This window comes from Flavonifractor sp. AGMB03687 (assembly GCF_017811815.1).
Classification (GTDB): Bacteria; Bacillota; Clostridia; order Oscillospirales; family Oscillospiraceae; genus Flavonifractor.
In genome coordinates this window covers 1-57671 of the sequence record NZ_JADKZI010000006.1, presented here as the reverse complement: position 1 = coordinate 57671, position 57671 = coordinate 1, and the positions used below count along the sequence as shown (strand labels likewise).

At 45.1% G+C, this 57671-nt stretch carries 60 protein-coding genes and 1 riboswitch (1 of these 61 running past the window's edge); of the genes, 33 read left to right on the top strand and 27 right to left on the bottom strand.

All coding sequences use genetic code 11. The annotated features are described in order from the left end of the window. The 6 genes from J9789_RS12600 to J9789_RS12575 all read right to left on the bottom strand — a co-directional run. Positions 1-1310, bottom strand: partial view of an oleate hydratase gene (locus J9789_RS12600; RefSeq protein WP_209345937.1) — the 5' portion only. It extends 466 nt beyond the left edge of the window; the window shows 1310 of its 1776 coding nt (coding positions 1-1310); it begins with the start codon at positions 1308-1310; its stop codon lies beyond the left edge, outside the window. Positions 1311-1453: 143 nt separating this feature from the next. Further along, positions 1454-2026 carry a TetR/AcrR family transcriptional regulator gene (locus J9789_RS12595; RefSeq protein WP_209345935.1) on the bottom strand — a complete coding sequence of 191 codons (573 nt, stop codon included), beginning with the start codon at positions 2024-2026 and terminating at the stop codon, positions 1454-1456. Beyond that, a complete protein-coding gene (locus J9789_RS12590) occupies positions 2019-3551 on the bottom strand; it encodes an HAD-IC family P-type ATPase (protein WP_209345933.1) in 1533 nt (510 codons plus the stop codon). The genes J9789_RS12595 and J9789_RS12590 overlap by 8 nt, the downstream gene beginning before the upstream one ends. Position 3552: 1 nt before the next feature. After that, the gene (locus J9789_RS12585; protein ID WP_209345931.1) at positions 3553-4155 is read right to left on the bottom strand and encodes a DUF308 domain-containing protein; all 603 of its coding nucleotides are present in this window, start codon (positions 4153-4155) and stop codon (positions 3553-3555) included. Between the two features lie 25 nt (positions 4156-4180). Next, positions 4181-4774, bottom strand: a complete 594-nt coding sequence (locus J9789_RS12580; RefSeq protein ID WP_209345929.1) for a hypothetical protein — start codon at positions 4772-4774, stop codon at positions 4181-4183. Continuing rightward, positions 4771-5805 (bottom strand): lysylphosphatidylglycerol synthase domain-containing protein, encoded by a 1035-nt coding sequence (locus tag J9789_RS12575; protein ID WP_209345927.1) that lies wholly within the window; start codon positions 5803-5805, stop codon positions 4771-4773. The genes J9789_RS12580 and J9789_RS12575 overlap by 4 nt, the downstream gene beginning before the upstream one ends. A 248-nt stretch (positions 5806-6053) precedes the next feature. Between J9789_RS12575 and J9789_RS12570 the strand changes: the two genes are divergently transcribed. Together J9789_RS12570 and J9789_RS12565 are read left to right on the top strand one after the other, a co-directional pair. After that, entirely contained in the window at positions 6054-6629 is a 576-nt protein-coding gene (locus J9789_RS12570) for a DUF308 domain-containing protein (RefSeq protein WP_087389052.1), read from the top strand. A 37-nt stretch (positions 6630-6666) separates the two neighbouring features. Next, positions 6667-8067 (top strand): radical SAM protein, encoded by a 1401-nt coding sequence (locus tag J9789_RS12565; RefSeq protein ID WP_209345925.1) that lies wholly within the window; start codon positions 6667-6669, stop codon positions 8065-8067. Between the two features lie 58 nt (positions 8068-8125). Here J9789_RS12565 and J9789_RS12560 read toward each other — a convergent pair whose 3' ends face one another. Continuing rightward, positions 8126-8680, bottom strand: coding sequence for a TetR/AcrR family transcriptional regulator (locus J9789_RS12560; protein ID WP_209345923.1), 555 nt, complete (start codon positions 8678-8680; stop codon positions 8126-8128). Positions 8681-8848: 168 nt separating this feature from the next. Between J9789_RS12560 and J9789_RS12555 the strand changes: the two genes are divergently transcribed. The 8 genes from J9789_RS12555 to glgB all read left to right on the top strand — a co-directional run bounded on the left by J9789_RS12555 (position 8849) and on the right by glgB (position 17568). Beyond that, complete coding sequence (locus J9789_RS12555) at positions 8849-9733, top strand: hypothetical protein (protein ID WP_209345921.1); 885 nt, start codon at positions 8849-8851, stop codon at positions 9731-9733. After that, entirely contained in the window at positions 9730-10587 is an 858-nt protein-coding gene (locus J9789_RS12550; RefSeq protein ID WP_209345920.1) for a DegV family protein, read from the top strand. Before J9789_RS12555 ends, J9789_RS12550 begins: the two co-directional genes overlap by 4 nt. Positions 10588-10637: 50 nt before the next feature. Next, positions 10638-11522, top strand: a complete 885-nt coding sequence (locus J9789_RS12545) for a DegV family protein (protein ID WP_209345918.1) — start codon at positions 10638-10640, stop codon at positions 11520-11522. A 57-nt stretch (positions 11523-11579) separates the two neighbouring features. Continuing rightward, positions 11580-12767, top strand: a complete 1188-nt coding sequence (locus tag J9789_RS12540) for a mechanosensitive ion channel (RefSeq protein WP_087389047.1) — start codon at positions 11580-11582, stop codon at positions 12765-12767. A gap of 32 nt (positions 12768-12799) precedes the next feature. Beyond that, positions 12800-13981 (top strand): methionine adenosyltransferase, encoded by a 1182-nt coding sequence (gene metK / locus J9789_RS12535; RefSeq protein ID WP_209345916.1) that lies wholly within the window; start codon positions 12800-12802, stop codon positions 13979-13981. Positions 13982-14044: 63 nt separating this feature from the next. Beyond that, positions 14045-14863, top strand: coding sequence for a phosphatidate cytidylyltransferase (locus tag J9789_RS12530; protein ID WP_209345914.1), 819 nt, complete (start codon positions 14045-14047; stop codon positions 14861-14863). 20 nt (positions 14864-14883) lie between these two features. After that, positions 14884-15732, top strand: a complete 849-nt coding sequence (locus J9789_RS12525) for a patatin family protein (protein WP_209345912.1) — start codon at positions 14884-14886, stop codon at positions 15730-15732. 42 nt (positions 15733-15774) lie between these two features. Continuing rightward, entirely contained in the window at positions 15775-17568 is a 1794-nt protein-coding gene (gene glgB, locus J9789_RS12520; protein ID WP_209345910.1) for a 1,4-alpha-glucan branching protein GlgB, read from the top strand. A 160-nt stretch (positions 17569-17728) separates the two neighbouring features. Here the strand turns inward: glgB and J9789_RS12515 are convergent, their stop codons facing one another. After that, on the bottom strand, positions 17729-18271 hold the full coding sequence (locus J9789_RS12515) for an SLOG family protein (protein ID WP_087389036.1): 543 nt from the start codon (positions 18269-18271) through the stop codon (positions 17729-17731). Positions 18272-18398: 127 nt separating this feature from the next. On the opposite strand from J9789_RS12515, the gene J9789_RS12510 reads away from it, so the two are divergent. Continuing rightward, positions 18399-19196: a GTP pyrophosphokinase family protein gene (locus J9789_RS12510; RefSeq protein ID WP_209345908.1), complete on the top strand. Its 798-nt coding sequence runs from the start codon at positions 18399-18401 to the stop codon at positions 19194-19196. Between the two features lie 262 nt (positions 19197-19458). Beyond that, positions 19459-19791, top strand: a complete 333-nt coding sequence (locus J9789_RS12505) for a helix-turn-helix transcriptional regulator (RefSeq protein WP_209345906.1) — start codon at positions 19459-19461, stop codon at positions 19789-19791. A gap of 29 nt (positions 19792-19820) precedes the next feature. Here J9789_RS12505 and J9789_RS12500 read toward each other — a convergent pair whose 3' ends face one another. Together J9789_RS12500 and J9789_RS12495 are read right to left on the bottom strand one after the other, a co-directional pair. Beyond that, positions 19821-20204, bottom strand: coding sequence for a hypothetical protein (locus tag J9789_RS12500; RefSeq protein WP_209345904.1), 384 nt, complete (start codon positions 20202-20204; stop codon positions 19821-19823). A 5-nt stretch (positions 20205-20209) separates the two neighbouring features. Continuing rightward, complete coding sequence (locus tag J9789_RS12495; RefSeq protein ID WP_209345902.1) at positions 20210-20872, bottom strand: ParM/StbA family protein; 663 nt, start codon at positions 20870-20872, stop codon at positions 20210-20212. A gap of 142 nt (positions 20873-21014) precedes the next feature. On the opposite strand from J9789_RS12495, the gene J9789_RS12490 reads away from it, so the two are divergent. The 4 genes from J9789_RS12490 (at position 21015) to J9789_RS12475 (ending at position 23181) form a co-directional block, all read left to right on the top strand. Next, positions 21015-21377, top strand: a complete 363-nt coding sequence (locus J9789_RS12490) for a hypothetical protein (RefSeq protein WP_209345900.1) — start codon at positions 21015-21017, stop codon at positions 21375-21377. Continuing rightward, on the top strand, positions 21323-21577 hold the full coding sequence (locus tag J9789_RS12485) for a DUF3847 domain-containing protein (RefSeq protein ID WP_209346127.1): 255 nt from the start codon (positions 21323-21325) through the stop codon (positions 21575-21577). The genes J9789_RS12490 and J9789_RS12485 overlap by 55 nt, the downstream gene beginning before the upstream one ends. A gap of 298 nt (positions 21578-21875) precedes the next feature. After that, entirely contained in the window at positions 21876-22703 is an 828-nt protein-coding gene (locus tag J9789_RS12480) for a 4Fe-4S binding protein (protein WP_348633692.1), read from the top strand. A gap of 247 nt (positions 22704-22950) precedes the next feature. Further along, on the top strand, positions 22951-23181 hold the full coding sequence (locus tag J9789_RS12475; protein WP_348633686.1) for a hypothetical protein: 231 nt from the start codon (positions 22951-22953) through the stop codon (positions 23179-23181). 620 nt (positions 23182-23801) lie between these two features. On the opposite strand, the gene J9789_RS12470 is transcribed toward J9789_RS12475, so the two are convergent. The 11 genes from J9789_RS12470 to J9789_RS12420 all read right to left on the bottom strand — a co-directional run bounded on the left by J9789_RS12470 (position 23802) and on the right by J9789_RS12420 (position 32808). After that, positions 23802-24107, bottom strand: coding sequence for a hypothetical protein (locus J9789_RS12470; RefSeq protein ID WP_171332334.1), 306 nt, complete (start codon positions 24105-24107; stop codon positions 23802-23804). 84 nt (positions 24108-24191) lie between these two features. Beyond that, positions 24192-25565: a tyrosine-type recombinase/integrase gene (locus J9789_RS12465; RefSeq protein WP_171332335.1), complete on the bottom strand. Its 1374-nt coding sequence runs from the start codon at positions 25563-25565 to the stop codon at positions 24192-24194. 4 nt (positions 25566-25569) lie between these two features. After that, positions 25570-26196, bottom strand: a complete 627-nt coding sequence (locus J9789_RS12460) for a helix-turn-helix domain-containing protein (protein ID WP_171332336.1) — start codon at positions 26194-26196, stop codon at positions 25570-25572. A gap of 118 nt (positions 26197-26314) precedes the next feature. Next, on the bottom strand, positions 26315-26551 hold the full coding sequence (locus J9789_RS12455; protein WP_171332337.1) for a helix-turn-helix domain-containing protein: 237 nt from the start codon (positions 26549-26551) through the stop codon (positions 26315-26317). Between the two features lie 6 nt (positions 26552-26557). Then, positions 26558-26974 (bottom strand): type II toxin-antitoxin system PemK/MazF family toxin, encoded by a 417-nt coding sequence (locus tag J9789_RS12450; protein ID WP_171332338.1) that lies wholly within the window; start codon positions 26972-26974, stop codon positions 26558-26560. 531 nt (positions 26975-27505) lie between these two features. Beyond that, entirely contained in the window at positions 27506-27793 is a 288-nt protein-coding gene (locus J9789_RS12445) for a helix-turn-helix transcriptional regulator (protein ID WP_171332339.1), read from the bottom strand. Between the two features lie 306 nt (positions 27794-28099). Continuing rightward, positions 28100-29509 carry a BTAD domain-containing putative transcriptional regulator gene (locus J9789_RS12440; protein WP_209345897.1) on the bottom strand — a complete coding sequence of 470 codons (1410 nt, stop codon included), beginning with the start codon at positions 29507-29509 and terminating at the stop codon, positions 28100-28102. Between the two features lie 74 nt (positions 29510-29583). Continuing rightward, positions 29584-29659: riboswitch (cyclic di-GMP riboswitch) on the bottom strand. A 7-nt stretch (positions 29660-29666) separates the two neighbouring features. Continuing rightward, positions 29667-30026: a helix-turn-helix transcriptional regulator gene (locus J9789_RS12435; RefSeq protein WP_209345894.1), complete on the bottom strand. Its 360-nt coding sequence runs from the start codon at positions 30024-30026 to the stop codon at positions 29667-29669. Positions 30027-30229: 203 nt separating this feature from the next. Next, positions 30230-31111 (bottom strand): HAMP domain-containing sensor histidine kinase, encoded by an 882-nt coding sequence (locus J9789_RS12430; RefSeq protein WP_209345892.1) that lies wholly within the window; start codon positions 31109-31111, stop codon positions 30230-30232. 10 nt (positions 31112-31121) lie between these two features. Continuing rightward, entirely contained in the window at positions 31122-31964 is an 843-nt protein-coding gene (locus tag J9789_RS12425) for an ABC transporter permease subunit (protein ID WP_171332344.1), read from the bottom strand. 10 nt (positions 31965-31974) lie between these two features. Continuing rightward, entirely contained in the window at positions 31975-32808 is an 834-nt protein-coding gene (locus tag J9789_RS12420) for an ABC transporter permease subunit (protein ID WP_171332345.1), read from the bottom strand. Between the two features lie 1221 nt (positions 32809-34029). On the opposite strand from J9789_RS12420, the gene J9789_RS12415 reads away from it, so the two are divergent. The 5 genes from J9789_RS12415 to J9789_RS12395 all read left to right on the top strand — a co-directional run bounded on the left by J9789_RS12415 (position 34030) and on the right by J9789_RS12395 (position 38871). After that, positions 34030-35250, top strand: coding sequence for an MFS transporter (locus tag J9789_RS12415; protein ID WP_002584949.1), 1221 nt, complete (start codon positions 34030-34032; stop codon positions 35248-35250). Between the two features lie 42 nt (positions 35251-35292). Beyond that, the gene (gene rlmN / locus J9789_RS12410; RefSeq protein WP_209345890.1) at positions 35293-36408 is read left to right on the top strand and encodes a 23S rRNA (adenine(2503)-C(2))-methyltransferase RlmN; all 1116 of its coding nucleotides are present in this window, start codon (positions 35293-35295) and stop codon (positions 36406-36408) included. Between the two features lie 226 nt (positions 36409-36634). After that, positions 36635-37465: a methyltransferase domain-containing protein gene (locus tag J9789_RS12405; RefSeq protein WP_083655179.1), complete on the top strand. Its 831-nt coding sequence runs from the start codon at positions 36635-36637 to the stop codon at positions 37463-37465. A 129-nt stretch (positions 37466-37594) separates the two neighbouring features. Next, on the top strand, positions 37595-38494 hold the full coding sequence (locus J9789_RS12400; protein WP_209345888.1) for a hypothetical protein: 900 nt from the start codon (positions 37595-37597) through the stop codon (positions 38492-38494). Further along, positions 38494-38871 carry a hypothetical protein gene (locus tag J9789_RS12395; RefSeq protein ID WP_209345886.1) on the top strand — a complete coding sequence of 126 codons (378 nt, stop codon included), beginning with the start codon at positions 38494-38496 and terminating at the stop codon, positions 38869-38871. Before J9789_RS12400 ends, J9789_RS12395 begins: the two co-directional genes overlap by 1 nt. 342 nt (positions 38872-39213) lie before the next feature. Here J9789_RS12395 and J9789_RS12390 read toward each other — a convergent pair whose 3' ends face one another. From J9789_RS12390 to J9789_RS12380, 3 genes are all read right to left on the bottom strand, one after another. Next, a complete protein-coding gene (locus J9789_RS12390; protein WP_171332420.1) occupies positions 39214-39558 on the bottom strand; it encodes a hypothetical protein in 345 nt (114 codons plus the stop codon). Positions 39559-39617: 59 nt separating this feature from the next. Then, positions 39618-40730, bottom strand: a complete 1113-nt coding sequence (locus J9789_RS12385) for a hypothetical protein (protein ID WP_171332421.1) — start codon at positions 40728-40730, stop codon at positions 39618-39620. A gap of 378 nt (positions 40731-41108) precedes the next feature. After that, the gene (locus J9789_RS12380) at positions 41109-41435 is read right to left on the bottom strand and encodes a helix-turn-helix transcriptional regulator (RefSeq protein ID WP_118752289.1); all 327 of its coding nucleotides are present in this window, start codon (positions 41433-41435) and stop codon (positions 41109-41111) included. A gap of 164 nt (positions 41436-41599) precedes the next feature. Between J9789_RS12380 and J9789_RS12375 the strand changes: the two genes are divergently transcribed. From J9789_RS12375 to J9789_RS12320, 12 genes are all read left to right on the top strand, one after another. Then, complete coding sequence (locus tag J9789_RS12375; RefSeq protein WP_209345885.1) at positions 41600-42073, top strand: hypothetical protein; 474 nt, start codon at positions 41600-41602, stop codon at positions 42071-42073. Between the two features lie 31 nt (positions 42074-42104). Beyond that, positions 42105-42620 carry a hypothetical protein gene (locus J9789_RS12370; protein WP_209345883.1) on the top strand — a complete coding sequence of 172 codons (516 nt, stop codon included), beginning with the start codon at positions 42105-42107 and terminating at the stop codon, positions 42618-42620. A 195-nt stretch (positions 42621-42815) separates the two neighbouring features. Then, positions 42816-43052: a helix-turn-helix transcriptional regulator gene (locus tag J9789_RS12365; protein ID WP_209345881.1), complete on the top strand. Its 237-nt coding sequence runs from the start codon at positions 42816-42818 to the stop codon at positions 43050-43052. Positions 43053-43151: 99 nt separating this feature from the next. Beyond that, complete coding sequence (locus tag J9789_RS12360) at positions 43152-44120, top strand: WYL domain-containing transcriptional regulator (RefSeq protein ID WP_209345879.1); 969 nt, start codon at positions 43152-43154, stop codon at positions 44118-44120. Positions 44121-44145: 25 nt separating this feature from the next. Beyond that, complete coding sequence (locus J9789_RS12355) at positions 44146-45063, top strand: hypothetical protein (RefSeq protein ID WP_209345877.1); 918 nt, start codon at positions 44146-44148, stop codon at positions 45061-45063. A 13-nt stretch (positions 45064-45076) separates the two neighbouring features. Beyond that, on the top strand, positions 45077-45538 hold the full coding sequence (locus J9789_RS12350; RefSeq protein WP_209345875.1) for a hypothetical protein: 462 nt from the start codon (positions 45077-45079) through the stop codon (positions 45536-45538). A 33-nt stretch (positions 45539-45571) separates the two neighbouring features. Then, positions 45572-46921 carry a dynamin family protein gene (locus J9789_RS17130; RefSeq protein ID WP_209345873.1) on the top strand — a complete coding sequence of 450 codons (1350 nt, stop codon included), beginning with the start codon at positions 45572-45574 and terminating at the stop codon, positions 46919-46921. Continuing rightward, complete coding sequence (locus tag J9789_RS12340; RefSeq protein WP_209345871.1) at positions 46902-49445, top strand: dynamin family protein; 2544 nt, start codon at positions 46902-46904, stop codon at positions 49443-49445. The genes J9789_RS17130 and J9789_RS12340 overlap by 20 nt, the downstream gene beginning before the upstream one ends. Before the next feature lie 16 nt (positions 49446-49461). Then, entirely contained in the window at positions 49462-50130 is a 669-nt protein-coding gene (locus tag J9789_RS12335; RefSeq protein WP_209345869.1) for a hypothetical protein, read from the top strand. A gap of 487 nt (positions 50131-50617) precedes the next feature. Then, entirely contained in the window at positions 50618-54046 is a 3429-nt protein-coding gene (locus J9789_RS17125; protein ID WP_245185267.1) for a DUF87 domain-containing protein, read from the top strand. Next, on the top strand, positions 54043-54981 hold the full coding sequence (locus tag J9789_RS12325) for a DNA/RNA non-specific endonuclease (protein WP_209345867.1): 939 nt from the start codon (positions 54043-54045) through the stop codon (positions 54979-54981). The genes J9789_RS17125 and J9789_RS12325 overlap by 4 nt, the downstream gene beginning before the upstream one ends. 11 nt (positions 54982-54992) lie before the next feature. Beyond that, positions 54993-55274 carry a hypothetical protein gene (locus J9789_RS12320; RefSeq protein WP_209345865.1) on the top strand — a complete coding sequence of 94 codons (282 nt, stop codon included), beginning with the start codon at positions 54993-54995 and terminating at the stop codon, positions 55272-55274. Between the two features lie 53 nt (positions 55275-55327). On the opposite strand, the gene J9789_RS12315 is transcribed toward J9789_RS12320, so the two are convergent. From J9789_RS12315 to J9789_RS12305, 3 genes are read right to left on the bottom strand one after another with little or no spacing between them, the layout of a single operon-like run. Next, the gene (locus J9789_RS12315; protein ID WP_209345863.1) at positions 55328-56728 is read right to left on the bottom strand and encodes a relaxase/mobilization nuclease domain-containing protein; all 1401 of its coding nucleotides are present in this window, start codon (positions 56726-56728) and stop codon (positions 55328-55330) included. A 54-nt stretch (positions 56729-56782) separates the two neighbouring features. Continuing rightward, complete coding sequence (locus tag J9789_RS12310; RefSeq protein ID WP_209345861.1) at positions 56783-57049, bottom strand: hypothetical protein; 267 nt, start codon at positions 57047-57049, stop codon at positions 56783-56785. A gap of 14 nt (positions 57050-57063) precedes the next feature. Continuing rightward, positions 57064-57348, bottom strand: a complete 285-nt coding sequence (locus tag J9789_RS12305) for a hypothetical protein (RefSeq protein ID WP_209345859.1) — start codon at positions 57346-57348, stop codon at positions 57064-57066. Positions 57349-57671 lie beyond the last annotated feature (323 nt).

Below are 57671 nucleotides of genomic sequence, written 5' to 3'. Positions count from 1 at the left end.
CAGATCTCCTTGCCGGTGCAGTCCTTCATAGGCTTCTTCACAAAGTCGCCCTCCGCGTTGGGGAACAGACCGTAGAGCCACACCAGGCACTGATCCTTGGGCTGGGAGTGGAACTGGGGCTGGCGGTTGATAGTCCAGCTCAAAAGCCACCCAGAGTCCTGAGCTGTTACAATGCCGCCGGTGACCACATTGCCGGACAGGGGATCCCGCTTGCAGATATTTTTGATGTAGGGCAGAATCTTCTCGTCCAGAGTGTTGACGGTCACGCCCATCCACTTGCACTCCTCGGGGTCGCCACAGAACTTGTCGGGATGGCCGAAGGAGGGATCCTGGGCTGCGATCTTCCGCCACAGGTCGAAGGAGCCGCCGGGCTGGGGGGCAGGAATGTACTCGCAGGGCTTATCCTGACCGCCGATGGTGGAATTCTCCACGTTGCTGCCGTTGGTGATAAAGAGGTAATCATCCTCGGTCAGATCCAGGAATTCCTGATTACCGTCATGGAGCAGCTCCACCCGCTTGGCCACCTTCCGTCCGTCCCGAATATCGAAGCGCACATCCATCACCTGGGTGTTGAAGTGGAACTGGGCGCCGTGGTCCTCCAGGTATTTCACCATGGGCAGGATCATGGACTCATACTGGTTGTACTTGGTGAAACGGAGGGCCCGCAGGTCGGGGAGCCCGTCGATATGGTGGATGAAGCGCTGCATGTAGAGCTTCATCTCCAGGGCGCTGTTGCAGTTGTAGAAGGCAAACATGGTGCGCCAGTAGGTCCAGAAGTTGGAGTTGAACACCTCGTCATCAAAGATGTCGGTGATCCGTTTGTCCTCCAGCTCCTCATTGGGGGTAAAGAACAGCCGCATCAGTTCCATGGCCCCCTTGTCAGAGATGCCAAACTTCCCGTCCGTGTGGGCGTCCTGGCCCCGGTTCTCGGTGACCCGGCACAGGGAGTAGTTGGGATCCTTTTTGTTCAGCCAGTAATACTCGTCCAGAACGCTGACCCCCTCGGTCTCAATGGAGGGGATAGAGCGGAACAGATCCCACATGACCTCGAAGTGGTTGTCCATCTCCCGGCCACCCCGCATGACATAGCCGATCTCGGGGTACTTCCACCCATCACAGGCACCGCCGGCCACCGGGTCACGGTCAAAGAAGTGGATGTTCTTGCCGGGCATCTGGGCGTCCCGCACCAGGAAGCAGCCGGCGGACAGGGCCGCCAGGCCGGTGCCGATGAAGTAGGCCGACTTGTGATCCACACCCTCCGGCTTCAGGGGACGGGCAAAAGCTTCATAGTTACCGCTGGAATAATACATAAATTATACCTCCTATTATTGTTTTAGGGCCTCTTGACATAACCAATGGTAACGCAGTTTTATCCCCCGCTCAATCAGCAACCTGAACGCTTTGATAAAAAATCCGTCATAAGAGGAAAAATGTCTGTTTTTTTATCAAAAGGTCATGGGTGATGGTTTTTATCTGTCCGCACCTGCTCCAAAGCGTTGGTGATACTGCCGTGGATCACAGTAGAAAACCGGGCCACAAGCTCTTTGGGGTCACTTTTCATGTCGTTCCGGATCCAATCCAGCATCAAACCTACAAAGGCGTACTTCCAGACGTGAGCAATGAATTCTTTATCATCCTGCCGCACCGCCATAACCGCCGATTTTTCTTCCACTACGCCGATGACCAGATCATATGTGACCTTGTATAGATAGTTCTCTACCTGCTCCCGGCTCACCGAGTGATACACATTCATAATAAAGGGCTTGTTCTCTGCCACCGCCTGGAAAATCTGGTAAAACCCTTCCTGCCAGGTCTCATAGGTCTTTTTTCCGTTCAATGCCCGTCTGGCATCCTCCTCACAGGACCATTCCACCAAATCATAGATATCCTTGAAGTGATAGTAAAAGGTCATGCGGTTGACCTCACAGTCTTCGGTAATGTCGCTGATGGTGATTTTATTCAATGGCTTTTGGAGCAACAATCGTTTCAGTGATTCCTCCATTGCCTGTTTAGTCGTTTTATGCATGAGGATTCTCCTTCCTATCGCTCCCATTGATTACTCGCTTTCCACCCGGCATGCAGGACTCCAACCATAAAAAAGCCCGTTGTAAAGTGTGGTCAATGGGAAAGGACAGCAATAGCAGTGCGGACAATATAAGGGCGCAACCATAGTTCAGAGGGACAATGTGGAACCACTCCGGGATAAGGAAGACCGCCGCTAAAAACAGCGCTCCCATGGCGCCGAACAGGATCCCATGCCAGGCGGTCATGGGCTTACAGACCCGAAACAGCATGAGGTAGGCCGCAATCGCATAGAGGAAAAAGGCCACCGTGGAAGCGAGTTCGGTGGGGATTTGGAACGCATCGGCAAAGAGCAGGGACCACTCCACCAGGATCACCGAGGTGAGGGCGGCGGGCAGGGCGCGAAAGAGGACGTTGCGCAGGAATTTACCGTGAACCAGATCCGTGTTGGGCTCCAGCGCCAGGAAGAACGAGGGGATCCCGATCATCATCACAGAGGCCAAAGAGATCTGTGCCGGTTTCAGTGGATATAGCGGGATGATTTTTCTTACTTCCATCTGAGGCTGCGTAATGGTACCGGTTTTGTCTACGCATATCACATCCACCCGCGCCAAGGTTTCAATACACTTCATGTCATGGACCAGAGTGTTCTGTTTGGCAAGACGGATGGTACTGGCCATGAGGGCCACGCTGGTGAGCAGATACAGCCCTTCCGGGATCATGCCGATAATGGCGGCGGCAGTATTTTCCACGCTGACCCGCTCGGTGAGGCCAATTACATGATACTGGTTCCAAAACATCATAGCGGCAAAAGGAATAATGATGACTCCGATGATCTGTATAAGACAGGTGAGAGAGCGCATCATTCCCGGCTGCTGCCTTTTTTTAATCTGCTTGGCCCCTACAGAGAGTTGAGCTGCAAAGGAGTCATCTCCCACCTTGTCCAGCCGAACATAGGCTTTCCCTGACACAACAAAGCTACCTGATAAAAGGGTATCTCCGACCGCTTTCTTGATCTCATCCGCTTCGCCAGTGACCAGCGACTCATTGACCGTAAGTTCTCCATCGCAGACCACGCAGTCGGCACAGACCTGATTGCCCGCTGTCAAAAGTACAATGTCGTCCAACACCAGTTCCTCGCTTGGAAGCCGGATTTCCTTTCCGTCTCGAATGACAATACTCTCCGGGGCTGCTACCAGTTGGAGCTTGTCCAATACTCGTTTGGCTTTCAGTTCCTGCACAATGCCTACAATCGTGTTGGCAAATACGACGCCAAGGAAAGTCAGATTGTTGTATGAACCCTCATAGACCAAGACCCCTGCCAGAAGAAAGAAAATAAGGTTAAAGTAAGTAAACAGATTGGAGCAAACGATTTGCCCAGCGGTTTTGGATGCTTTATCGCTGGTTACATTGATAAGTCCAGCTTCGGTATTCCCCTGAACCTGCCGTGAGGTGAGGCCATGCTCCACGGAAGGATTATAACGGGCAATATTGGGGTATGGGATGTTAATCGGGTTCTTTTTCCTCATGTTACTCCACGCGTCTCCATTCTACGTCAATTACTTCAGACTGGCTCTCAGCCTTTGGTCCTTCACTTATTTTTATGGCTTTTGTAAGGCGGGACACATCATAAAGTCCCTGTATGCCGTTGACCATAAGGGACACTCCCATAAAGGTCATCAGCGCCGCAGTTCCGTGGAAGGGATCTGCAAAGAGAAAAATGGATAGCACAAGCCCTACTATGCCAAGAGCCAAAGAAGTTCCCCAGGCTCCCATCTTGTATTTGGAGATATTTAGGGCAAGTTGAATGTTGAATATACTACCCGCAAGAACATACAATCCTGCTGCAAACGGGAGGAACGAAGAGCCGATAAACGGTGGCAGGAGAACAACTCCAATCAAAATATCGCAAATGCCCAAAACGAGGTCGAGGCGGAAAAAAAGCCCCGCAAAACCGAGCTGGAAGTACCTTGCGATTTCATGAATCCCCACTCCCACGATGAGCAGGCCCAATATCCAGCACAAGGCTGTAGCAGAAACTTGAGGCCAGATCATCATAACAGTGCCGAGAACCAACGAGCAGCAGCTTACACCGATCAACCATTTACGAACATACATCCATTTTGCACTCATTTTTCTTCCTCTTTTCTTATATATTTCACTCATGTGTAAAGGAAATCTCGCTTAGTACGGCTTGCCCCGCATATAGGCACTCTGCTTTGAGGGCCTTACGCTCCAGGAGCCAGCAATCTACAGCCTCCCAAAGAGCAAATGTTCCCATAATGCTTAAAAATTCCATGAATATGGGTTTCAGATTGGATAGCTCCAGCGCAAAATACAAGGTCAGGAAGGCAATTCCACAGAGAGCTAATCCAAGCATCTTCAGAGAGTTGATCCGCAAATCTGCTTCTTTGTCCCGGAAAATAAAGGCATAGTGTTCTGTGAGCATGGCTGCGATTTCCGTTTCTGAAACATCTTCGGGCAGTTTCCCGTGAAAACAAATTCGGATGTCATAGAGCGTGGGAATTGCATAGAGTTTGCGGTCAATATAGTCATAGATATCTGCCCTGAGATCCCGCTGCCGGCCAACGGAAAGCGGATCAAGCAGTTCCATGCCTTCATACAAGGAAACGTCAATCTGAGCCTTTCCGTCTGGGCACAAGTATTCTGCCGCAATGGCTTCACTGGAAGATGGAAGAGATGCGTCCAGATGATGCACTTTTTTTAAAAAAGTTTGACCTTTTCCCATCATTTGCGCCTCCTATTTTCAGCCTGCTGCTTTTTCTTTTGCTGAACCAAGCAGTGGAAGGAAACGAAAAAAAGAATGCTGACCAGAAAGGGGAAAAAGTAGCTTGCCATTCGGTACAGGATCATGGCGGAGGCAGCGCTGGCCCTTCCCAGATAGGGAGAATAGAGCAATGTAAAGGCAAACTCTGCTGGTCCAACGCCTCCCACATTGGGGATCGCGCCGGCAATCAGAACCATAACTGCAGAGAGAAGCTGTACCTGCCCAAATGAAAGCTGTTCAAGCCCCAGCAGGGAAACACCATAATAGGAAACCGTATAAAGCAGACAATACTTTCCCGCATATAGCAGCATTACGGCGCCGCAGCGGCCTCGGTCGGTCAGCAGGACTTTGGATTGGGTACGGAGTACCTCTATATTTTTACTCCATTCGGATTTCCGCTTGGCCCATTTTCCCGTATCGGGTAGTTTGCCAATACACCATAGCGCCAGCTTTTGTACTTTTTCCCAAGTACAAAGGAGAATCAGCGCCAGGATGATCAAGCCGCAGACGATATATCCAAGCAGAATATAACGGGAAAGGTTTAGGTTAGAGGCGTGTAGCCATCCGCCCTGAAATATCAGCATGACTGTGGCGTAAATCAATATGGTAAGTTTCTGTAGTGCGTAGCACAGCGTCATCATTCCAACGCCGGCACCTGGCAAGAGGCCATAGAGGGAGAAATACCAACTTTGCAGGGGGATAGAGCCCGCTCCCATGGTGGCCACATTTCCGAAAATCCCAAGAAAGGATGCGGTGAGCGTCTGCCAAAGGGTCACATTTGGCATTTGAGGTCGCAGGGCAACCCATAGTGCAATGGCCTCCAAAAGTGGGCAGGAGAGCCCCAGGAGCAGCAGTCTCAGAAGGCTGAGAGTTGGAACAGTATGAAGGCACTGAAGAATCTCCCTGCTCTGACCGTGAAACAAAAGCATCAAAACCAGCGTAAGGGCAGCAAGGGTGATCACGCTGGAAATTACTGGCTTTCTGCGATTTTCCATTGTGGCATCCCCTTTAGAAATAAGAAAAAATAAGCTTTTGTGTTTTCTATTCTGGCAGGATTTTTTATATCTGTTAATAGGCAAATGAGGCCGAATGCCAAAGCTTTGTGCATTCGACCTCATTTGCCCGTTGTTGACAAAATCCGCATAGAGTATGATTTGACCATCGGCAGGGGAACCTTTCCAAACAGCCAAGAACAAAAATATATTTGCTCAATAGACCCTTATTGACAGATTGGAAGTGAAATATGAAAAAACTACAATTTGCTCGCAGCGGATACATCCTTATTTCCTTTGTTTTTTATGTTGCCGCTGTGATCTATCTCATTTTCCCTGACCTTCCACCATTAGCTTTGAGCTGTTTCAGCGGAGTTATTCTGATCCTCTACGGCATTATCAAGCTGGTGGGATTTTTCTCTGAGGATCTATACTGCCTGGCGTTTCGTTATGACTTGGCATGGGGACTTCTCCTTATGGTGGTCGGGGTGCTGTTGCTGGTGAAGAACGTCTCTGTCGCACAGTATCTCACACCGGGGCTTGGCTGGATCGCACTGCTGGATAGTTTGTTCCACATTCAAATGGCCAAGGAAGCACGGGATTTTGGCATAAAAGAATGGAAATTGGTGTTGGGTCTTTCCATCGCCGCTGGGGTCCTCAGCGTACTTCTGATCATCCGCGGTTTCCCCAGCCCGCAGGCCACCCATATCCTTGCCTGCATCGTTCTGCTGGCCTGCGGCGCGATCAACCACTGTATCGTCAAGCTGATGGTCTACTTCCCCCACCGCTCTGCCGCAAGTAAAACGGATACAGAAGAATTCATCTGAAAGAGCACAAAAAATATATGAAAGAGGGACACAAATCATGGGATTCAAGACTACACTGCAAAAAGTTGGGGTAGACAAGCTCATCGAGTACGCCTACAAGGACCCGGAGACAAGCCTGCCCAAGATCATGGACTGGGCGGACAAGTTCTCCGGCGGGGAATTTCCCTCCCAGCGGAAGGCCATCCGGGAGGCCATTGAGAACAAGGATCACCCCTATCACGAGTTCATTCTCCACATGCTCCGGGACACCGACCCCAACGTGATGAAGACCCTCATCACCAACTTTTTCATCAACGCCAACCTGATCGGCTGGCCCAAGCAGGAGAAGCTGCGCAAGGAGTACGGCTGCAACATCCCCTGGGCCATCCTGCTGGACCCCACCTCGGCCTGCAACCTCCACTGCACCGGCTGCTGGGCCGCCGAGTACGGCAACAAGCTGAACCTGACCTTTGACGAGATCGACTCCATCATCACCCAGGGCAAGGAACTGGGTATCTATATGTACATCTACACCGGCGGGGAACCCATGGTCCGGAAAGCCGATCTGATTAAGATCTGTGAGAAGCACGATGACTGCGTGTTCCTCACCTTCACCAACGGCACCCTCATCGACGAGGCCTTCGCCGACGAGATGCTCCGGGTGGGCAATTTCATTCCCGCCATCTCTTTGGAGGGAGACCAGGGTGACACTGACTCCCGCCGGGGCGACGGGGTCTACCAGAAGGTGCAGAACGCTATGAAGATCATGCGGGAGCGGCGGCTGCCCTACGGCATCTCCTCCTGCTACACCAGCGTGAACTACAAATCCATCACCTCGGACGAGTACTACCAGAGCCTGATCGACATGGGAGCCTTCTTCATCTGGTATTTCCACTATATGCCCGTGGGCAACGACGCCGCTCCCGAGTTGCTTCCTAACCCGGAGCAGCGGGAGTGGGTCTACCACCGCATCCGTAAGCTCCGGGCCGAGAAGCCCCTCTTCGCCATGGACTTCCAGCACGACGCCGAGTATGTGGGCGGGTGCATTGCCGGCGGGAAGCGGTATCTCCACATCAATGCCAACGGCGATGTGGACCCCTGTGTGTTCATCCACTACTCCAACGCCAACATTCGTGAGATGAGCCTGCTGGACGCTCTCCGCAGCCCCATTTTCATGGCCTATCACGACAATATGCCCTTCAACGACAATATGCTCCGGCCCTGCCCCATGCTGGAGAACCCGGAGTTCCTGCGGAAGATGGTGGCCGAGACTGGCGCCCACTCCACCGACCCCATGAGCCCCGAGAGCGTGGAACACCTGTGCGCCAAGTGCGACCAGTACGCCGCGCACTGGAAGGGCAAGGCGGACGAACTTTGGCAGGCCGAGTGCGCCCAGCGACCCGAGCTGGCCGACATTGCTGACCGGGAGCGGAAAAACACCAGAGGCGAAGAGAAATAATGGCGCTGACACAAAAGTGGGAGGGTGCCAGGGGCACCCTCCCACTTTTGAACCTGTTTCATTGTTTGATCTGGGATTTTTCAATGGCGTTACGGGTAGAGCCCTCCATCAGCTTGCACAGCCGCTCCACCATCGCATTCATGTCATAACTCATTCCGGACTCCAGCCAGTCCAGGAGCCCACCGACCAAAGCACCTTTATAATACCGAATCAGGACGTCCAAATCTTCTTCTGGAATAGGAACTCCCTCTGTTGCCTGCTTCATACACCTTTCAACTATATGAGTTGTTATTTTATCTAATGTAGGCAAAAACTGCTCTCTGGGGTAATAACGGTAAATATGAAGTACAGACGTTTTTCTCTGCTTAAAATAGTTGACCACTCGCTCCAACTCTGTTGCCGGATCCGGCTGGTCAAAGGAATCTAACAGTTGATTGACCATCGTAGTCAGATGGTACTCCACAAGCTCCGGGATTCCATCAAAGTAGTAGTAAAATGTATTTCGGTTGATCTCACACCGCTCAACAATAGTTTTTACCGTAATCTTATTGATGGGGGTCTCCTCCAGAATTTCTTGAAAAGCCTCAATGATTGCTTTTTTTGTCCGTTCCATGGAAACCCTCCTTTCCCCTCAAGGTCATATTCCAGCCACTCACCCATGCTATAGATGATAAAAATATACAGTTTAATTATACAGTCTAACCTTGCTGGTTGCAAGAGCTAAGTAACGAATTTTGAGGTTTTTTGTTTTGTAAGGGAAGAGAGCGAGGTAATAGTGAAAATGAGGAGGATCAAGCAGTTTCTGAAAGCCATGAGGATAGAACAGAGAGAACACAAAAGTTCTTTTATCGTATTTACGATTCTCAGGCTTTCTGTCATTCTCGTTATGGTGCGTCAGCTATTTAATGGAAACTATGAAAGCGTGTTCTTGTGCCTGCTGACGCTCCTGCTCCTGATCGGTCCCAGCATTGCGCAAATCACCCTACGGGTGGAGCTGCCTACCACATTGGAGATCATTATTTTCCTCTTTGTCTACGCCGCAGAAATCTTGGGGGAGATCCATCAGTTTTATACGGCGATCCCCTATTGGGATACCATTCTCCATATGTTAAACGGTTTTTTAGCGGCAGCCATCGGATTCTCCCTGGTGGAGCTCCTCAACCGAAATCAAAAGCTGGTGTTTCAGCTCTCGCCTTTCTTTACCGTTCTGGTGGCCCTATGCTTTTCCATGACCGTAGGGGTCCTATGGGAGTTTTTCGAGTTCACCATGGACATGGTTTTTGGCCTGGACATGCAGAAGGATACTGTCATCCACTCTATTTCTTCTGTACTGCTGGAAACAGGCGGCAGTGGAATTCCATATAAAATCAATGGAATCTCCGAGGTCTATATCAACGGAGAGCCGCTGGGCGTAGGCGGTTATCTGGATATTGGCCTTATTGATACCATGGCCGATCTGTTTGTGAACTTTGTCGGTGCGGTAGTGTTTGCCGTTTTCGGATACCGATATGCAAAGCACCGGGATAAAGCAGACCCGATACAGCGATTTATCCCTATACAAAAGGATACCGACAAGGATTATCTTCTTGCGGTGAGAGAGGGAGACAAAGACGCTGAGACCGGCTTGACTGTACATGTACATGAGGAGAAGGAGCGATTACAATGAAGACAGCGATTCTGACAGACAGCAACAGTGGTATTTTCCCGGAAGAGGGAGAACGGCTGGGAATATTTGTGCTTCCCATGCCGGTCATTTTGGATGGAAAGGAATACTTCGAGGGGGTAAACCTCACTCCAAACGAATTTTATCAGCACATAGCCGAGGGTGCCGATGTATCAACCTCTCAGCCGTCTCCGGGAGATGTCATCTCCATGTTTGACCGGATCTTTTCCGAGGGATATGACGAACTGGTCTACATCCCCATGTCCAGTGGTCTCAGCTCCTCTTATCAAACAGCGCAAATGCTTTCGGAAGAGTACGAGGAAAGGGCCCAGATCGTGGACAACCATCGGATCTCTGTGACGCTCCATGATTCCGTCCTTTATGCCAAATCTCTGGCGGATCAGGGCATCAGGGCAAAAGAAATTCGCGTTGCCTTAGAAGCCACTGCCATGGATTCCATGATCTATTTGGGTGTAAATACCCTGAAATATCTTAAGAAAAATGGCCGCTGCACCCCTACTGTGGCAACCTTGGGGGATGTTCTCAATATTAAGCCGCTGCTTATTTGCCAAGGCGGTCGTTTTGACCGTTGCTGCCTGCCGCGTAGTACATCTGCCTGCCAAAAGGCTTTGCTTGAGCGTGCAAGTAATATGGCAGACACCCTGCGAACCTCCAGTGGGAAACTAAATATTGGAGTGGCCAGCTCATTTGTGTGTTCCGATGCTGAGAAGGATTGGGAACAGCAGGTCCGGAAAGCGTTTCCATGGGAGAATGTCCACTATGAGCCCCTTTCTTTCAGTATTGCCTGTCATACCGGCCCCAATGCTTTCGGGGTAGGGATCAGCAGACAGACGTAATGAGAAGAGAGCTGACCTCAGAGGAAAAGTAAGGGAGGAGTGGAAATTTTATGGCCGACTATACGATTTTTACCGATGCCGCCGCAGATATTCCCCTTGAATGGTATTGCCGGTACGATATTCAGGGAGTATCTATGGATTATATGCTTTCAGAGGAAACAAATACGATCTTCCCCGGCAAAGCGGACGCAGAGGAAAGCAGCGACTGCTTTTATGACGCTCTGCGCAAGGGTGAAAAAACATCCACTACCCAGGCGACTCCATACAAATACATAGAGGCCTTTTCCCCTGTGCTGGAGGCAGGAAACGATATCCTCTACTGTTGTTTTTCCTCTGGTATGTCCGGTACCTGGCATAATGCGCTGCTGGCAAGTGAGATGCTGAAGGAACAATACCCGGAGCGGGCGATCCGGTGCGTGGATACCCTGAGTTCCTCAGCGGGACAAGGATTGATCGTGATCCAGGCCGCCGCATTGAAAGAACGCGGAATGTCTTTGGAGCAAAACGCCAAATGGCTGGAGGAACATCTCCAGAACATGAACCACTGGTTTCTGGTAGATGATCTGGACTTTTTAAAGCGAGGCGGGAGAGTTTCGCCCACCGTTGCCTTTCTGGGGAGCACATTGCAAATTAAGCCAATTCTTACGATTGATCGTAATGGTAAACTGGTCGTTGCCGAAAAAGTCCGGGGACGCAAGCAATCCATGAAACGGCTGGTGGAGCTGTTCCGCATCGGTTCAGATTTTCAAGGCGTTTTGCCTGTCGTATTTATAAACTACGCTGGTTGCCGAGAGGATGGGGAACTTTTGGCTGATATGATCCGTGAGGCAGCTCCTTCTGATGTCCGGGTTTTTATCACACCGCTTTCCCCATATACCGGCGCTCACACTGGCCCGGGAATGCTCTCGGTTTGCTTTTGGGGAAAAAGAAGATAACTGTGTTTGGATTCAAAGGCACTTCACGCCATTGAATAAAAACAGGAGGAATCAATCATGTTCGTTGAAACACTGGAAGCCTTTTTTGGCGCAGGCCTGTGGGCCGTGATCAAAGCCGTCCTTATCCTTCTCCTGGCCTTTATCGTCTCAGCCGTTGTCAAATCCGCGGTCACAAAGCTCCTGGCAAAGACCAAGCTGGGTAAGGGAGCAGAAGGACAGGAGGCTGGCAACGCCTTGACGATGATTGGCAAGCTGGTCCATCTGGTGGTGTTTTTGCTCTTTGTCCCCGGCATCTTTGAAAGCCTGGGCTTGAACAATGTCTCGGCACCCATTTTGAGTCTGCTGAATACCATCTGGGGATACCTGCCCAACATTCTGGCAGCCGTCCTCATTCTCTGGATTGGTTGCTACATTGCGAAACTGGTGCGGGAACTGCTGGCCCCCGCTCTGAATAAGCTGGAGGTCAACCGTCTGCAAAAAATGGCAGGTATGGAGGTATCCGAAACCGGCAAGCTCTCCAATACGCTGGCCTATTTGGTCTATGTCCTCATTTTGATCCCGGTTATTATCACCGCACTCCAAGCTCTGAATATCCGGGCGATCTCTGAGCCCGCAGTGCAGATGCTGACCATGATCTTTAAGTTTTTACCCTATCTGCTTGCTGCCGTCATCATCTTCGTGGTGGGCTGGGTGATTGCGAAGCTGCTGGGCGCTATTGCGGAACGGGTCATTGCCGCCACCGGCGTGGACGCTAAACTCCGCACAGCCGTGGGACAGGAGGAGAGCAAGTGGGTCCTCTCTTCCGTTATCGGCAAAACCTTACGGACTGTTCTGGTCATCTTCTTTGTGGTAGAGGGAATCAACGCACTTCATATGGAGGTGCTGACTCAAATCGGCGCCACGGTAATTGGGTATCTGCCCTATGTATTGGCTGCCGCAATCATCTTCATCGGATGTTGGATTGGCAATGCCTTTGCTAAAAAGGTGCTTGTGAAGAATGGTCATAAGACTGCTGCCCTTGTGACCCAGTGTGCCATTTACACCGTTGGCGCTTTTTTGATCCTGAGCCAGCTTGGGATTGCGAAGGAGCTGGTAAATGCAGCGTTCATTCTGATTCTGGCCGCTCTTGCCGTTGCCTTTGCTATTTCCTTTGGCGTTGGTGGCAAAGACTTTGCTGGAAGGGCGCTGGAAAAGTTGGAAGGGAAACTCCAAAACGTCTCCCCGGAGGAAACTCCTAAAGAGTAAGCTCACAATAAAAGAAAGAAGGAATACATCGTATGGCAAAACGTCTTTTCACCTCTGAGTCCGTCACGGAAGGCCACCCCGACAAGGTCTGCGACCAGATCTCTGATGCAATATTAGACGATATTATCGCAGCCGATCCTATGGCCCATGTGGCCTGTGAGACCTTTACCACCACCGGCATGGTGGTGGTTATGGGAGAGATCACCACCTCCCATTATGCCGACATCCCCGGCATCGCCCGGCGAACCATCGAGCGTATCGGCTATACCAACCCCGATTATGGCTTCGATTTCCGCTCCTGCGCTGTGATGAGCTCCATCGACAAGCAATCTCCCGACATTGCCATGGGAGTAAATCAGTCCTATGAGCATCAGAATGGCGACACCGATGAGGCCGACCTCATCGGCGCGGGCGATCAGGGTATGATGTTTGGCTATGCCTGCGATGAGACACCCGAGCTGATGCCTGCCCCCATCTCTCTGGCCCATCAGCTCTGCCGCCGCCTGACCCAGGTCCGCAGGGCTGGGAACCTTCCCTGGCTCCGCCCCGACGGCAAGAGCCAGGTGACGGTAGAGTACGGGGAAAACGGCGAAATCCTCCGCTGCCCTGCCATTGTTGTGTCTACCCAGCATGATCCAGACGTCAGTTTGAAGGAACTGAGGGAGGCCGTTACGGAGACCATCATCAAGCCGGTCATCCCCGGTCAGTACATGGACAAGGACACCAAGATCTATGTCAACCCTACCGGGCGGTTCGTGGTGGGTGGCCCAGTGGGAGATACCGGTCTCACCGGACGAAAGATCATCGTGGACACCTACGGAGGCTCCGCAGCCCACGGCGGCGGGTGCTTTAGCGGAAAGGATCCCACTAAGGTAGACCGCTCGGCGGCCTATATGGCCCGGTATGCCGCTAAAAATATCGTGGCAGCCGGGCTGGCGAAAAAGTGCCAGATCGAAGTGGCTTATGCTATCGGGGTCGCTCACCCAGTCTCTATTCTGGTAGACACCTACGGTACCGGGGTGGTCAGCGATGAGAAGCTCTCTGAGCTGGTAGGCCGGTTCTTTGACTTTCGCCCCGCCAAGATCATCGAGAAATTGGATCTGCGCCGCCCCATCTACGAACAGATTGCAGCCTATGGTCATTTCGGGCGGATGGATCTTGACCTGTCCTGGGAGCGGACCGACATGGTCGATGCGTTGAAGGCTGCGCTCTGAGCCGGATGCAAACATGGCGCCGCCCAGCTTGGGCGGCGCCATGAAGCATAAGGAGGGGATCCCATGCTGAAAACACGGGCGAAAACAGGCGTGTTTCTCTCTGCGCTGGTTTTGCTGCTTTTACATTTCTCCTATCTTCCCTATGTCTTAAAATCTTTTGCCGCTGCCCTCAATTTAATGGGAACCTTTGAGCTGTACCGTGCGGCAGGCTGCAAAAGCAAGGGGGTCCCACTTTGTATATCGATGCTTCTTGGGGCGGCAATGCCCTTTTTCCTCCCCGGTATTCCACAGTATCGTATGGTGGTAGCCGTTGTGCTGGGGCTGTCCCTGGTCGCCTTTTTTCCCCTTGCGGCCAATGTGGATGTCCTGACCTTTCAAACGGTAAGCGTGGCCTTTGGAAGCTCGTTCTTGATTTCCTTGTTCTTTTCTGCCATTCCCACCCTGCGAATGTCCCAATATGGGCTTTACTATGTCATTTTAATGGTGTTGACCTCTGTGATAACTGAGGTCGCAGCATACTTTGTAGGACGAGCCATCGGCAAGCATAAGTTGAGTCCAAAAGTCAGCCCGGGGAAAACGGTAGAGGGATTTGTGGGGGGTACCACCATCGCCTATTTTGTAATACTGACGGTGGGAATCGTATTCAGCCATCAAACCAACACCCCGATTCGCTATGGTGTTTTTTCCTGCTATGTACTTCTTGCCTCTGTGATCGGGCAAATCGGGGATCTGGCAATGTCTCTGATCAAAAGAGCCGCTGGGATCAAAGATTTTGGTCGGCTGCTGCCTGGACACGGAGGCGTGCTGGATCGTTTTGACAGCCAGCTTTTTATTGCACCCTTTACCCTTACTTTTTGCACCTTCATCCAGCATATTTTTTAGGCCTTATGGAGGACAAGAATATGAAAACAGGAAGCATAGATGTTGGCGGTGGCTTGCGTGGGGTCTACGCTGCCGGTGTATTTGACCGCTGCTTGGACATGGGTGTTCACTTTGATGTCGGCATTGGCGTATCTGCCGGAAGTGCCAATATATTGGCCTATGCTGCTGGACAGCGGGGGCGAAACTACCCTTTCTATGCGGAATATCCTTTTCGCAAGGAATACATGAGTTGGGGGAATTTTCTTCGGAAAAGGTCTTATCTGGATCTGGACTATATATATGGTACCCTCAGCAATTCTGGGGGAGAAAATCCACTTGACTTTCCCGCAATCATGGCAAGCTCTATGGAATTATGTATTGTTGCCTGTGATGCGGAGACGGGAGAAGTCAAATATTTTGGAAAAGACGATATCCAGCAGGATGATTACAGCATTCTGAAAGCCTCCAGTGCCATCCCCTTTGTTTGTCACCCCTATGAAGTGAAGCGGCACCTATACTATGACGGCGCTTTAGGCGATCCCATCCCCATAAAAAAGGCGTTCCAAATGGGCTGTGACCGGGTAGTTTTAATTCTCTCCAAGCCCAAGAACCTATTTCGTCAGCCGGGGAAAGACCCTTCCTTTGCCAAAAGGATTGAGAGACGCTACCCAAAAGCGGCAAAACAGCTTCGCCTCCGGGCCCGGCGTTACAACGATGGCGTAGACTTGGCAAAACTTTATGAAGCCCGAGGGCAAGTTCTGATTGTGTCGCCTGATGATACCTGTGGCGTTGATACTTTAACCCGAGATAAGGATGCCCTGCAAAAGCTGTATGCGAAGGGGTATCAGGATGGGGGGACGATTGCTGCATTCCTCTCTTCAATCAAATAGAGTGCCTCATTTAACGACAGAATCAACGAGAGGAGAATAACCGTGGATATGTATGGGTTTTATAAAGGGCAAATTCTAAACGCATACGAATATTTGGGTGCGCATTTCACGGTAGGAAGGACAACATTTCGTACCTTTGCCCCTAACGCCGCTCGTGTTAGTCTGCTTTACGCTGACGAGGAAATTCCTATGCTGCCGGTTTATGATGGGAATTTCTATGAGATTGCTGTGCCGAATGTAAAGGTAGGGCAACCGTACGAATACCGCATTTATATGCAAAACGGCGGCTATACCGATCATTGTGACCCCTACGGATTTGGGATGGAATTGCGCCCCGACCACAAGTCTGTTGTGGTCGATCTATCGGCCTATTGTTTTGCCGATGGAAAATGGATGAAACAAAGGGGAAACCAGCTCGCACGGCCTATGAACATCTATGAGATGCACCTCGGCTCATGGAAAAAACCCAGCGACAATGAGTGGTATCGTTATGACGAGCTTGCCCCGCTCCTTATCCCCTATTTGAAAGAGAGCGGCTATAATTATGTGGAATTTCTTCCGCTTTGTGAGCATCCCTGCGATGAAAGCTGGGGGTACCAGAACACTGGGTTTTATGCGCCCACCAGACGTTACGGAAAGCCCGACGATTTGAAACGGCTGATCGACCTGCTCCATCAAAGCGGGATCGGCGTTATCCTGGATTTTGTACCCGTCCATTTTGCGGTGGACTGGTATGCGCTGGCACAGTATGACGGGACGGCGCTCTATGAGTATCCCCATAGTGATGTGGGTGTCAGCGAGTGGGGCAGCTATAATTTTATGCACTCTCGCGGTGAGGTGCGGAGCTTTCTGCAATCTGCGGCAAACTTTTGGCTGAAAGAATACCATTTCGACGGTCTGCGGATGGATGCGATCAGCCGCATAATATACTGGCAGGGAGACGAAAAGCGGGGTGTAAATGGCAACGCTGTCGATTTTATCAAAGTAATGAACCTGGGCCTGAAAGAGAACAATCCGGACTGCATTCTAATTGCGGAAGACAGCACCAATTATCCCGGCATTACAAAGTCCGTCCATGACGGAGGATTAGGGTTTGATTACAAGTGGGACATGGGATGGATGCACGATACGCTGACATATTTCCAAGCGGCTCCAGCGCAGCGGACAGCCCTGTACCACAAACTGACTTTCTCCATGATGTACTTTCAAAATGAGAAATATCTTTTGCCTTTTTCCCATGATGAGGTGGTACACGGAAAAGCCACTATTCTCCAAAAGATGAACGGACAATACGAGCAGAAATTCCCCCAGGCGCGGGCAATGTATCTCTATATGCTGGTGCATCCCGGGAAAAAGCTAAATTTTATGGGAAATGAATTTGGACAACTGCGGGAGTGGAACGAAAAAAGAGAACAGGATTGGGACTTGCGAAAATATCCAAATCATGATGCGTTTTATCATTATATGGCAAAGCTGAACGATATCTATATATCTCATCCGGCCTTATTCGAGTGGGATTATCGAACAGACGGTTTTTACTGGTTGGACTGCCATCAGGAGAACCGATGTATCTATGCGATCTGCCGGAAAGGCAAAGGCGAATACCTTGCCGCCGTTTTCAATTTCAGCGACCAAGTACAGATGGATTATACCGTGGCCATCCCAGGAGCAATCGTCGCTTCCCCTTTGGTGTATAGTGATTGGGAAGAATTTGGCGGCACAACCCCCAGAGGGAAGGCTGTTTTTCAAATGAAAAAGAGCAACCTTACCTGCACTCTGCAACCATTCTCAGCCCTCCTAATGGATATAAAACAGGACGGTGCAAACACCTATTAGATGAGTAAATAGCCACCATTTTGATGGGGGGTATTTGGCGCATCTTTATTACAAGAGGACCAACTATTGTCCTTTTGTATCCTGCGTGTAGTTAGGCGGAGCGTTACCCGACAAAGGGCTGCTATTAAAAAGGATCGGCAATTATGAGTTGTCCTTTGTTTTAACATAGACTATTTGTAATCTTTCCAGTATCTGGGTGAATAAGGATAATCGGCTTTCCCACTTTTTGGGCATAGTTTACCGTCATACCTGTCCCGCTGCGGATAGTACGGTCATTGTCATAGACCGCCAGTAAACAGTCAGCCTGATCCACCATATACTCATTCCGCTGGCGGAAGCTGACCCCTGGGGCTTGTCCTTTTTCTCCAATCACAACTGTTTTTTCGCTGTGCCGTACAAGAAATGCCAGCCGTTTTTTACTCCGCTCGTCCCAGTCTGCATTGTGACCTTCGAAGGGCAAGGCCATCATCAGCTTTATTTCTCTGTACTCCGGTTGCTCTTTGAGCCGCAAAAGGATCTCGCCGGCCCACATATCTACACCCAGGGAGCCGCCAACCCAGAACTGCCGCACACCTTTTTCGTAGAGCATAGCAAATTGCTCCTGCAACCGCTTCTTCAGTCGTTTGCAGCCGTTGTTATTTTCATTATATTTCCACTTAAATCGAGTTGGGCGATGGCCCGTAATTGCACAGGTAAAAAACATATTTAACTCCTTCCAATCAATTTTTCTTACTTTTTTAATCTATCAATCACATATTATTTTTAATGCCGCAACAGATGGACGATGGGACACAGGACAAAAGAATTATGGAGAGGAGAGGACTATGTAAATGGAACAGCCGCTCTTTGAAGTGCTGGATAACGAGACCATACAAAAATGGTTGGAATACAGAGCAGACGGTTCACTTCCCGCATCTCCCGAATCCGTTGAGTATTTCCTATTCCAGCAGGCAGTGAAGTTGACCGACACTCTGGTAGGCTACAGAGAACGAATGATGATGTATTCCTGCGCCATGCGAAATGTACAAGTCAAATTTGAGACATTGGACAATGAATTTAAGATTCGGAACCGTAGCAACCCAATCCACTCTATCAACACCCGGCTCAAGAGCAATGCCAGTGTGTTGGAAAAGCTATTTCGGAAAGAGTTAAAACCTACACTGGAAAATATTGAAGAGCATATCCAGGACATTGCAGGGGTACGGGTAATTTGTTCTTATATTGATGATATTTATTTGCTGGCTGATGCGCTGACTCAACAGGACGATGTTATTCTCTTGAAGAAAAAGGACTATATTTCCAACCCAAAACCGAACGGATACCGAAGCTTACACTTAGTAGTCAGTGTGCCTGTCTACTTTGCAGATCAAAAGAAGCAGATGCCGGTCGAAGTGCAGATCCGTACCATCGCCATGGACTTTTGGGCCAGCCTGGAGCATCAATTAAAGTATAAGCAGGAAATCCCTGAACAGCAGGAAATTGTCCAAAGGCTGCGGAACTGTGCAGACACAATCTCTGAGATTGATTCTGAGATGCAACATATCCGACGGAAACTGGAAATGGCATCAGACCGATCTGTTGAAAATGACTTACTGGATAAGCTGCGGAAATTGGATTTACCGATATAGTACAATTTGAATCAGGAGAGAGACGGAATACCTCTCTCCTGATTTTTGAAGAAGAAGGTTTCCACCAGCCCGCATTTCTATCCCAGGGTACCGCCGCCCCAAAACTACTGGACACCCTTTTCATAAAGCAAAATAAACTGGTTTCACATCCGTGTCGCCAGCCGTTTTTCTATTATATACGCTTTAGCTGATTTAATCCATCTAAAAGCCGTTAATTTTTTACGCCGTAGCGGATAAAATAGTGTCCATAGGAGGGTCGCCTATGGATGATTTACTGGATCAAATGGGAAAACGCCTGGTTGCCCGGAGAAAGCAACTGCGGCTGACCCAAGAGGAGCTGGCAGAGCGTGCGGACATGAACGCACAAATCATTTCCACCGCCGAAACGGGGAAAAAGGGCCTGCGGCCGGAGAACATCATCAAGCTGTGTATCGCTTTGGACATCAGTGCGGATTATCTCTTGATGGGCAAAGTGGGGGCAAGCGACTATGATATTCTCTCCCAAAAGGTTTCCAAACTAACTCCCTCTCAGTACCAGCATTTAGAGGACATTATAAACTCGTATATTGTCGCATTGGAAGAGCGGGAAGCATAAGGCCAAAAAGCCCTATGTTTCCCGCCCTTTTATTCTTTTCCCCGGAACGCCGCCAGCGTGTCCGCTATGGCCGCAAACCCAGCGGCGTCCAGTTCTCCGTCCAAAACTGGTTCCGGCAGCTCCTGGGTCACTTGGCCATCAGAATGGTTCTCCTCGGCTTTTCGATACCCCCGCTCCTCCAAGATCCGCACCACCAGGGCCTCCATCTCCGCCCGGCCCATCCCGGCGGGCGGCTCGGCTGTCTCGGGAATCTCCGGCGTTTCCGAACAGTGAATATAATGGAGGATGGCGTTCACAAGGAACTGCGCCTTTCGGCGGCCCTGCCGGTTCAGCAGCTCCGCCACCTGCCGGTGGGCCGGATCGCCGGGATTGAAGCCGATGGTAAAGCGATACAGCGACTTTTTCTCGGCCACGGGGATCACCTTCTTGCGGCCACTTGGTAGAGAATTTCGTAGCCCTTGGCGTTGGCCTTAATGTCGTCCACAAAGAGGGCCTGCCTCACTTTGCCGGACTGCTCAATAAACCGGCGCAGCAGGATGGAGCCGCCGCCGATGAACACCACCTGGCCGGAGCGCAGGTCGATCATCCGCTCCCGGAGGGCGCTGAACAGGTCGCTGACAAAGGCCGCTGTCTCCTGTTCCACCAGCTGCCGCACTTCCGGGGTATAACTTCCCTGGCCCTTGAGAATGGCGTCAATATCTCCCTCCTCCAGCAGCATATCAAAGTCCCCGTTAACTTTGGAGCGGATGCGGTTGTAGAGGACGATCACACCGTTTTCCAAGGAATCACAGGTGCCCAGCTGGGCCTTGCCCTGTTTGATAAAGAGGTAGTCGGCGGTAAACCCGCCGATGTCCACCACCAGCACCTTGGGGGCGCTGCCCAGAGATTGGAACATGGTCACGGCGGCGGCATACGCCTGGGGGAAGCACAGCGCACGGGTGATTTCAATGGAAAACGCTTTCTGATTAAGGGAAAAGCGGACTTCTCCACGGCCCATGAAATATCGCTCAAACTTCTGGTACTGCGCCCCATAGTGGGCCGGCGGCAGACCCACCGCAAGCTGAACGGGAATCGTTCCCATATCAGATGTTCCGCCAGAATTCGTTTCAATCAATCAGAATGAGTTTAATACCTATTATCCCACTTCATCTATCAGTGACATCCTGACTGTAAAAGACTTTGTCCAAACAGTACCAGAATTTTCTCATTGCAAGATTATTTTTATGGGCGTTAGCGAAGGAGCCACACTTATTCCATTTGCCATGAAAGAATGCAATGATGTTGCAGGTCTATTGTTATTGGGATTTTCTTATGAAAATATGCGAGAGACACTTAATTGGCAGTTAAGTGGTGGTAGTTCTATGGTAAATATGTGCAAATATTTTGGATGTTCGCAAAAAGGATACATTGATAAATCGGATTTTGTTTTAGATAAGTATCATGTTCGCCCTTCTCTTTTTCCCGATGTCAAATTTGAAGATTTAGACTTGGACAGGGATGGAAAGATAACGGAAAAAGACTTTGCAATCCAATTGTCAGACTACGGCGGGCGCAGCATGAAGAAAAGATACTGGAATACCAGATGAAGCAGCTTACCCGGAAGGAACGGACGCACCGGCTCTGTACCAGAGGGGCAATGCTGGAAAGTTTCCTGATAAGGCCGGAAGTGCTGACGGACGATGATGTGATGGACATTCTGAAACAGGCATTTTCCCAAACTGGTATGAAGGAAGCTGTTGCGGAGAGCGTGAAAGGTCGGGTAGCCGGGGAACCCCTTACGGAGTAAGGGCGCAACTATACACCGGTCGAGCCGGTGCGTTGCGCCCTGCCGGGGGCTTCCTGCGGAAAGCGGATGATTGCCAGCACACTTGCGGCTGCTTCCAATCATCACAGGGGACGCTACGCTTCCCCTGCGCCGGCTGCCGCCAGCTACCCCCTTTGTGGACTTGCCGCCCGGGAACACCTTGCCCTACAAGCTGTTTCCGTTCAGCAAGTTTACAAAATCATCCTATACTTACCCAGCTGGATGAAGTATAATGAAAACAATGACAAATCGGAAATTTACGGGGGAAAACTAATTGAAAATTAAGAGCAAGAAATGGTATATCTCCCTGGTATTTTGGGTGATATTTGAAGCTATAGCAGTAATTCTTTGGCTGACAAAGGACAATCTATTTTATTTGTTTAATTTCTCATATATAGGTACAGTAATAGCTATTGGATTACTGCTCTTCCAGATAGAATATAAACATGCTAGACGCATAGTTCAACTATTCATCGGCCTATATATGGTTGTTTATCTGGGGCTGATCTGTAACGAGAATATGCAGATAGAGGGATTTTGGTATTATCTGTTTACAGGGGTATTTGAAGCAGCGACAATACATTATGCGGTTGCAAAAATATTTGGTCCACTGATCTTTGGAAGAGGATGGTGTGGATATGCCTGTTGGACTGCTATGGTTTTGGATTTTCTTCCATACAAGATCCCACAGACTTCTCGCAAAAAGAAATTGGAGAGAATACGCTATTTAACTTTTATTGTATCTTTGATTTTTGTAGCCTCGCTGTTTTTATTTCGGGTAGGTAATCTTGAACGCATCATGTTCTGGTGTTTCCTGATTGGAAATATCCTTTATTATGCAATCGGGATTGTTCTTGCTTTTGCATTTAAGGATAACCGAGCGTTTTGCAAATATATCTGTCCAGTCACTGTATTCTTAAAACCTGCAAGCTATTTTTCTTTATTGCGTATCAAATGTGATGAGGAAAAATGTATATCATGCGGAAAGTGTAAAAGTGTGTGCCCGATGGATGTTGATGTAACAGATAATTCGAGAAAACGAAAAAATGGAACAGAATGCATTCTTTGCATGCAATGTGTAAAGAATTGTCCTAAAAAGGCACTGTAAAATCCCAGTTTGTCAATATTTCCATCATCGGGCCAAGCTGACCCGAACTTTCAAAAACTGAATACCAGCCGTCCACCAGCGGCACCACCGAGCAGGAAATCAGAAACGGTTTCCTGCTTTTCTTTTGTCCAAAATGAGGTGGCAAACCACCACCCCATCCAATCAACCACAGGAAGGAGGAAGCCGTTAAGGCCATCTATTCTATTACAGATCAGGGCAGAGCATATTTCAAGGAGTTGATGGCCTCTTGTGCCGCTATGCGCATATTCTGGACGAGGACCGCAAGATCAACGCCCAGAAGTTTGAGAGTGCCTTCTATGCCAATCCTGACCTTCGCTCGGTTCGTCCCCCAGAGGAAGAAAAGGAACCGGCACCCGCCGCATTGGATTTGGAGGCCCTGGTGGAACAGCTTCGCAAGTCGCCGGAACTGGCAAACACTCTGGCGGCGCTGCTCTCGGCAGCACCCGGCAGCAAATGAGTCCAAAAAATCGAATTAGCAAGGACGCGATTTTCCTTAGCAAGCGCGTGTAAACCGTTCAAATCCAATTAGCAAGCATACAACAAAATTGAATGGAAACTCTCCCTTTGCTATACGCATTTTACCGAAAATAAAAACCGCTGTAAACCAGCGAAAAACGGCTTACAGCGGTTGTTTTGGCACCCCCGGCGAGACTCGAACTCACTACATTCCGCTTAGGAGTAGACCCGATTCGACATCGGCAAGTGACACCTGATACTAAAAAATGCTTGGAAATACAGGCTTTTTCAGTATTTCCAATCCCATCTGATACCATGCTGTGATAGCTGATTCAGAGGGATTTTACAACGTCCAACTGGCTCTAAATTAGCAAGCCGTTCGATTTTTGGCGGACGTTTTGAATACAAGAAAATGTCACTATGTATCTGCTCGTTATGCGGAATGATAGGAAATCCAGTTCATTCTCGTGTGGGACCGCTGGTGTCACACGACACCAATTTAAGTCTGTTTAATATATCATTTCAAACCGAATTTTTCAACCAGAATTATTGAGAATTTCAAAGGTTTTTTCAGACTTTATGATTGTATGTAATGCAGACCTGCCGAAGCAGGTCTAATTTTTACCGAAGCATTCGTTCACGATCTTCGGCACCAACCATGTAAGCACCTTTAGCGAGAGCATCTCTTGCCATAATCTCCGCAACCTCAACTCTGTCAAATAATCTCCATAACCGCTTTTCTTCTGGTGTCAGCTGGTGGCTTCTGTCAAACAGATGATTTAATCCAAGCCCTTCAATAAGAGCATTCTTTGCAGCTGAATACTCCTTAGCCCGTTCTTCGTATTCGTCATTACGCTGTGATGATAATTTCTCAATGTCATCAGCTCTCATGCGCTCATAGTATTCATCCATGAACTCCATGTTCATCTAATTCACCTCTTAAAACAAAAAAACAAGGACAGACCCTCTTACAGCTTTATCAGCTATGTAAAAGGGTCTGTCCTTGTTTCGTTATAGATTCTTTGCCAGCGTTTTCAGGAGTGCGCTCATTTCCGGGTTCTGTAAGAGTCTCATCAGAAGTGCCGTATCATCGTCCTGTGTGACTTCTGGCACCTTTTGTACCGGTTCAGGGGTTGCAGTCCTACCAGAATAGAAAGCTGCTTCCAGACGTTCTGCATTCAGTCTGCGGTCATCGTCGATGATGTGGGAATAAACATCTGCTACCATCTTGACTTGTGCGTGACCTGAATCGCCCTGAACGGATTTCATATCGCCGCCATTCAGCTTCAGCTTGTAGGTGATACTGGAGTGGCGAAGACTATGGAAAACTACTTTTGGAAGTCCATTCTCCTCGATCAACTTATTGAAAGCACGGTTGATAACCTGACCCTCAATCGGCTTGCCGTTGGAAGAACAGAATACTAAATTGAAGTCTGTAAACTCGTCACCGAAAAGGTCTTTCAGCTCTTCGATGTCAGCCTTACGTTGAACCAGCATTTCTGCCACAGTCTTCGGGAGAAATACCTTGCGGACACTGGTTTTGGTTTTAGGTGTTTTGAGTACCAGTGCGGTGTGGGTGCTTGCAAAGGTGGGTGGGAATTTGAACAGAATATCTTTGCCGTTAAGATCTGCCATCGCTTCACGATTTACTCGTTGCAATTCTTTCTCAACGAAGATACTTGCCTGACCAAGCTCTATGCTTGCAGGTGAGATGTCCACGCAGTCCCAGGTAAGTCCCAGAAGCTCTCCCATTCGCAAGGAACAGGAGAACGCAAGATTGATTGCCAGACGAAGAATATCATCGTCACAGGCTTCCAATGCCTTTAGAAGAACTTCTGCTGTCCAGATGTCTCTGGTCTTGTGTTCTTCTTTTGGCAGCGTGGCGTGTTCTACCGGATTTCTGGTCATCAATTCCCATTTTACTGCCTGGTTGAACGCATTACGCAGAACCTTATGAATCTCTCTGATAGTATGCGGAGTCAGATACTCGTTACGAGCTTTCACATACTTTGTAGACACAGCCTTCACAGTAAGCAAATCTCTGTAATACTTATCCATGATTCTCGGAGTAACATCCTCCAACTTCATATCACCGATAAGTGGGCGAATATAATTGGAAATCAGACTCTTACGGCTTTCGTAAGTGGACATTGCCCAGGTGTTCACGCCGTAGATTGACATATACTCCTCCAAAAGATCATTGACGGTTTTGGCAGAGGGCGGGATAAAGGTTCCTGCTTCCTGCTCATATTCGACCTGCAACTTTCTTTTCTTGGCTTCGGCATTGGTGTCAAAGGTTTCCCACTTTTGACGCTTATTGCCATTCTCGTCGGTGTATGTATAAACTACGGAATACTTCTTTTTTCTCTTAACGATGGATGCCATAAAATCAACTCCTTTCCAATCCATCCTCCGCTACCAGCCGGTAACGGTTTTGGTTCTGATACCACTTCATAAAGCTCTCTTTTGTGGCTCGGTTGTGTCTGCCAACTCGGATAAGCTCAAAGCAGCCCTTGGCGGCTATGCCATATACATTCTGCCGATGAACTCCGAGCATTCTTGCAATCTCCGGTAGCCCGTAGGTTACAGCCACAATCTCCGCATCCTTTTCCTGATCCTCGATTGTACGGTAATCACTTTGTGAAGCATACCAGCGTTCAAAGCTGTCCTTAGTAATTCTTCGCTTGCCCAGCACCTCTACGATTTCAAAGTGACCTTTGGCAATCAGCTCATAAGCAGTCGCTTCCTTTAGACCAAGGCGCTGACCAAGCTCCTCAACAGAATATGTAGTTTTCTTCAATTCCTCTCCGGGAGGGGTTCCATCAACCTTTTGATATTTGAACTGATTGGCATACCAACTCTCGAAGCTGTCGATCATCACCCTCATGTTGCCGCCGACAGTAATGGTCTTGAAATAGTTTTTCTTGATGAGCCAGTACGACTCAGTTTTGCAGAGACCAAGTAATCTACCCATTTCAGGAACAGACATACTCGTGCGTTTTCTCGCATTTTCCATCCAAATAACCTCCTATGTAAAAATGTAGCCATGTGTTTTCTTGTCATGGCTACATTTTATCGAACTCCTGATTTATTTTGAAGTTTGTCGCTGGGTAGCACGACATCCTTGACAAATCTCAATTTTGGTGATCCAACCACTCATCAAAGCTCTTTTTGGAGATTCTGATGCTGCCGCCGATGCGGACACTGTGAAAGGCATTCTTCTTTACGAGGTTGTATGCGCTGGTTCTGCTGATACCCAGGATGTCTTGGATTTCATCAACCGTATAGGTTCTTTTATCAAACTGGCCTGCGGATGCAGCCAGAGTTTCTTCTGTACGCTGATTCATAGCAGCGATTCTTTCTTCAAACATTTATGTTCACTCCTTGGGATTCTTTCTGTATTTATATGCTGCGGAGCCGGTTTGCTTTTTAAGCTGCTCCATAGCCAAACTAATGGACAAGGCTTTCTCAATCGCCACCATCTCATGGGGCGTAACCTTACCTAAGTAATTATCAATTCTGCACTTGTCAATCGTGCGGATCTGCTCCAGCTGCACCACAGATGCTTCACGGAAAGCAGGATTATCTTTAATCAAAAGATGAGTCGGCATATTCTCCTTTTTACGGATTCTGGTCGTAACCGTTGCTACAATCAGCGTAGGAGAATGCTTATTGCCGGTATCGTTCTGAATTACGATCACCGGTCTTGTCCCACCTTGCTCGGACCCAACTACCGGGTCCAGATCAGCGAAGTAAATATCGCCACGACGATATACCCAATCTTCTTTCATCATTCGCCATGACCTCCTTTCGTTGGGTATGTAACAAATGACTGCCCGAAATCAATCGGGCAGTCATTCCAAAATCTATGTGTCCCATATTTGCCACGCAGTCCCTGGGAAAGAGGACGGTTGCCCTCAGGGAACCATCGAACGGCTGATAGCGAATCAGCTCCATAGGAGTCTAACCTCTGCCGGGTTCTCCGCCAGCTCCGTAGAGAAGTATCTTTAACCCTGCTGTTTTCATTGCCGTACTGGTAGCTGCCCAGTATTTACAAGCCGATATTGATCGCTGATACCGGAGGAGAGACAACTGCTTTAATATAGGAAGAAAGTCATTCTGTTTCTCTTTCCGATACGTCACGGCGTACCGCTGATGTGGCTGATGCTCTCGCACCGACAGCAGGAACGTATTCGATGATTGTCTATGCAGTTTTCAAGGAACAACACAACCAGGGGCAACCTTGATTGCACTTAAATTGTACCTTTTCTAAACTCAGCTTTTTATGACCTCTCACGGCGGATTACCCGCCGTGCTACGGTGGGTTAAATTTTTTGCTTTAAGCGAATCAGTTGTCTAATCATCGAATCTATATCTTCTTCTGGTGTTGTCGGTTGAATTGAGCAACCCAATAGTATGTAGTCAGTACCCACTCCGAAAAAGATTCCTATCTCAATCAGCAGATCGATTGATAAACCCTGGAGCCCTCTTTCGAGCTTTCCAAGGTTACTTGTGCTGATATTAAGTTGTTCTGCCAGCTGCTCTTGCGTCAGCCCTTTTTGTTTTCTTAACTCGGCAATTCTCATGCCACTGTCTTTCTGATCGTAAAACATTGTTTTTCCTCCGAAATCTTGAAATTTGAAAAATCGAAATTCCAAGCTCGGAGGGGGCGAACGACAATGTTCAGATAAAAAAAGAAAAAGGGAGCAGCCGCCTTTGCTATCTGCAAAAGCGACCGCTCCCTGATGGTTATGCGGACACAAAATAAGAACCTCCGTAAGCTATGTTTCTAAGGCAAATTTGCTTTTGCCCGGAAACCATACTCTACCGAGGTTCTATGGATATTTTAGATTGTTATACAGTTGTTATAATCACGGGGGTTCCCGTTACATGAGAATTCTGACAGCGTTATATGGTTGTTATATGGACAGTTTTTCGTTACGAAACAGGTTGGAAGGCTCTGTAATCTTAGCTTTTTTCAACGCTTCAACCAATTCGTAATATTCCTCATCGGTCAATGCTCGTTTAGCCGCTTCCAACTGAGTATCTGCCATTTCGTCTGCACCCAGATTAAACATGGCAACAATCAGCCAGTAATGCGCTTTTACATTGCCAGGAGCAACAGCCAGCGACTGTGCCGCATACTTATGAAGATTCTGATAGTCCTTGGCATCTTCAAGAGTTTTCAGAAGTTCGTTGACCACACCAGTATATCTCAGATCGTAATGAGATGCTGTCAGCATAATCCAATGCTCAGATTCAGCGCTTGCAAGCACCTTGCCCTTATACAGATCAACAGCTTGCTTCAAAATTTCTACTCTTGCGGATGTAGAGCCTGTCTGCTGTGCCATGTTCCAGTATTTATCGAACAGCTGAAGGTCAGTCATAATATGTAGGTCTGGATTGAAACGGTATCCGTTGGTGGTTGTTTCAATCAGCTGATGGGGAGAAACCAGTGCGAAAGCCTGACGCAATCGGAACACCAAGGCTCTCAGGTTCTTTCCCGGATTATCAGATTCAGCTGCTTCCTCAGGCCAGATTGCTTCTGCAATCTCCATAGCCGGTATCGTGACTTTCTTGTTCAACAGCATATATGCCAACAGTCGGCAACACTTAGGAGACTTCAGATCTCCCTCACGAAGAACACCACTGGAAGTATAGATTTCCAGATCTCCAAACAGGTTAATAATAATGTCAGCATCATTTTCAATGTTGTCAGGAGAGAACGACATCTTCATACTTTGCATCAGCTTTTGCTCGTTCACACAAGCCAGAACTACAAAGGCAAGCAGCTGAAGCATACTGCTTCTGGTCAGGTATCTCTGCGGATTTCTGATAACCAAGAATCCCATTGGGCGAGGTTTCACAGGAACCGCCAGAACGGATTTTGCCATTAACCTTTGATACACAGCATACTCGCCTGGGAACTGCTCCCGTACTTCTTCCATATCCGGCACAACAATCGCTGTGTTGTCGTGCATAGCAGTAACCCATCTATGAAGAAACTCAGCTGATTCAAATTCTTGTAAGAGATCAAGCGTTTTGTCGTTTGGGCTTGGATTATACCAGTGGGTAGGAGTCCACAATCCCAATTCCAGATCGACTTCAAGAAAGCCAATCCAGTCACCCTTATAGAAATCAAGGGCTGTTTTCATAACGCTCTGCATGATCCATGACGGGTCATCACTTTCGTGAACACCTGCTTCCAGTCTGCTTAAAGACTGTTCCAATTCCTGAGCATATTGTATGTATTGTTGCTGTTCGATTTCTTCAGACTTCTGCTGAACAGGCTCGTCGCTGCCTATGAATCTTTTGAGCTTATTTAACATTGAAATTTCTCCTTTCCCCCAAAATGCACAAAGCTGCCAGACACGAAATGGCCTGACAGCTGGGTATCCAAAAGCTTTGCAACTGGCTGCCATTTTACAGGCCCTATAGCTTTGCGTCACTGGCTTTCACCAGTTTTGCCCAAACTCTCGGTCATTATTAAATTGTGGTCGCACGGTTTTTGCGAAGAACCTTTTTGGTAGACTGAATAATCTCCAGGAATGCTTGAAGCTCGATATTATCACAGTCTTTCAGTTCTTCCGCAATTTTCTTATCATAAACGTGCTGTGTTTGTACTAAGCTGTCACACAACAGCTCATCTGTAGAAACAGACAAAGCATTAGCAATCTTTACGATAGTCGGTAGAGCCAACTTGGTCTTTCCCGTTTCTATATGGCTCACATAAGCACTATTCAGCCCAGCACGAAATGCAAGTTCTGCTTGCGGCCATCCTTTTGCGTTACGAGCTTCTCTGATACGTTGTCCGATTTGCACGTAATTCAATTCACTTACGCCCATCGCTCCGATCACCTCCAGTCTGTTTGATAATTTTATTCTAAGGTCATTTTGTCCATCTGTCGATTTGCCACGCAGTCATAATGACCTTGTAACAATATTTTCAGAAAAAATATTTTTGCTGTACGGTCATTTTATATATATTTTCGCAAAAAAGAAGCCCATAGCGATGCCTTCGCATCAACTACGGACTTCCTCATACAACATTACATCTTGATAACAATATTCAATTTATGTTCCGCATATTGTGCAGAAATTGTTCCACCCATGCGCTCGATCAGTAGCTTGGCAATAGACAATCCCAGGCCCGTTGAATTACGGCTGGATTCTACTGTATAGAATCGGTCAAATAATCTGCCGACAGTTACAGCGTTTAGGTTGTGCGCCGTATTGCTGAATGTAACGCAGCCATTCTTATCCATGACTACAGACAAGTCGCCATCAGAGTATTTCAGCGCATTGCTGATGATATTGGAGAATATACGGTTGACCGCACCTGCATCCAGTTCACGGAAAACAGGTTCCTCCGGCAATTTGATTTCCGGTTGGATGCCTTTCTCTTGCATAACCGCATAGAAAGATAGCAGACTTTCCTCCAGCGCCCGGACAACATCCATGTGTTCTAATTTCAGATCCTGCGAAGATGTGACCACACTGTATCGGAACAATTCTTCGGTCAAATTCTTCAAAACCTCGGTTCTGTTTTTAATTTGGGAAAGATAACGCTGAACATTCTCGCTCTTTTCCTCACGCTCCAACAGGTCAAGATAACCGTTAATTGCGGTCAGCGGGGTTCTCAGGTCATGGGAAATATTTGTGACAGCTTCTTTCAGTTCCAAATCGCCCTGTTGGTAACGATGGCGTTCCTTGCGGAGCAGACGAAGCTGCACATTGATGTCTGCCGCCAACTTTCGCATATACGGGTCACGGGTGGAAATATCAATGAGAGTATTGGTGTCTACTGTCAATCGGTCACGGAACGCTTCTGCAATCTCCTGTGCCGATTTGCGCAGGAAATAGACCTTTGCAACAAGCACAAAGATAATCAGAAGCAATATTCCGATGATGATTAACAGCAGATGTTCCATAACAGTCCTCTTATTTTATATCTTTTTTCTTGAATAGTGATACGCCTGCGGCAGTGGTCACAATAGATACACATAACTGACAAATTATCGCCAGCGGACTAAATACACCTTCCGAACGGGCGATATTCAAGCCTTGCGTAGATGGAATACAGGCTTCTACAAAAGTGTACACTGTTCGAACAGTCCCTCGAATATAATTGCTATTGGGAATGCCTTCCTGACGCAAATAGCTGCCATCCTCCTGCATAATCATACGAGTAGTGAACTCCGGTTCCTGCAAAGCACTGTAGACGTACAAGCCCCCAATAATAATTACCAGAGCGAACACAAAACTAATGATCAAACTTCGGGATTTATTGCTGTCCTGCATAGCAATGAATGTGAAAACAGCGGAATAACACAGGAGCATGACTATTGCAGTGGGAATACGCCATCCCACAGGAGCAAGTGCCTCCCACATCAATCCACCAAGGAATGGTAAGCCAACAACAACAGATGCCGCAATATGCGTAATCGTAAACAGGACACTGGATGTGACTACGACGATCAAGTTCGTCAAATAAATACTGTTTCGGGTACATCCAACATTCAATTTATTGCGAATCGTCCCTTGATCGTATTCCGAACCAATATAAAAAGCGCTGAACACCGCCATGATAGCCCCTACAATAACCAATCCGATAAAGAAATAGTAGTTACCGCTGGCAAGATACCAGTTTTCTCCGATATTCTTCGTGTTGATAATTGCCAGAATGTAGAATACTGCACCTGCAATAGCAGAGAGAGCTTCCAATACCCAAAAGATTTTGCTTCTCCAAAGTCGTGAGAAGTTGGCAGATAATAGTTTTCTCATAGCTGCCACCTCACTTAATATCTTTCCTGCGGAACAGCATACTGCCCACAAGCAATGTCACAGCAGTAAATACAACACTCAAAGAAATCGCACGGACAGGATACTCAATGGCAACATCACTCAGCAGAAGTGCCTGTCCAGTAGGAAGTAATTCCAAAGCCACTTCACATACAGTGCGAGTCGCACCGGACAGATACAACGGATTCGGTGTCGGTTCCATTTCCACAAACTGATTACCTACAATCGTCATTCCCGTGTGCATCTCTGGCTCACTCAGTCGGTCATATAAAGCGGAAGCAGCCATTACAAGAATGATAAATACCGCAAATGTGTAGATGATGGTCATTGCCTTATTGGAAGAAAGACTGCCTATCACGGTATAGAGAGCCGCAAAAGAGACAGCAAAGCCAACTGCTACAAAAATGCAGCCAATAAATTTAGATACCTCCATCTCTAATGGCCCAATCAATCCAAAAAGTAGCCCACTGCTCAGTAGCCACACCACAGTTAGAACGATTGACGCAAATGCACAGGAAATAAAATTAGATAAGAATATCTCATCTCGCTTATGTCCGATACATAATTTGTTGCGAATGGTTCCTTCGGAAAACTCAGTCCCCAAGAACATACTAATCAGTAAGGCAAGAAATGCTCCGATGAGCGGTGCCTGATTGAAATAGTATTCGTCCAGACTCACGGCATAACCACTGGCCGCCATTGTCTCAAAAGAACCAACGCTATTGAATACATTTCCAAGAGATAGAATCACGACGATTCCCAGAACGCACCATGAAAACCGATCTTTACTGAAACGATGAAAGTTTGCTGTAATCAACTTACGCATTGCTGCCACCTCCCACAAGGGAGATATAGTAGCTCTCCAGACTTTCGTCCTTTTCCTGCATGGAAAGCACTTCGCAGTTTTCTTTTGCCAGTGCAACGGTCAGTTGGGTTACGTTGATTTTTGCGAATACATCGGCGGTTGTTGCGGAAATGATCTTATATTCCAGATTAGGTCAGTTTACAAGGAACTACACGCAGACCGTGAAACGGGCTGCTGACAACAAACGGCGCTATGCTCCCGGCTGGGTGCATAGCACCTGTTTGTTGCGGGGGTTTCCAAAGGGGGCAGCGCCCCATTTGGCACACGACTTTGCGGAGCAAAGTGTAGTGTGTTATACGCTCTGTCGGCGTTGCCCTGAAAATACCGTTGCCGCCGGGGAGGGCAAGGGCATTTGACGCGGCAGGAAAGCAGGGCTTTGTTTGGGGCTGGTAAGCCGGAAACAAAGGGCTGATTTCAGCAGCAGACAGGGCGTATTATGAAAGCCCCCGTCCCTCGTCCTCCGCCCCCGGCCTATGGGACAAAAAGTCCCAAAGCTCTGGACACCGTGACCAGATGTGTGGCCACACTCCGGGAAAAGTAGCAGGACGGCAGGAAACCGTCAAGGCTGAAATGAATGGGCTGACGCCCGGCCTTGACCGTTCCCCGCCGCCCCGCTGGATGGGTGGACAAGGTGGCCAATCCCTAAAAGTGTTTGGCCGCACTCGTTCATTTTGGGGCCTTTCTTCTCCCAAAATTGAAATGGGCGGGAAAGCCCTAAAATGGCTTTCCCGCCTTGATTACCCATTAGCAAAGACGGGCGAGACTGTCAACGGCGGCGCTGAAAGCGCCGTTCATCTTGACCGTTGACTGGCTCGCCTGGCTTTGCTACTGCCCGTAAGAGATGGAAAAACAAGATGGAAAACAAGGTTAAAAATGGTTGACAAGTCTATCGGATGTGTGTTATACTGTGCGACAGTTTGAGATTGGAAGGAGGCTTACGTGTGTTAATTTGTGTACGCTAATAAGCAATAAAAAGTAGAAGTACCTTTCCACATGATGGTGGGCTTTTTTTGCGTGCGTATGCAAAGGAACACGTAGGTTTGACACGAGCAGTCTTTGAACTGTATCGTGGTGTTTTTTCGTGCTTTGTTGTTATGCAGGCGTCTGCCCTCTCTGTGGGACAACGCCTGCTTTTTATTGCAGAAACAAAGGAACAATGCAATAAAAAAGGAGGTTCGCATTATGACCCAAAACAACAATTCATGGAGAAAAACTTATTTTACACTTCTTGCCGGACAAGCAATATCCTTTATTAGCAGCGGTATTTTGCAAATGGCCATTATCTTTTATTTGGTTGCGAAAACTAATTCTGCAATCATATTGACGGCGGCAACACTGATTGGATTTTTGCCGCAAGCCTGTTTAGGCCCGTTTGCAGGTGCTTTTGTTGACCGGCACAGCCGTAAAAGCGTAATGATTGGTGCGGATTTGATAATTGCCGCCGCTGGCGGTATTCTGGCGCTGGTGGCGTTTTACATGGAATTGCCCGTATGGTCTATTATGGTTGTCCTGTTAATCCGAAGTGCGGGAACTGCTTTTCATTCTCCAGCATTCAGCGCAGCAACACCTATGATTGTGCCAAAAGAGGAACTTACAAAATGCGCTGGTTACACGCAGACCATGCAAGCAGTAAGTGCGATTATCAGTCCAGCTGCCGCAGCGTTTTTATATGCTGTTTGGCCTCTTAATGCAATTATATTGTTAGATATTGTGGGTGCAATCCTTGCCTGTGTGACTGTTGCGATTTCGTCCATACCAACGCCTGAACTATGTCCAGAAACGAAAAGACAACAGTTTTTACAGGATATGAAAGAGGGGTATGTGGTATTAAAGCAAAACAGGGGCCTCTTTGCTCTGCTCTGGATTGGTGTAATTTATATGTTCTTTTATATGCCAATCAGTACGCTTTTTCCTCTCATCTGTATGTCATACTTCAAAGGAACACCGGCCCATGCCTCTGCCGCTGAAATTGCTTTTGCAGTTGGTATGCTGCTTGGCGGAGTCATTCTGAGCATTTGGGGCGGTTTTAAGAAACGGCGGTACACCATCGGTCTTTCCGTTCTCCTGATGGGCGTTAGCAATATGCTCTCCGGGCTTTTGCCGCCAGACGCATTTCTTGTCTTTGTTGTGTGCTGTACTGTTATGGGAATTTCCGCTCCATTTTACGGTGTGCAAAATGCGATTTTTCAAGAAACGGTCAAACCAGAATATCTGGGGAGAGTTTTTTCTCTACTGACAAGCGCCGCTTCCCTCGCCATGCCGTTTGGCCTTGTCATTTCCGGGCCTCTGGCGGAGCGGCTGGGAGTTGAGAAATGGTTTGTCATTTGCGGAATTGGCATTATCATCGTTGCGCTTGCCGTATTTTTACTACCCGGTTTGAGAGAGATTGACAATACGCAATAATCAACTGCACCTTTTTCTATTACTAAACAAGGTATTGATGATATGAAAAATAAAAACACAATAATTATCACTGAAGAAATGATAAATTCGGACCCATACGGTTATACATATAAAGAAATTTGTGATTGCGTTGGAGAAAAAAAAGCTCGATCGCTTATGCATGCCCTTTATAAGGAAAAGCCCCAAAAGAAATATCAAACAATGAGCATTAATGATATTTATAATGGCGGTGACACAAGAAAATACTCTTTCAAATTAAAGGATGGTTACTGCGTTGAAACTGTTTGCATAAAGAGAAAAACAGGTGTAACTGTATGTGTTAGTACAATGGTAGGATGTCCTGTCGGTTGTATTTTTTGTGCATCTGGAAGTAATGGATTTATAAGAAATTTAACTCCTTCCGAAATTGTGCAACAAGTAACATTACTGAAGGAAAAAGTCAACAGAATTGTATATATGGGAATGGGTGAACCATTTTTTAATTATGATAATGTAATTAAGTCAATTCATATACTAAGAGATAGAAATGGGCTTAATTTCCCCACAGATGGAATTAATATTTCGACAGTAGGTCCTTTAGAACAATTAAAAAAAATAAGAGAAGAACATCTGAAGATACAACTCACCCTCTCTCTTCATGCAACAAATCAAAGAACAAGAGATATAATTATACCTCACATGAAAGGTTATGACATAAATAAGATTGTTGAATCTGTTTTATCATATTCGGAAAGACATAACAGAAAAGTAACAATTGCTTATTTATTGATTCCTGGTCTAAATGATAAAGCAACTGATGTACGTCAATTAGGAAGATGGTTTCGTGAGAAAAATGTTTTGATAAATCTTTTGCAATATAATGATACCGCAAATTGCAATATTAACAGGCCAAACAAACAACAATTAGTTGCATTTAAATTGCGACTTGAAGCGGCTGGTTTAGAAGTAAAAATGAGAGAATCACGAGGTAATAACATCAAAGCTGCCTGCGGTCAGTTGGTTAGTAACACAAACGAGAAGAATAAGCAACACAATTCAATGGGGAAGGATTTAGGTTTTCACAATCGTTCAAAAAGCAAGAAAGAGAATCCTAAAAGCAAGCACAAAAATACATTTTCTAAAATTAAATCTCTGTCCGAGATAAGTATTGGTGAATAAAAATATTCCTATAGGTAGGATAATTATCGACAAAGAAATTTTCTCTGGAGTGGGAAAAGCAGACCAAAGTATGCTATAATGCAATAAAATAGTTATACAAACTTGAATTTGAGGAGGTGATAAGATGACAGCATATATGAGATTAAGATAATACCGCGAGTTGTGTTGCGGTACATCCGTATTACATAACTCGCTTTCGGGCAAGAATGTAATAATGGAGGATGTCATGAATAAAATTATTAGATTTAATGACAGCGAAAAGCTTTTTCGTTGTCCAATATGTAAACGAAAGTTAAAGATGGTAGGCAATAGTTTGCTGTGTAGTAATAAGCATTGTTTCGATATTTCTAAATTAGGATATGTGAATTTTGCATTAAATCAAAAGCAATCTAAGCATTATAGCAGAACTTCTTTTGAAAGCAGAATGGATATTTTAGAAAAGGGATACTATTCACATATTCTTACGGAGATAACACATATATTGAGCAAGCTTGAAAACATAACAACTATTCTTGATGTCGGATGTGGTGAAGGATATTATTCTAGAAAAATCAAAGAACTATTTCAAGCAGATATAGTTGCTTTTGATATTTCAAAAGATGCCATTTCCCTTGCTTCAAAAAGAGACGGTAGTAAGTCTATAAAGTGGTTTGTGGGTGATTTGGAAAATATGCCAATTAGAGACCACTCAGTAGACTGTATACTGGACATATTTACACCAGCTAATTATTTGGAGTTCAATAGAGTTCTGACGGATAGCGGCTATATTGTAAAGGTTATTCCTGGGAATAAACATCTGATGGAGTTCAGAAACATTGCAAAAGAACATTTGAAAAATCAAGAGTATTCCAATGAGAATGTGATTAACTTATTCAAGAAGCAGTATTCTGTTATTTACCAAAAAAGAGTTTCAGAATCATATGAAATGCCGTTAGAGGATATTAAAATTTTTGCAGACATGACCCCACTGCTCTTCCATGTAGATAAAACTGAGATTGATTTCAAAAAGCTAAAAACTTTGACGATTGATGCAGAGATATTTGTGGGAAGTCTATAACGCTTGAAACTTTCAGTTTGACGGAGCAACAAATTCCAATTTGTTGAACTGAATAGCACATACTGACCGATAGGAACAAGGATGAAATATACCTTGTTCCTTTTCGTTTACCCAGGGCATTCATAGAAAATGAATAAACAGGTCAGTTATGCATACCAACACTTATCTCGGACAGAGACTTTAGGAAAGTGTATTCATGGTTCTATGTATTTGTGCCCGGCGCTATTAATTGCATTAGGAAAATTTGAATATTATGGTTCTGGAGGTTGTCAAATTGGTGATTCGATAGATTCACATAATAGACCATTTTCTCATATTGCTTCAGTGATTGAATGTTTTAATCACAAAATAAGTATAGAATCTAATAGAATAATAGGTAATTTTGGTGACAATAGCGATATAACCGAGTTAGATATAAAAAATTTTTCATACTCTAGCGAAGATTTGAGTGGACCGCTTGTAGGAGGGGCCACTAAAACGGCATTACTTTTATCTGTTAACAAACAAAAATTTATCATAAAAAATCCATATTTAAAAACGGATGTCTATGATATGATTGATTTTTTGCGCTTAATAGGTAAAAAAATTGACATCTCTGATAATTCTATTGTCTGCAGTGGAAATGTTATGGCTTCTTCCAATCAGTATATTGAATTTAATCTAACTCAATGCATAAGTGAAATTATAACATATTCCACGTTAGCTTTAATAAATAATACAAATTTGACATTTTTAGATTTAAACAAGAAAACAATTTCGCTAACTTTAAAACCTGAGATAGATATTCTATTGGCAATGGGAGTATCTATAAAATGGGAAAGAAACAATTTACATATACAAAAAAAGGGCGATATCAAAGGCTTAAACATTGAAGTAACCCCTACAACCATCCAAAGTGATCATCAACCTTTTTTTGTTCTGCTTTCTTTATATGGTTCAACTGATTGCTACATCATTGTAATAACTCCGTTTTTCCTGGTGCAAAAAACTTACCAGAGAATCAAGCAATTTTTGAATATTACGATTTAATGCTTCAAAGTATCTCTTCGTACTCTTTTCAAGCCATGGCCCACTTAGATTTTCCTCGAAGGTATTTTGATAGTTGGGAAATTCCTGAAAAAACAATTAATTCAATCCTTGAGCTAATGATAAAGAAAGAGATTTTATTAGAGATTAATACCTCTTCAATTTCTAATGACTGTACAGAACCATTGCCATCATATAATATTATAAAAAAATATATTGAGTTAGGCGGAAAAAAAGTTGTGTTAGGGTCAGATGCACATAATTGTTCGTTTTTAGGCAATGGATACGATTGTATTAGAAAAAACCTGCCTCTAGAATTAGAAATCGGGTATTTTAAAAACCGTGAATTTGTTGGGATAAATTCAAACACTTTTGAATAGAAAATTGTTTGTAATTTTATTTTAGATTTTGGTGAGTTATAACTGAATATAAAATCAATTCTGATGGAACTCTTACCTTAACAGTTGCCATGTTGTCAACAGATCTGAAGACGGACTGTCTATTTGCGCATGAAGTTACTGTACGTCCATTAGAGAATGGGAGGTTCCAATATGTAGGAAACAAAGTAACTTACCAGACGGAATATGGTTTGCCTTTCTGTGAGCCACGAATAACGTGGAACGAACGCTGATAATCCTATCCTGGAAATAATCTAAAAATTGACAAAAATAAAGCTGGCAGTTTTGAAACTGCCAGCTTTATTCTATCTTCTACTATAAGCACTACTGTGTTTCACGATTCGCAGGTGTTCTTAATGTAATCGCATACACAGTTTCCGCTTTTTCATCGATTATGCTTCCGTCGTAATATACAACAATTTCGTCGCCACTCGATAAATCCAAATAACTGTCCTTAAGTTCCACATCTAACGATACTTGGATATTTGGATGGTCAGAATATATTGCATCATCGTCATTGACATTGACCAGAACATATTCATCCGTTACTACCTCAACTGTTCCAACGAATGATGGTTCATTCCCTATGACGTAATTCATACTTTTTGAACAACCTGCTAATGAAATCATCAGTAACACCATTACAAGCATGCTAAAAAATTTTTTCATCACTCCTCACCTCCTTTTTTCATAATTCCTTATCTCTAAGCAGTAAAATATTCGGTCGGTCAAGCCACCCAATACTGTGTTGCGGAAATCCAAGTAGAACCAGAATTGCAAAGATAGAATTTAAGTGTCGTATCATTCCAACCATCTACAACTCTCATATAACTACCGCCAGAATTATATGCTCGATAACCTACACAAATCACCCAATGCCAATCAACAATAGCATTTGCTAATAGGATACCACAAGGACGATCATTTCCGATTGCAGTCTGAATACCAGAGAAACTACCAACAGAACTAGTCTTTAACGTATAACCACGATCAGTGAAATATTCTTTTGCTTCATCGGCAATAGTCATAACCGGACCATTGCCAACAATCTTGTGAACAGCAACAAATGTATCATAGACAGAAGAATTGATTTTCAGATTTGAATAACCGCAATTTGCAAAGTACAATGCAAAATTTGTAACCGCAGTGGCACCACAGTGGTTTTTTGCAATCGAACTAAATTCACCTGTGGTTGCCCAATCTGTGGATGCTGCATTTGCAACCATATCCCAATCATATGTACCGGAGGGCATATCTCCCCAATCAATAAAACCGTAATCACCATCGCTACACACACTGGCATCAGACTGAACAAATTGTCTAAGCTGTGCCAATTGAGCAACGGCGGCATAATTGGCTTCTTCCAAAACAGGATAATAGTCATACAAGTCAGAACTTGCATTAACAGTTCTGGCTTTTACATTGGCAGAGTAAACCTCTGTGGGGTTATTATAAATAATATGTGGGTTGCTTTCAACTTTCAAAATGTCATCAATAAGCTGATTTACACCCTCACCAAACTCAATCACGGATGGATTTTCGATGTTGTTGTTTACAACAGCATAGCCTGTCGGCTCGAAAGACACGTAATAGGCAACGATCTCACCAAATGCATTGTAAAGCGGAAGCACATCATTCTCAGTTGCGCCCGATACAAGAATATCATTTGCAATGTCAGGAGCATTCAACATGGAACTGGCAATGAGTAATGCATCAATTTCTTCAATGGAATTGTCAATCAGCGACACTTCATCGTTTGCATCAATTTCTGCCGCAAACGCAGAAACGCTCATGGAGAAAGCCATAATTACGGCGAGCATCAAGCAAATAATCTTTTTCATAACGTGTTCTCCTTTCATTCATATGGTGTGGAATATCTATGAACCCATATTAACAAAACATTGGAACCCTCTCCTTATTTATGGTTTAACTATAATAACGATTGAGGGTACTAATTTTGGACAGAGGGAAACAATTATTTTAAGAAACTTTTGAAGTTCACAAATTGGCAAGCAGTGTAAACCTGTACAGGTTCACTCATTTTCTCGATTTTCCCTCCGGTGCAATCTTCGCAAATTTGCTTGTTGGGGCAAGCGTCCCCAATCCCCTTTGAACGATATCTGCGATACCGGCTGCTCGTTCATTCTGAACGTTTTCCTGAGAAAGAAAAAACCTGGACTGCCATTTGGCATCCAGGTTAAAATCTTAATTCCATTTGATTATTCTTTCTTCTCGATCCAGCCAATAAAGGTACTGACCTTTTCGAGATCCTCCTCATTCATGGTTCTCAGCTTCTCGCACAATTCACGGTACGGGGTTTTTGCATCGTCCAGTGGAGCGAAAAATTCTGCCGGTGTCATATCAAAATACGAGATGATATTGAACAGTTCCCTGAGAGACGGCAAGGCCGCTCCGCTGGTTATACCACGAATGTATGAGCCACTCTTGTCCAAATCCAAACTCATCTTGTGTTCAGAAATATTCTTTGCTATTCTCAGTTCAGTAATTCTGATACGAATAAATTCATCATACTGCGTGTTGGCCACTTCTGTCCCTCCTTCCTCAATTATTGTAGTATGAATTGGAAGGCAGCGTTGGTAGCAAGAAAATGAATTTTTGCTTTATCCTTTCTTATTTTGGTGATATAATTACCAATATCGTGTTTTGATTAGCGATACCAGTATGAAGTATCTCCAAAGGAGAGATTTTTATGAATTTATTCGCTGTCAGCTTCTTTGGACACAGAGAAGTTGATGATCCGTTTGTGATTGAACAGCAGTTGGAAGCAATCATCCGTGAACTGCTTCTTACCAAAGAATATGTCGAGTTCCTTGTAGGGCGAGACGGAGAATTTGACCAGCTTGTTTCATCAACGATCCGCAGATGCAAGCGAACGATCCGGGATGACAACAGTTCTCTCGTTCTGGTACTGCCGTATATGACGGCAGAATACCGGAACAATGAGCAGTCATTTCATGAGTATTATGATGAAATTGAAATCTGTCTCGAATCCGCAGAAAAGCATTTCAAGTCCGCCCATCAAGTCAGGAATCGGTCCATGGTTGACCGTTCGGATTTGGTTATTTTCTGTGTCGAACACGATTCTGGCGGAGCTTATCAGACCATGCAATATGCAAAAAAGGCAGGTGCAAAGATCATGAATCTGCCAGATGTACCTCGTTGACTTTCTCATTATTTACACGGAAAGGAAGAACATGAATAAAAAGAAACGAATAGCCATCCTATTTGCTGTCATTATTGTTGTGGCGGTTGGAATCATAATTGTGGTGACTTCACATCAGAAAAAGGAAATGAACTTCGATGAATTTGCTAACCGTTTTGAAAAGAGCGCAGAAGAAGTTCTTGGAGAAGATGTAAAGAAGGTTTCCAAAACAGAACTCGCAGCCACTCTGACCTACGGAGACCAAAACGACAAGGATAACAATATCTACTACCGTATCCTGAAAACCACATTTTACGAAGGAGACCCGAAAGAAATCACCGGATTACATACGGAAGCCCTGGGTGTGCTTTTCCCGGTTGACAGTATGGACAGCTGTGAGGAAATGATGATTCAGTACTGGCCGGGCGCTCTTTACAAGAAAGATGACACGGCATTTCTCTGTTGGACTTATTCTCCGGAAGTCACTTATGTTCTGGAATACACTCCAAGCAAAATTGATGATTCTGAGATTATCAAAATGGCAGAAAGTGCTGAACTTGTCGAATAAGCCAGAGCCAAAGGTTATTCTCCATAACTGGTGTATAATCTTTGGCTTTTACTCAAATAGAAAATCTGGATTTTCTTGTTTTTACAACAAGACAATCTTTTTTTCATCAAAGTAGCCTATTTCCCGACTAACTTATTGAGTTTTCAACGCCAGAGGATTATAATAGACACAATAAGATGAAAAGGAGGATACATTTTGAAAGTTAGCTATAAAAAACTGTGGTATTTGTGTGTGGAACGAGAAATCGGAAAAGCCGAACTTCGCAAGCGGACTGGACTATCCTCTGCCACATTTACAAAACTAAGGCGAAATCAGGAGGTAAATCTTTCTGCACTTCTGAAGATTGCCGAGGTTATGAATTGCAATGCCGGAGATATGATGGATTTTGTACCCGACGATACTGTTATTGAACAAGAAGAACCCGAAAAATGATCCTCTGTTATGGTTTGCTGAGACATACATCTGTCCACCACTTTTTATATAATGATTTCAAAAACAGGGGAATCCAGCAGACCAAGAATGGAGGTTGTTATGGAAAGCACAAAGCATGATAGATTATTAGAAGTCTTTTTCCGTGGTCTTAGAGGTGAAGACTTATCCGTTCAGAGGCTTGCAGAAGAATATGGTGTTTCAACAAAAAGTATCAGCCGAGATATTAACGATCTAAAGGCTTTCCTTGCAGATCATAGGCAGTTAGTAGGAAACACAGAGTTACTCTACTCCAGTCAATCAAAATGCTACCGTCTATATATGGATGAATTTCTTACCAATCAGGAATTGTTCGCCTTGCTTGAAGTAATGATTGGTTCAAGAGCCTTTTCTAAAGAAGAACTTTTAACACTGACTAACAAACTCAAAAGTTTTACAACCGCAAAAGATCGTCCGATGCTAAATGATTTAATCCGTAAAGAACTGTACCACTACACTGAAATCAAACATGACTGTGTTAGCGTCCAGGAAACGCTTTGGAAACTTGTAAACTGCATCACAGAAAAAAAGGAAATAACGATTGAATATTATCGTGCAGACCGAGCATGGAAAACGCATCGCATACGCCCGGCTTCTGTGATGTTCACTGACAATTTCTTTTATCTGATAGCCTTTAACACAGAAGGTGATCCTGATAAGCCATTATACTTCCGTGTAGACAGGATTAAGTACATAACTGAACACAGAAAGAAATTCACTTGTAATGAAGCTCCCGAATTTGATGAGGGACTCCTTCGACAGCGAAGTTTATTCATGTGGCCTGGTAAACTGAGAACCATTCAATTTGAATTTACTGGTTCTGCCATCCAAGCAGTTCTTGATAAACTCCCTACTGCCAAAGTCATTGAACGAAACGGCAGAACTTATACCATTGAAGCTGAAGTTTACGGAGATGGTATTAAGATGTGGCTTCTAAGTCAAGGTCGCCGTGTTAAAGTAACGGCACCTGAAGATTTCGTTGAAGAAATGAAAATTGAAATCACAAAAATGAACGCAAACTATAATTTGTAGAAATATACTCAATGAGGAGCTTGGCATGAATCAAAAATTTGAAACAATCGGTTTATGCGAAGTAGTACCAGAGATGCCGGACAAAGGCAAAAATGATTCTCCCAGTTTAGATACATTGAAAGACAGCCTTGAGCAACTCTTTTCTACATCGGAACCGGACTACACAGGACAATCCAAGGAGCATATCTCTCTGGCCGACGGGACTTCTGTAGAAGTTTCCTTCACAGGGACTGAAATAAAATCACAAGAAGAAATATTTGCTCCCTTTGGCTATACAGAAGAACATTTTCTCTCGTCAACTATTCGGAACGATGTTGGCAAACATCGAGACCTATTTGCCGAATTTGGTTTTGATCCGAAAGATATGTTCCTCAGATATCGCAGTGAATCTCCAATCATCGGCTCAAACAACCTCGATTTTTTTGAAGCCTTTGATGAATTTACTGATGAGAGCTTATACTCATCCAGCAAAAGGGCGGGGCCAAATTGCATGGCGTATGCCTATGGAATGCCTAAAGAACTAAACGGGACAGCTTATAAGCAAAAACCGTCTCCTGGTCACTTTGCCGGTCTGGACACCTCCGAAGAATTAGGGACGATTATGGAGTATGGCTCCGACAAGGAAGTTAAAGCTGTTTTCGAGAAATACATGAAAATGGATTTTGATGCTTTGGGGAAAAAGATGGTTGAAGTTGATTCTGCATCTTATCAGCCGCAAAAGAATGAGAGAATGTTTGCTCTTGTAACATCTCCTCGTATTCCTGGCTTCGGTTCTGACTTCCACTTTTATGTAAAAGGCAAAAACGGCTATTGGTCACACAAGCCAGGAACTACTAACCCAACAATATTTGACGAATCCGGTAATACAATCAAAGATCCTTCTAAATGTAATCGAGGAATGTACTCTCGCTTCATTGGCTTCTATGTAATCAAGGACAAGTAAGGAGGTGTTTATAGTGGCTGAGGACAAAGCAATGTATGAAAAATTTCAAATGTTACTTAATACAGAAAAACGCATCGTGGTTTCACAATTAGGAACTCCGGCTTTCTCTCTCCAGTCATTTGTTGTTTACAACAAAAACGACCTTTGGATGGTTCTGTATTTCCAAGAAGAACGAAACAGCAATCAGCTTCATTCTTTACTTAAAGCGGTTTGCTTCTTCAATTCAGATTTGAAACATCTTTGGTCAACCGGGATACACCTTGTTTCAAATAATACAACCGAGCCAAAGCAGCCTGATACGGTAGATAAGCTAATTAGAGCTTACGGAAAGCCTCATGCTGAAATGGGTGGAGGAAAATCTGCATTTGTGTATCTTTCCGATGATGGATATATCATTTTTGCAAAATATCGGGAAAATGCTATTTTAGAGATTTCAAAAGCATCACTGAATGAGCTGGCGAAACAGTTCAAATAAATGCAGTTGTGGCAAATGGAAAAGGTATAAGATGTGAATCAACAAGACATTTTTGCAAGCACACAGATCATTACCTTTAACCCTATCTTAAAAGAAACTACTGACATACGAACTCAATACTTCATGTATCTCAGAAGATTGATTCGGGTTGTAAGATGGGATAAAAGGAAATACACAAAAGCACAGATTAAGTTTTACAAAGGTGCTTTATGTGATGAGCAAGAAGTGCCTGTATATAATATGGACATTTCGTTTGATCCTCGCTTTTGCTACTTGCTACCTTACGATCTGGCGGTAATGCTTGGATTTCACTCAAAAGTCGTCAAATCAGAAAAGGTTAAAACAATAATCGACAGAATTATTTCAGACTTTGACTTGCCAAAAGAACATGCAGCATTCTTTGCTTTAGAGTTTGAAGCTGCACTCGGCAGCCCATCGGCTTGGGAAGATGTACTTAAAAGCAATTTGACCAAAGGATTCAAACGCTATTTGAAACTTGTCAAGAAAAACACCAGCTTTATTAACGCAAGACCGTACAACATTTTGATTACAGCAACAATGAGTGCTGGCAAATCAACACTCATTAACTCGCTGGTAGGCAAAAACATCAGCCTAATGCAAAATATGGCTTGCACCAGTAAAATACACACCATCATTTCAAAACCTATCGAAGATGGTGTATCGAGTGAATATGATCATGATCTTTCTATGGACGCATCAAAGGAAGATCTGTTAAGTGATAACGAGGATAATAAATCTTACAAAATAACCGTTGGCACATTCTTCAATGGAGAACTTGGTGGCAAACGAATTATTCTGTTCGATTCTCCAGGGGTAAATTCAAGCGAAAATGTAGAGCATACCGAAATTAGTCAACGAATGATTAAATCTCGAAAATACCACCTGATGATTTATGTTCTTAACTCTACACAACTTGGCACCACTGACGAGGAACATCATCTCGAAGTTGTCAAGCAGAGACTTGGACGAACTAAGATAATCTTCGTTATGAACAAGGTTGACCAGCTGATTTCTGAGGATGATAACTACCTTGATTCTATTGAAAACCAAAGAAAATTTCTTGTGTCTAAAGGATTCAAAAATCCAGTAATCTGTCCGGTTTCTTCTCGTGCTGCTTACTTGGTCAAAAAGAGTAAAACGGAAGAATTTAGTAGAATTGAGCGTAGAGAGATGGAAAACTACATGGACAAGTTTGAAACACAAAGTTTGGCTGACTATTACGAAGAAAAACTCGGCTGTCCGCATATTTCAACGACCAATGAAGTAGATGCACTGTTTGTAAATTGCGGGTTCGCACATTTTGAAAAAATAATTGCAAATCTATACGATGGAGGGAACGCAAATGGCACAGGTATATGTTAAGTACAATCCGTACCGACTTGAAACAACAGTAAAAGTAAATGGTAGAGATGTTTCCACTGACAGCATCCTCTACAAAGTCACAAAAGGAAAACGTCTTCAGGAGTGGATTGGCAAGTTTCCTAAAATGCTTCGTGAGGAACTGAATACTTTGGATTTTTCTCTGGAATATTGCGGCATGGCATTAGACTGGGACGATTTTGAAGATGCTTTTGAACAGGCACAGAAGGAAGGCATTATCAAAGTCTCCAACATGAAATACATCGCAGGAAAGAGCGATGAAGACATTAACGAGAAAATCGTAAAAGTTTTTCAGGATTTGCAGGAAGGTCCTCTTGATGACTTTAGAGATGCCAAATTAACTAAGGCTTTTGAAAACACAAACAACGCCATCTTCCCCGTAAATGTCATCGCCACGATGAGTTCCGGTAAATCTACGCTTATCAATGCGTTGCTTGGAAAAAAGCTCATGCCTTCCAAGAACGAAGCGTGTACTGCTACTATCACAGAAATTCTTGACGCTGATGATCCTACTTTTGCAGCGGTTGTTTATGATGAAGATGATGTTGTTCTTCAGGAAGTCCCTCATCTGACTTACGAAATTATGAACGAACTCAATGACAACCCGAATGTTCATCGTATCTCGACCGAAGGTGATATTCCTTTCCTTGATTCTAAGAGTACCGCTCTTATGCTTGTTGACACTCCGGGTCCCAACAACTCTCAGAATCAGGCCCATAAGAACACCACATACAGAGCAATTAACAATGACTCCAATAATCTCATTTTGTATGTCTTGAACGGAACTCAGCTGAGTACCAATGATGATGCCGCTCTGCTCCACTATGTCGCAGATCAAATTAAAAAAGGCGGCAAACAGGTTCGAGATAGATTCTTGTTTGTTATCAACAAGATGGATCAGTTCAATCCTCAGGAGGAAAGCATTGAAAAAGCTATTCTCTCCGCCAAGAGATACCTTGCTTCTTATGGCATTGACGATCCCCAGTTGTTCCCTTGTTCTGCGTTCACGGCTTTGAATATCAAAACCGATCTTGCCGGAATTGATATCGACAATCTAACAAGAGCGCAGGAACGCCAGCTTCCAATCTCTGCAAGAGATACGCTCCTTATGATCGACAAATTCTTGGAATTTGAGTCTATGCACCTTGAAAAATACTCCACACTCTCTCCGAGCGCCCAGCAGGAACTGAATTTCCGTTTGAGTCGGGCGATTGAATCCGGTGATACCAAGGAGCAGGCATTGATTCATTCCGGTATCTATTCCATTGAAGCTGCTATTACTGCCTATGTTAAGAAATACGCCAAAACCAAAAAGATTAAAGACCTGGTTGAATCTTTCCAGGAAGTTCTTGAAAGCAGCGAAGTTCTTGTCAAGGCTAAAACACGTGTTGCCACCGATGAAAAGGCTGCTAAGGCTTGTGCTGAACGAGCAGCGGCAGTAAGACAGAAAATTGCTGATGGCGAGGAAGCTGAAGTCTTTAAGCAGAAAATCGCCGATCTTGATCCTATGCCTATCATCACTGAAAAGGCTGAGCAGCTGAAGCAGAATGCTACAACCAAATCTAATAAGATTTTCAGACCTTATGGCGAGACTTTGACCAGCCGTGACGAAGCAAAGCGGCTTGTTAATCAGTTCAGCACTTTCAGCTCTGATGCAATGGCAGAACTGACTTCCGAACTGGAAAGCGTAATCAATCGTGAAATTGTCAGCACCGGCGAACGGTTGCTTATGGAGTATCAGGAGAAAGTCTCCAAATTTGATGAATCCTCCAACGATGAGCAGCTTGATTTCCAGACACTCGACCTCATCAAGGGCGCTTTGAACACAATGCGTGAGACTGCCGAAAGCTGGACAACCGATGACTTCGCATCTGAAACCGTTGAAGATATTGGTGAAACCACTTACGAGGAAAGAACCTATTACGAAAAGGTTGGTCAGGAAGAAGAAGAAATTGTTGTTGGCTCTCATGAGGAAAAAGTTGGAACTCGAAAGGTCAAAGTTGGCTCGCACAGAGAGAAGGTTGGTACAAGACGAGTAAAGAAATCTGGCTTCTTTGCAAAAATTGCCAGAATTTTCGGCGGTGGTTATGAAGAGGAAGATGTTTATGAAACCGTCGATGACTACAAGGATGAAGATGTATATAAGACAGTCCTCGAATACAAGACGATCATGAGAGATGTATTTGAGGAAAAAACTGAGCATATTGAAAAATTCAGCGTTTCTACCGCATTGATTCAGCAGGCACTTATCGCCAAGATGCGCCGCAATCTGGACGAAGGAACAGAAAGCGCATTGGGATTTGCTGAGGAGCAGGTTGAAGCAATGAAGGCGCAATTCTCTCGCATCTTCACTGAACTGGATGAGATTATTGCTTCCAAGTATGCAGAACTTGAAAAGTGTGCTACTGACGAATCCGAAAAGCGAGAGACTCTCCAGAAGAATAAGGACATCCTCGAATGGATTGAAACCAACATGAACGAGATCAACTCTATCCTGGATATGTAAAGAAAGTGAGGGCAAAATGAATACGGAAATCAAAAAATTCGCCGATTCCGGTGATATAAAATCATTAAAGTACATTTTCGTTGACTCTCTTGATGTCGATCCTACCTTTGTTCGATATGAGGAGGAATACAACTACTGCAAGTCCATACCCGGCTTGCTTGAACCTCATGTTGAACTGACTCCTTTCAGCGAGAACAAGGCTAACTGGACCGAAGAATACTGGACAAGCCTTAAAATGGATCTCATCAAAAATTTCTCTGACAAGAGAATGTCTCATATGCGTGATGTGGCACAGGTCTTTCTGGCTGATAAAGTTCAAAGAATCCTTGCAGAGCGTGCCGCCAACAACACGATTCAGCAGAGCGTTGCTCCAAAGGCTGAGCCTGTTCAAACAGAGAAAGTTGCGAATATCACTCCTAAGCCTGATGTAACACCGAAGGAACCGTCTATTTCTAAAGCAGAACTTCAGGCACGGCAACTTGAAGAAGAGCGGCGCAAGTTGGAAGCGGAAAACAAAGCTCATCAAGAGCGTGAAGCCAGAGAACGAGCAGCCAGAATGGAACAGCAGCGTCGTATGCAGACACAGACACAGTCTCAGACTGGAGATGGATTCTCAAAAAAAGCGATAGGGATTGCAGTGGCGGCGGTTACGGTGGCAGTCGTTCTTATCCTGCTCCTGAAATAACGCAATCCCGCAGAACAGGGAACGATAATCCCGCTTCGCCGCAAGTAAATCGAAGAGGTAATTTAGTCAAGTCCGCTCCTGTAGACAGAAAAACAGATGCTTTATCATTAGTTAAAGGTAACACGCTACACCAGATTTTTCAAACCGAACAATTTATTTTCAATGTATCATCTACGCTCGAAAAGCTGTACCGATATAGATTTGACCCTGTTACGAATGAGGTCATTGAAATTGTTGTTTTTAAGCGTGTAAGAAACGGTGATCCTGAGCTTGGACGGCTTCGACTTTTATCACCAAAGAGAAGACTTGGAACTCCAACTGCATTCTGCGATAAAACCTATGATGTTTACGCACTAATTTCTCAGGGATACCTTCGTGGATATATGCTTTATTCCAGAGCGTTCTATGGTGATTATCAAACAGTAGAAACCGAAAGACTGTATTTCGCATTTGAGAAGTACGAAAAGAAAGGAAGGTGAATGTTGAATTGGCAAAGTGGAAAAACGAGACTCTACAATCCAAAGCAGAGCCTTTACAGGCAGAGAGGGCAGAAATAGTTGAATCTGCCAGACCCGCTGCTATTTATGCAGAGTCTCCAAGAGACTTTAATTTCATTACGCTGCAAAACAATTTGCAAAACTGCCTTTCTATCGTTGATAACGAAGTAATGAAGAATTATGTACCTTCACTCCAAAACTGTTCTGTTGTACCGATAGATGATGCAACTATTTCTGCCCTTGAGCAAATTCAATTCTTCCGTATTTCAGAACTTGTATATCAGGAAGATGAGTTTTCTGTTCATAAACTGGCTACCATCTTCAACGCTCTTTCTAACAAACCTTGTACATTGGTGCTGATGATTCAGAGCGACGGTCAGACGAACGACTTCTATCTCGGAGTTCGTTCCAGAGATAGCCGCTTCTCCGGTGGTACAATGCGTCAGTTGCTTGAACAAAGCCTTTTAGGATTATTTCCTGGGAGCAAAACTGACGATTACTTTAACGAGGATATGAGGGCAGATCTCGACAAACTGGATATTGGGGCCATTTCAAGTGTCACTTGTATTGCGGACTATAAGCAAGACAAGGACTCTTTCGAGAATAAGAACTTTATCCAGGGTCTTGAAAAGTTCATTTACAGTATGCAAGGCAAAGCGTTTACCGCCATCTGCATTGCTAATAACCTTGAACATCACGACTTAGTAAATACAAGAAAGGAATATGAGCGTATTTATACGCTCATGTCCCCTTTCGCAAATATGCAGTACAACTATGCCTTGAACAAAAGTTCCAGCACATCTGACAGCGATACTCAAGGGGAAACTAACACAGATTCTGCCGGAATCACGACAGGCACAAGCACAAACCTGAGTGAATCCGATGCAAAAACTCATGGCACAAATTTAGCCCATACAACAACAGACACCGAAGGAAATAGCACATCTGTTGGACTCGGAAAGAGCCATACTACTGGAACAACAGAAGGCACATCTGATTCTGAAACCACAACAAAAACAGTAGGAACGTATGCAGGTGTTGGCGGTGACGTCGGTCCTATTAAGGCCAATGCTGGCGTTACATCCAGTGTTTCCCGTGGTAAAACACACGGAACTTCCCATACTGATTCAATCTCTGATTCTATTTCGCAGAATCTGACTTTTGGAATTAATTCCTCTAAGTCCATCGGAGATACCGTAGGCGAAAACGAAAGCTCTACCAAAACTCGATCTATTGGGTCTGGGACACAGTACAGCGAAAATGAAGGTCATAGCATATCCACTAATTACGCACACACCAAGGCTCTTACAGATACTTTTGGAAATTCTCAGGCTGTTACCCTCAATGTACAAAACAAATCTTTGATAAACACACTTGAGCGACTTGAAAAACAACTTGAACGACTTGATGAATGTGAAAGCATTGGTATGTGGGACTTTGCCGCATATTTTCTTGGTGAAAGTGCGGCTGAAGCGGAAACAGCTGCAAGTATGTATCGTTCCCTCATTTCCGGTAATCAAAGCGGTCTGGAAATTGCCGCTGTTAATACCTGGACAGATGAAGAACGAGTTAAGGGCATTTCCAAGTATGTAGTAAATTTCATGCACCCTGTTTTCCTCTACGAATTTGCGGATAGTGTCGTAAATCGTCAAACTTTTGTAGATGCAACGGCACTGGCAAGCACAAACGAGCTTGCCATCCAGCTCGGCTTGCCGAGAAAATCCGTAAAAGGACTTCCGGTTATCGAACACGCTTTATTTGCCCAGGAAGTGCTTTCCAACAACCATGCGGAGGACGAGGAAAAAAATATAGAGTTAGGTGTTGTTAGCCACTTTGGAAAAGATACCGATACAAAGGTGGAGCTGGATCTGGAAAGCCTTTCTATGCACACCTTTATAACAGGGTCAACCGGTTCAGGTAAAAGCAATACTGTTTACCAAATTCTGTCCGAACTTCTTAAAAACGGGGTTCGGTTCTTAGTCATCGAACCGGCTAAAGGCGAATACAAAAATGTATTCGGTGGACGAAGTGATGTCTCTGTGTATGGAACTAATCCGCTACTTACAGAACTTCTAAGAATTAACCCATTCAGTTTTCCAAAAGAAGTTCATATCTACGAACATTTGGACAGGCTCGTTGAGATATTTAATGTATGCTGGCCAATGTACGCAGCTATGCCCGCCATCTTAAAGGACGCTATTGAGCGTTCCTATATCAATGCCGGATGGGACTTACGCAAATCCAAAAACAAATATAATGAGAGACTCTTCCCAAATTTCATTGATGTCCTTCAGCAAATTGATGAAGTTATGGATATGTCTCAGTATTCAAGTGACAATAAGGGCGACTATAAGGGAGCATTAAGCACCCGACTTCGTTCTCTGACAAACGGAATTAACGGGCTTGTTTTCACTACCGACGAAATCCCTGCAGAGGAATTGTTCGATAAAAATGTCATTATAGATTTGAGCCGAGTTGGTTCTTCTGAAACAAAATCGCTGATAATGGGATTACTGGTTATGAAGCTCCAGGAACACAGAATTGCAACCTGTGATGGCATGAATGTAGCCCTCAACCATGTTACAGTTCTTGAAGAAGCCCACAACCTTTTAAAGAGGACATCTACCGAACAGTCTACCGAAGGGTCAAACTTGTTAGGAAAGTCTGTTGAAATGCTTACTAACGCAATCGCAGAAATGAGAACTTATGGAGAGGGCTTTATCATTGCGGATCAAGCGCCGGGTATGCTGGATATGGCGGTTATTCGTAATACAAACACAAAAATCATCATGCGTCTGCCTGAATACTCTGATCGTGAACTTGTTGGTCGAGCTGCTGGTTTGAAAGATGAACAAATTGTTGAACTTTCTAAGCTCAACAAGGGTGTTGCAGCCATTTATCAAAATGACTGGATCGAATCCGTTTTGTGTAAGGTTAAAATGTATTCCAGTGATGACCCAGAATATAAGTTTGAAACAAAAGAAACCGCAGAGTATCGTGACATCAAAGGTGAGATTATTAGTCGCCTGATTGCGAAAGATTTAATGCATTTGATTGATACCGTTGATGAAGAACTCATTGTTTCAAACATTCCTGTTGCGGCAAAATGCAGACTGTTTGACTACGCATCGGCACCGAACTCTAAAAAGTTTGACTTGGCTGCTGCGATTGCTTATGAGCTATTCTCTGCTGAAACCGCATTTTCTACACTGGCAAAAACCAAATATGATTTTGAACAACAGAAGCGTTTTATCATTGAACATCTTACACCATCTATTGCTCCACTCCCGGAACAGTGTAGCCAGCTCATTCTGTACTTAGTCACATACTGGAATGCCCACATTACAGAAAGTGCTTTGACTAAGAATCTTCTTAATTATTTGATTGAAATGGGACGAAAGGAGGGCATGGTAAAATGATTGGTAGTTTCCAAGAATCATTTAGACCCGATGATATAAAAGTGCCAGAAGCCGGGGAACGGATGGAACAAAGAGACCAGCCCTCTGTTCCAACGCTGGATGACCTTAAAAGCAAATTGGAAGATATTTTCAAAGCAGAAACGCCAGACAGTGTATCTATGAAGGAAGATATTTCGGAAACAACTCCGCTGGAAGAAAGCAATCCTCGATCAGTGACACTTGATGATGGTACTGTTGTGACACTTCCTGATGCAAAAACCTATGAAAACGTGACCAAAACAGATGATAATGGCACTGTATATTTGAAAGATGGAGAGCTTGAACCAAATACAACCTACGAATTGAATGGTAATACCTATACAACCGATGAGCAAGGTAGAATCATTCGTTGTGAAGCTACGCCCAAAAGGAGTCCTGAGAACCCAAGAGATGTAAATGCCCAGCTTCAGGCGGGTGGCGAAGATCGTCGTCCATCAGACCAAGGTGGTCATATTGTTGGTCGTGATCTTAATGGTGATGGTGGTGCTGGCAACATGGTTGCAATGGATTCCAAGATAAACCAAAGCGACTACAAGCGAATGGAAAACGATATTAAGGCTGCCTTGGATGAGGGCAAAGACGTTACCGTAACTACCGATATAAGCTACTCTGGTGACTCTAAACGACCAGACACTATGACCGTAACCGTAACTGCTGACGAAGTTAAAACCGTCTACAAATTCGATAACAACCTTGATGGTGGCTTGAAGGATGAGGTTCCTGAGAACGGAAAAGATGCTGTTCAAGAAGAACTCAACGACACAAATGGTGAAATATCCTCAATTAAAGAGGAATATAACGAAAACGGAGAACTTACCGAAACGACCGTAAATATTACATACACTGACGAAAATGGTACAAACCATCGAACTAAAGTGTACATTGATGCAGAATAGGAGGCGAGAAAATGACGGATTTAGAAAAATATGTTATTAGTCAACTGATGCAGCTTGTGCCAAATGCTGAAAAGTTAGAGGTTCGTGCAAATATCAGCGACAAAAGTTTCTCTGTTGAATTCTTCGCATTCATTGGTGGTGTAAAACACCAATGCTATGACATGATTGACAGCGGAATTATCAAAGAAAAAGACTTTGATAGCACTGTGAAGCAGCTTGCGAAATTCATCAGATCTTGTCCGGAATACCGTCCTGGAGAAGTCAATAAATTCTCCTTTACTTCAAACTCATAAAAAGAAAGCCACGGTCTATGCCCTTTTTAGAGCATAAACCGTGGCATTTTTAATTAACGCAGGGGCTTCTTTTCTTCTTTTTCCTGTTCCTTCTTCTTGTCGATACTCAGGATAGTCTCAACAGTCTGCTTGGCAATCAGATATTCCTGCATCTCTTTCTTCACCTGACGATATTCCGCATAGGCTTGTTTTTTCTCAACCAATAACCGGTTAAACTCCTCATGCAGAGCCTGACGGGAAGGAACCTTTTTTCCATCCAGCTGGTCAAAGGCTTGCTTTGCCGCTTTATGCAGCATCAGCTCGTCACGATGTTCTTCAAAGAACTTTTTACTGTACCCAGACTTGCGATACGCTTCGTAGGTCTTTCTGGTCTTGGAGTAATTGTTGATGTGGGTCTGCAATGCCCCAATCTCAACCATTCTCTTTTCAGCAGCTTTGATCGAATCCGAAAGCTCCGAAAAGCGAATGGTCAGCTTGTCTGTGAGAGCGACCAAGTCCTCATAGCTGTCCACGCCTTTTTCTTTCAGAAGGCAGACTGTCCTGGCAGCTTCTTTACGGTTGTATTTCTTTGCCCAGCGTTCATACCCAGCCGATTTTCCTTCCGCCATCTTAGACTGAATATTAATGAGAAGATGGAACTGCTTCTGTTCAGGTGCCTGCCGGAAACCACCCTTAGACTTGTGCAGGCTTTTCCCGGAGATAACGGCACGGAGTTCTTCTTCACTGTACCCCTCACCAAGAGAACGCAGACGAATAAACCGCTTCTGTTCCTTTCCCCGAAACGCTGGCTGCTTTCCATTCTTATATTCGAATCCCATATCAGCAAGAGCCTGAACGAAATTCTCAAAACTCTTGGGCTTCTCTTTGAGTACCGAGTCGATAGCTTCGCAAAGCTCGTCACGCTGGGTTCGCTTTTTCGGGAAAACCGTCCGTTTCTGACGCTCCCGGTAGGGCTTCGGCGTGATAATGGAAAGTCCATGCTCCGCACAAACACGGTCACTCAGCTTCTGTACCGCCAGCCCGGAAAGGAAGAAATTATTGAACTTCCGGGAGCAATCAACGGAAGTGGAATTATAAATGATATGATTGTGTATATGGGCTTTGTCGATGTGGGTTGCCACAATGAAAGCGTGTTTGCCCTTCGTCCAGCGCATTGCCGTTTCATAGCCAACCTGATTTGCTTCTTCCGGTGTTATTTCTCCGGGCTTAAAAGATTGGCGAATCTGATAAGCGATGATATTGTTCTTCTGCTGTCTGCCCGTGATGTGCTGATATTGCCGTTTGGAAAGCAGAAATTCTTCATCAGCAGTCTTGGGATCGCACTCATAAGAACTGATAAATTCACCGTCATTGGTCTTTGACGCATTTTGCGAATAATCGGTGCGGTCAGCCAGACACTGGGCAACCGTTTTTCCTTTGTTTACATGGAGCGCAATCAGTCTTGTTGCCGCCACTCACATCACATCCTTTCCAAAAGAAAAAGCCACCCATAGGTGACTTCCTCAAAATTATCTAAGCATCTTTTCCCGATCTTCCGCACCACGCAGATATGCCAGTTTTACCAGTTGCAGCTGAAGGGTATACAGGCTGTTTATGGTGTGTTCGCATTGTTCCCAAAGAGCTGTATTCGATTCTCCCACACTACCAGCCAAAGTATGAACAGCTTCATCTGCCACGCTTTGCAGTTCTGCATACCGTTCATCATTTCCGGCAATCTCTCCGATAGCATCATTAAAAGTAACATCAAAGTAATGCTCCATAAATCCTCTGTCCATCCGTTTCTCCCATCTTAATAACAAATAAATTCCTTGATATGATTCCCCAAAGTTTCAAGTTTTACAACCGCCCATACCAACAGGAAGATTATAAGGATTGCCGCCAATCCCATACCGGCAAGGATAGCCAGGGAAGTCCACAGTGCCTTTACGATGCAGTAGATGGAGCAACCTGCAATCACCAGGAGCAACAGAGCGATCACATAAGAGGAAATGTTGGTGATCAGATTACCGAGGATACAAGCAATCGTTACAATAAACAACAACGGCAGTGCCAATACTTTCAATATCATCTTCATAGGAACAACCCCTTTCTTTTGACCATATTGTACATTGAGAAGTGACGAACTGCAATGATGTCACCACCTATGTAACAGCCAAAGGGCGTTGAGCATAAAAAGAGGGCGCACTGGCTATTTGTGAACCAATGCGTCCCGTTCATTCTGTTTTCAGTTCGACAAACTGAAATTTGAGTCTCTGTAAAACTGGAATTAACCCATACAATTATTTTAATTTAGATATTCACAATTTTACTTGCCACAGTATCTCGAAAAACACTGTCATGTTCTACCAGGAGCATGGTCGGGGCAAACTCCGTTATGAGTTGTTCAATCTGCATACG

Bases quoted from the DNA above. Each gene is read 5' to 3' on its own strand.
- J9789_RS12595 (WP_209345935.1), bottom strand. From the start codon at position 2,026: ATGCATAAAACGACTAAACAGGCAATGGAGGAATCACTGAAACGATTG.
- J9789_RS12590 (WP_209345933.1), bottom strand. From the start codon at position 3,551: ATGAGGAAAAAGAACCCGATTAACATCCCATACCCCAATATTGCCCGT.
- J9789_RS12585 (WP_209345931.1), bottom strand. From the start codon at position 4,155: ATGAGTGCAAAATGGATGTATGTTCGTAAATGGTTGATCGGTGTAAGC.
- J9789_RS12580 (WP_209345929.1), bottom strand. From the start codon at position 4,774: ATGATGGGAAAAGGTCAAACTTTTTTAAAAAAAGTGCATCATCTGGAC.
- J9789_RS12575 (WP_209345927.1), bottom strand. From the start codon at position 5,805: ATGGAAAATCGCAGAAAGCCAGTAATTTCCAGCGTGATCACCCTTGCT.
- J9789_RS12570 (WP_087389052.1), top strand. From the start codon at position 6,054: ATGAAAAAACTACAATTTGCTCGCAGCGGATACATCCTTATTTCCTTT.
- J9789_RS12565 (WP_209345925.1), top strand. From the start codon at position 6,667: ATGGGATTCAAGACTACACTGCAAAAAGTTGGGGTAGACAAGCTCATC.
- J9789_RS12560 (WP_209345923.1), bottom strand. From the start codon at position 8,680: ATGGAACGGACAAAAAAAGCAATCATTGAGGCTTTTCAAGAAATTCTG.
- J9789_RS12555 (WP_209345921.1), top strand. From the start codon at position 8,849: ATGAGGAGGATCAAGCAGTTTCTGAAAGCCATGAGGATAGAACAGAGA.
- J9789_RS12550 (WP_209345920.1), top strand. From the start codon at position 9,730: ATGAAGACAGCGATTCTGACAGACAGCAACAGTGGTATTTTCCCGGAA.
- J9789_RS12545 (WP_209345918.1), top strand. From the start codon at position 10,638: ATGGCCGACTATACGATTTTTACCGATGCCGCCGCAGATATTCCCCTT.
- J9789_RS12540 (WP_087389047.1), top strand. From the start codon at position 11,580: ATGTTCGTTGAAACACTGGAAGCCTTTTTTGGCGCAGGCCTGTGGGCC.
- metK (WP_209345916.1), top strand. From the start codon at position 12,800: ATGGCAAAACGTCTTTTCACCTCTGAGTCCGTCACGGAAGGCCACCCC.
- J9789_RS12530 (WP_209345914.1), top strand. From the start codon at position 14,045: ATGCTGAAAACACGGGCGAAAACAGGCGTGTTTCTCTCTGCGCTGGTT.
- J9789_RS12525 (WP_209345912.1), top strand. From the start codon at position 14,884: ATGAAAACAGGAAGCATAGATGTTGGCGGTGGCTTGCGTGGGGTCTAC.
- J9789_RS12515 (WP_087389036.1), bottom strand. From the start codon at position 18,271: ATGTTTTTTACCTGTGCAATTACGGGCCATCGCCCAACTCGATTTAAG.
- J9789_RS12510 (WP_209345908.1), top strand. From the start codon at position 18,399: ATGGAACAGCCGCTCTTTGAAGTGCTGGATAACGAGACCATACAAAAA.
- J9789_RS12505 (WP_209345906.1), top strand. From the start codon at position 19,459: ATGGATGATTTACTGGATCAAATGGGAAAACGCCTGGTTGCCCGGAGA.
- J9789_RS12495 (WP_209345902.1), bottom strand. From the start codon at position 20,872: ATGGGAACGATTCCCGTTCAGCTTGCGGTGGGTCTGCCGCCGGCCCAC.
- J9789_RS12490 (WP_209345900.1), top strand. From the start codon at position 21,015: ATGGGCGTTAGCGAAGGAGCCACACTTATTCCATTTGCCATGAAAGAA.
- J9789_RS12470 (WP_171332334.1), bottom strand. From the start codon at position 24,107: ATGAACATGGAGTTCATGGATGAATACTATGAGCGCATGAGAGCTGAT.
- J9789_RS12465 (WP_171332335.1), bottom strand. From the start codon at position 25,565: ATGGCATCCATCGTTAAGAGAAAAAAGAAGTATTCCGTAGTTTATACA.
- J9789_RS12460 (WP_171332336.1), bottom strand. From the start codon at position 26,196: ATGGAAAATGCGAGAAAACGCACGAGTATGTCTGTTCCTGAAATGGGT.
- J9789_RS12455 (WP_171332337.1), bottom strand. From the start codon at position 26,551: ATGTTTGAAGAAAGAATCGCTGCTATGAATCAGCGTACAGAAGAAACT.
- J9789_RS12450 (WP_171332338.1), bottom strand. From the start codon at position 26,974: ATGATGAAAGAAGATTGGGTATATCGTCGTGGCGATATTTACTTCGCT.
- J9789_RS12445 (WP_171332339.1), bottom strand. From the start codon at position 27,793: ATGTTTTACGATCAGAAAGACAGTGGCATGAGAATTGCCGAGTTAAGA.
- J9789_RS12440 (WP_209345897.1), bottom strand. From the start codon at position 29,509: ATGTTAAATAAGCTCAAAAGATTCATAGGCAGCGACGAGCCTGTTCAG.
- J9789_RS12435 (WP_209345894.1), bottom strand. From the start codon at position 30,026: ATGGGCGTAAGTGAATTGAATTACGTGCAAATCGGACAACGTATCAGA.
- J9789_RS12430 (WP_209345892.1), bottom strand. From the start codon at position 31,111: ATGGAACATCTGCTGTTAATCATCATCGGAATATTGCTTCTGATTATC.
- J9789_RS12425 (WP_171332344.1), bottom strand. From the start codon at position 31,964: ATGAGAAAACTATTATCTGCCAACTTCTCACGACTTTGGAGAAGCAAA.
- J9789_RS12420 (WP_171332345.1), bottom strand. From the start codon at position 32,808: ATGCGTAAGTTGATTACAGCAAACTTTCATCGTTTCAGTAAAGATCGG.
- J9789_RS12415 (WP_002584949.1), top strand. From the start codon at position 34,030: ATGACCCAAAACAACAATTCATGGAGAAAAACTTATTTTACACTTCTT.
- rlmN (WP_209345890.1), top strand. From the start codon at position 35,293: ATGAAAAATAAAAACACAATAATTATCACTGAAGAAATGATAAATTCG.
- J9789_RS12405 (WP_083655179.1), top strand. From the start codon at position 36,635: ATGAATAAAATTATTAGATTTAATGACAGCGAAAAGCTTTTTCGTTGT.
- J9789_RS12400 (WP_209345888.1), top strand. From the start codon at position 37,595: ATGAATAAACAGGTCAGTTATGCATACCAACACTTATCTCGGACAGAG.
- J9789_RS12395 (WP_209345886.1), top strand. From the start codon at position 38,494: ATGCTTCAAAGTATCTCTTCGTACTCTTTTCAAGCCATGGCCCACTTA.
- J9789_RS12390 (WP_171332420.1), bottom strand. From the start codon at position 39,558: ATGAAAAAATTTTTTAGCATGCTTGTAATGGTGTTACTGATGATTTCA.
- J9789_RS12385 (WP_171332421.1), bottom strand. From the start codon at position 40,730: ATGAAAAAGATTATTTGCTTGATGCTCGCCGTAATTATGGCTTTCTCC.
- J9789_RS12375 (WP_209345885.1), top strand. From the start codon at position 41,600: ATGAATTTATTCGCTGTCAGCTTCTTTGGACACAGAGAAGTTGATGAT.
- J9789_RS12370 (WP_209345883.1), top strand. From the start codon at position 42,105: ATGAATAAAAAGAAACGAATAGCCATCCTATTTGCTGTCATTATTGTT.
- J9789_RS12360 (WP_209345879.1), top strand. From the start codon at position 43,152: ATGGAAAGCACAAAGCATGATAGATTATTAGAAGTCTTTTTCCGTGGT.
- J9789_RS12355 (WP_209345877.1), top strand. From the start codon at position 44,146: ATGAATCAAAAATTTGAAACAATCGGTTTATGCGAAGTAGTACCAGAG.
- J9789_RS12340 (WP_209345871.1), top strand. From the start codon at position 46,902: ATGGCACAGGTATATGTTAAGTACAATCCGTACCGACTTGAAACAACA.
- J9789_RS12335 (WP_209345869.1), top strand. From the start codon at position 49,462: ATGAATACGGAAATCAAAAAATTCGCCGATTCCGGTGATATAAAATCA.
- J9789_RS12325 (WP_209345867.1), top strand. From the start codon at position 54,043: ATGATTGGTAGTTTCCAAGAATCATTTAGACCCGATGATATAAAAGTG.
- J9789_RS12320 (WP_209345865.1), top strand. From the start codon at position 54,993: ATGACGGATTTAGAAAAATATGTTATTAGTCAACTGATGCAGCTTGTG.
- J9789_RS12310 (WP_209345861.1), bottom strand. From the start codon at position 57,049: ATGGACAGAGGATTTATGGAGCATTACTTTGATGTTACTTTTAATGAT.
- J9789_RS12305 (WP_209345859.1), bottom strand. From the start codon at position 57,348: ATGAAGATGATATTGAAAGTATTGGCACTGCCGTTGTTGTTTATTGTA.